This is a genomic window from Rheinheimera sp. EpRS3 (genome assembly GCF_001513785.1).
Lineage (GTDB): Bacteria > Pseudomonadota > Gammaproteobacteria > Enterobacterales > Alteromonadaceae > Alishewanella.
In genome coordinates, this window is sequence record NZ_LNQS01000010.1 from 519,043 (window position 1) to 572,382 (window position 53,340).

Annotated in this window: 50 protein-coding genes (1 of these 50 only partly in view); 28 read left to right on the forward strand and 22 right to left on the reverse strand. The window is 49.9% G+C overall.

Going from position 1 to position 53,340, the window contains the following annotated elements:
- The 6 genes from AR688_RS17715 to rpmH form a co-directional block, all read right to left on the reverse strand.
- On the reverse strand, positions 1 to 1,041 hold the 5' portion of the coding sequence (locus AR688_RS17715) for a tyrosine-type recombinase/integrase (RefSeq protein ID WP_068237130.1). The gene continues 99 nt to the left of window position 1, outside the view; only the first 1,041 of its 1,140 coding nucleotides appear in the window; it begins with the start codon at positions 1,039 to 1,041; its stop codon lies off the left edge, out of view.
- A 176-nt stretch (positions 1,042 to 1,217) separates the two neighbouring features.
- Positions 1,218 to 2,594 (reverse strand): tRNA uridine-5-carboxymethylaminomethyl(34) synthesis GTPase MnmE, encoded by a 1,377-nt coding sequence (mnmE, locus tag AR688_RS17720; protein WP_068237131.1) that lies wholly within the window; start codon positions 2,592 to 2,594, stop codon positions 1,218 to 1,220.
- A 187-nt stretch (positions 2,595 to 2,781) separates the two neighbouring features.
- Positions 2,782 to 4,419, reverse strand: a complete 1,638-nt coding sequence (gene yidC / locus AR688_RS17725; protein WP_068237132.1) for a membrane protein insertase YidC — start codon at positions 4,417 to 4,419, stop codon at positions 2,782 to 2,784.
- Positions 4,420 to 4,422: 3 nt separating this feature from the next.
- Positions 4,423 to 4,686 carry a membrane protein insertion efficiency factor YidD gene (gene yidD / locus AR688_RS20045; RefSeq protein WP_082694829.1) on the reverse strand — a complete coding sequence of 88 codons (264 nt, stop codon included), beginning with the start codon at positions 4,684 to 4,686 and terminating at the stop codon, positions 4,423 to 4,425.
- Positions 4,641 to 5,009, reverse strand: coding sequence for a ribonuclease P protein component (gene rnpA, locus AR688_RS17730; protein WP_068237135.1), 369 nt, complete (start codon positions 5,007 to 5,009; stop codon positions 4,641 to 4,643). Before rnpA ends, yidD begins: the two co-directional genes overlap by 46 nt.
- 18 nt (positions 5,010 to 5,027) lie before the next feature.
- A complete protein-coding gene (rpmH, locus tag AR688_RS17735) occupies positions 5,028 to 5,165 on the reverse strand; it encodes a 50S ribosomal protein L34 (RefSeq protein ID WP_068237138.1) in 138 nt (45 codons plus the stop codon).
- A gap of 439 nt (positions 5,166 to 5,604) precedes the next feature.
- Between rpmH and dnaA the strand changes: the two genes are divergently transcribed.
- Genes dnaA through gyrB form a run of 4 tightly spaced genes read left to right on the forward strand, consistent with a single transcriptional unit; the run spans position 5,605 to position 11,613 of the window.
- Positions 5,605 to 6,975 carry a chromosomal replication initiator protein DnaA gene (dnaA, locus tag AR688_RS17740; protein WP_068237321.1) on the forward strand — a complete coding sequence of 457 codons (1,371 nt, stop codon included), beginning with the start codon at positions 5,605 to 5,607 and terminating at the stop codon, positions 6,973 to 6,975.
- Between the two features lie 12 nt (positions 6,976 to 6,987).
- Positions 6,988 to 8,091, forward strand: a complete 1,104-nt coding sequence (gene dnaN, locus AR688_RS17745) for a DNA polymerase III subunit beta (RefSeq protein ID WP_068237141.1) — start codon at positions 6,988 to 6,990, stop codon at positions 8,089 to 8,091.
- A 2-nt stretch (positions 8,092 to 8,093) separates the two neighbouring features.
- The gene (gene recF / locus AR688_RS17750) at positions 8,094 to 9,212 is read left to right on the forward strand and encodes a DNA replication/repair protein RecF (protein WP_068237145.1); all 1,119 of its coding nucleotides are present in this window, start codon (positions 8,094 to 8,096) and stop codon (positions 9,210 to 9,212) included.
- Positions 9,196 to 11,613, forward strand: a complete 2,418-nt coding sequence (gene gyrB / locus AR688_RS17755) for a DNA topoisomerase (ATP-hydrolyzing) subunit B (RefSeq protein ID WP_068237323.1) — start codon at positions 9,196 to 9,198, stop codon at positions 11,611 to 11,613. Before recF ends, gyrB begins: the two co-directional genes overlap by 17 nt.
- 50 nt (positions 11,614 to 11,663) lie before the next feature.
- Here gyrB and AR688_RS17760 read toward each other — a convergent pair whose 3' ends face one another.
- Positions 11,664 to 12,212, reverse strand: a complete 549-nt coding sequence (locus tag AR688_RS17760) for a winged helix-turn-helix domain-containing protein (RefSeq protein ID WP_068237148.1) — start codon at positions 12,210 to 12,212, stop codon at positions 11,664 to 11,666.
- Between the two features lie 156 nt (positions 12,213 to 12,368).
- On the opposite strand from AR688_RS17760, the gene AR688_RS17765 reads away from it, so the two are divergent.
- The 6 genes from AR688_RS17765 (at position 12,369) to glyS (ending at position 18,515) form a co-directional block, all read left to right on the forward strand.
- A complete protein-coding gene (locus tag AR688_RS17765; RefSeq protein WP_068237151.1) occupies positions 12,369 to 13,121 on the forward strand; it encodes a flagellar basal body L-ring protein FlgH in 753 nt (250 codons plus the stop codon).
- Entirely contained in the window at positions 13,109 to 13,567 is a 459-nt protein-coding gene (locus AR688_RS17770) for an LPP20 family lipoprotein (protein ID WP_068237153.1), read from the forward strand. The genes AR688_RS17765 and AR688_RS17770 overlap by 13 nt, the downstream gene beginning before the upstream one ends.
- Positions 13,567 to 14,736, forward strand: a complete 1,170-nt coding sequence (locus AR688_RS17775) for a flagellar assembly protein T N-terminal domain-containing protein (RefSeq protein ID WP_068237155.1) — start codon at positions 13,567 to 13,569, stop codon at positions 14,734 to 14,736. The genes AR688_RS17770 and AR688_RS17775 overlap by 1 nt, the downstream gene beginning before the upstream one ends.
- Positions 14,726 to 15,379 (forward strand): hypothetical protein, encoded by a 654-nt coding sequence (locus tag AR688_RS17780; protein ID WP_068237156.1) that lies wholly within the window; start codon positions 14,726 to 14,728, stop codon positions 15,377 to 15,379. Before AR688_RS17775 ends, AR688_RS17780 begins: the two co-directional genes overlap by 11 nt.
- 158 nt (positions 15,380 to 15,537) lie before the next feature.
- Positions 15,538 to 16,458, forward strand: a complete 921-nt coding sequence (gene glyQ, locus AR688_RS17785) for a glycine--tRNA ligase subunit alpha (protein WP_068237157.1) — start codon at positions 15,538 to 15,540, stop codon at positions 16,456 to 16,458.
- A complete protein-coding gene (gene glyS / locus AR688_RS17790; RefSeq protein WP_068237158.1) occupies positions 16,458 to 18,515 on the forward strand; it encodes a glycine--tRNA ligase subunit beta in 2,058 nt (685 codons plus the stop codon). Before glyQ ends, glyS begins: the two co-directional genes overlap by 1 nt.
- 72 nt (positions 18,516 to 18,587) lie before the next feature.
- Here glyS and AR688_RS17795 read toward each other — a convergent pair whose 3' ends face one another.
- On the reverse strand, positions 18,588 to 19,640 hold the full coding sequence (locus tag AR688_RS17795; protein WP_068237161.1) for a GGDEF domain-containing protein: 1,053 nt from the start codon (positions 19,638 to 19,640) through the stop codon (positions 18,588 to 18,590).
- A 544-nt stretch (positions 19,641 to 20,184) separates the two neighbouring features.
- Between AR688_RS17795 and nirB the strand changes: the two genes are divergently transcribed.
- From nirB to cobA, 3 genes are all read left to right on the forward strand, one after another.
- Positions 20,185 to 22,761 (forward strand): nitrite reductase large subunit NirB, encoded by a 2,577-nt coding sequence (gene nirB, locus AR688_RS17805; protein WP_068237167.1) that lies wholly within the window; start codon positions 20,185 to 20,187, stop codon positions 22,759 to 22,761.
- A 1-nt stretch (position 22,762) separates the two neighbouring features.
- Positions 22,763 to 23,122 (forward strand): nitrite reductase small subunit NirD, encoded by a 360-nt coding sequence (gene nirD, locus AR688_RS17810; protein ID WP_068237170.1) that lies wholly within the window; start codon positions 22,763 to 22,765, stop codon positions 23,120 to 23,122.
- Between the two features lie 67 nt (positions 23,123 to 23,189).
- Positions 23,190 to 24,059 carry a uroporphyrinogen-III C-methyltransferase gene (cobA, locus tag AR688_RS17815; protein ID WP_068237171.1) on the forward strand — a complete coding sequence of 290 codons (870 nt, stop codon included), beginning with the start codon at positions 23,190 to 23,192 and terminating at the stop codon, positions 24,057 to 24,059.
- On the opposite strand, the gene AR688_RS17820 is transcribed toward cobA, so the two are convergent.
- Together AR688_RS17820 and AR688_RS17825 are read right to left on the reverse strand one after the other, a co-directional pair.
- Complete coding sequence (locus AR688_RS17820; RefSeq protein ID WP_068237173.1) at positions 24,056 to 25,753, reverse strand: bifunctional protein-serine/threonine kinase/phosphatase; 1,698 nt, start codon at positions 25,751 to 25,753, stop codon at positions 24,056 to 24,058. The genes cobA and AR688_RS17820 overlap by 4 nt on opposite strands.
- A 2-nt stretch (positions 25,754 to 25,755) precedes the next feature.
- Entirely contained in the window at positions 25,756 to 26,610 is an 855-nt protein-coding gene (locus tag AR688_RS17825) for a formate/nitrite transporter family protein (RefSeq protein WP_068237175.1), read from the reverse strand.
- Positions 26,611 to 27,047: 437 nt separating this feature from the next.
- Here AR688_RS17825 and AR688_RS17830 point away from each other — a divergent pair, with 437 nt between their 5' ends.
- Together AR688_RS17830 and AR688_RS17835 are read left to right on the forward strand one after the other, a co-directional pair.
- Positions 27,048 to 28,337 carry a nitrate regulatory protein gene (locus AR688_RS17830; RefSeq protein ID WP_068237176.1) on the forward strand — a complete coding sequence of 430 codons (1,290 nt, stop codon included), beginning with the start codon at positions 27,048 to 27,050 and terminating at the stop codon, positions 28,335 to 28,337.
- A gap of 291 nt (positions 28,338 to 28,628) precedes the next feature.
- Positions 28,629 to 29,075, forward strand: a complete 447-nt coding sequence (locus tag AR688_RS17835) for a hypothetical protein (RefSeq protein WP_156420342.1) — start codon at positions 28,629 to 28,631, stop codon at positions 29,073 to 29,075.
- A 40-nt stretch (positions 29,076 to 29,115) separates the two neighbouring features.
- Here AR688_RS17835 and AR688_RS17840 read toward each other — a convergent pair whose 3' ends face one another.
- Positions 29,116 to 29,379: a type II toxin -antitoxin system TacA 1-like antitoxin gene (locus tag AR688_RS17840; RefSeq protein ID WP_082694830.1), complete on the reverse strand. Its 264-nt coding sequence runs from the start codon at positions 29,377 to 29,379 to the stop codon at positions 29,116 to 29,118.
- A 283-nt stretch (positions 29,380 to 29,662) separates the two neighbouring features.
- On the opposite strand from AR688_RS17840, the gene AR688_RS17845 reads away from it, so the two are divergent.
- Positions 29,663 to 31,159, forward strand: a complete 1,497-nt coding sequence (locus AR688_RS17845) for an anti-phage dCTP deaminase (RefSeq protein WP_068237181.1) — start codon at positions 29,663 to 29,665, stop codon at positions 31,157 to 31,159.
- Positions 31,159 to 31,302 (forward strand): hypothetical protein, encoded by a 144-nt coding sequence (locus AR688_RS20280; RefSeq protein ID WP_156420343.1) that lies wholly within the window; start codon positions 31,159 to 31,161, stop codon positions 31,300 to 31,302. The genes AR688_RS17845 and AR688_RS20280 overlap by 1 nt, the downstream gene beginning before the upstream one ends.
- Positions 31,303 to 31,358: 56 nt before the next feature.
- Here the strand turns inward: AR688_RS20280 and tusA are convergent, their stop codons facing one another.
- From tusA to fadB, 3 genes are all read right to left on the reverse strand, one after another.
- Positions 31,359 to 31,604, reverse strand: coding sequence for a sulfurtransferase TusA (gene tusA / locus AR688_RS17850; RefSeq protein ID WP_068237182.1), 246 nt, complete (start codon positions 31,602 to 31,604; stop codon positions 31,359 to 31,361).
- A 289-nt stretch (positions 31,605 to 31,893) separates the two neighbouring features.
- The gene (gene fadA / locus AR688_RS17855; protein ID WP_068237184.1) at positions 31,894 to 33,057 is read right to left on the reverse strand and encodes an acetyl-CoA C-acyltransferase FadA; all 1,164 of its coding nucleotides are present in this window, start codon (positions 33,055 to 33,057) and stop codon (positions 31,894 to 31,896) included.
- A gap of 16 nt (positions 33,058 to 33,073) precedes the next feature.
- Positions 33,074 to 35,227 (reverse strand): fatty acid oxidation complex subunit alpha FadB, encoded by a 2,154-nt coding sequence (fadB, locus tag AR688_RS17860; protein WP_068237185.1) that lies wholly within the window; start codon positions 35,225 to 35,227, stop codon positions 33,074 to 33,076.
- A gap of 250 nt (positions 35,228 to 35,477) precedes the next feature.
- Between fadB and AR688_RS17865 the strand changes: the two genes are divergently transcribed.
- The 3 genes from AR688_RS17865 to AR688_RS17875 are packed head-to-tail and all read left to right on the forward strand — an operon-like array spanning position 35,478 to position 40,176.
- Positions 35,478 to 37,331 (forward strand): transglycosylase SLT domain-containing protein, encoded by a 1,854-nt coding sequence (locus tag AR688_RS17865; RefSeq protein WP_231732143.1) that lies wholly within the window; start codon positions 35,478 to 35,480, stop codon positions 37,329 to 37,331.
- 45 nt (positions 37,332 to 37,376) lie between these two features.
- The gene (gene pepQ, locus AR688_RS17870; RefSeq protein ID WP_068237186.1) at positions 37,377 to 38,702 is read left to right on the forward strand and encodes a Xaa-Pro dipeptidase; all 1,326 of its coding nucleotides are present in this window, start codon (positions 37,377 to 37,379) and stop codon (positions 38,700 to 38,702) included.
- A 22-nt stretch (positions 38,703 to 38,724) separates the two neighbouring features.
- Positions 38,725 to 40,176, forward strand: coding sequence for a TrkH family potassium uptake protein (locus tag AR688_RS17875; protein ID WP_068237187.1), 1,452 nt, complete (start codon positions 38,725 to 38,727; stop codon positions 40,174 to 40,176).
- On the opposite strand, the gene trkA is transcribed toward AR688_RS17875, so the two are convergent.
- The 4 genes from trkA to def are packed head-to-tail and all read right to left on the reverse strand — an operon-like array spanning position 40,173 to position 44,343.
- Positions 40,173 to 41,549, reverse strand: coding sequence for a Trk system potassium transporter TrkA (gene trkA, locus AR688_RS17880; RefSeq protein ID WP_068237189.1), 1,377 nt, complete (start codon positions 41,547 to 41,549; stop codon positions 40,173 to 40,175). The two genes, AR688_RS17875 and trkA, sit on opposite strands and share 4 nt — an antisense overlap.
- A complete protein-coding gene (gene rsmB / locus AR688_RS17885; protein ID WP_068237191.1) occupies positions 41,546 to 42,862 on the reverse strand; it encodes a 16S rRNA (cytosine(967)-C(5))-methyltransferase RsmB in 1,317 nt (438 codons plus the stop codon). The genes trkA and rsmB overlap by 4 nt, the downstream gene beginning before the upstream one ends.
- Positions 42,859 to 43,815, reverse strand: a complete 957-nt coding sequence (gene fmt / locus AR688_RS17890) for a methionyl-tRNA formyltransferase (protein WP_068237192.1) — start codon at positions 43,813 to 43,815, stop codon at positions 42,859 to 42,861. Before fmt ends, rsmB begins: the two co-directional genes overlap by 4 nt.
- 12 nt (positions 43,816 to 43,827) lie before the next feature.
- Entirely contained in the window at positions 43,828 to 44,343 is a 516-nt protein-coding gene (gene def / locus AR688_RS17895) for a peptide deformylase (protein WP_068237195.1), read from the reverse strand.
- Between the two features lie 123 nt (positions 44,344 to 44,466).
- Between def and AR688_RS17900 the strand changes: the two genes are divergently transcribed.
- From AR688_RS17900 to AR688_RS17915, 4 genes are read left to right on the forward strand one after another with little or no spacing between them, the layout of a single operon-like run.
- Positions 44,467 to 45,576, forward strand: coding sequence for a LysM peptidoglycan-binding domain-containing protein (locus tag AR688_RS17900; RefSeq protein WP_068237330.1), 1,110 nt, complete (start codon positions 44,467 to 44,469; stop codon positions 45,574 to 45,576).
- A gap of 26 nt (positions 45,577 to 45,602) precedes the next feature.
- Entirely contained in the window at positions 45,603 to 46,694 is a 1,092-nt protein-coding gene (dprA, locus tag AR688_RS17905; RefSeq protein ID WP_068237196.1) for a DNA-processing protein DprA, read from the forward strand.
- A gap of 2 nt (positions 46,695 to 46,696) precedes the next feature.
- Entirely contained in the window at positions 46,697 to 47,170 is a 474-nt protein-coding gene (locus tag AR688_RS17910; RefSeq protein WP_068237197.1) for a DUF494 family protein, read from the forward strand.
- Between the two features lie 15 nt (positions 47,171 to 47,185).
- Positions 47,186 to 47,725 (forward strand): DNA topoisomerase family protein, encoded by a 540-nt coding sequence (locus AR688_RS17915; protein WP_068237198.1) that lies wholly within the window; start codon positions 47,186 to 47,188, stop codon positions 47,723 to 47,725.
- A 13-nt stretch (positions 47,726 to 47,738) separates the two neighbouring features.
- Here AR688_RS17915 and AR688_RS17920 read toward each other — a convergent pair whose 3' ends face one another.
- Complete coding sequence (locus AR688_RS17920; RefSeq protein WP_068237199.1) at positions 47,739 to 48,875, reverse strand: 5-(carboxyamino)imidazole ribonucleotide synthase; 1,137 nt, start codon at positions 48,873 to 48,875, stop codon at positions 47,739 to 47,741.
- Positions 48,872 to 49,363 carry a 5-(carboxyamino)imidazole ribonucleotide mutase gene (purE, locus tag AR688_RS17925; RefSeq protein WP_068237204.1) on the reverse strand — a complete coding sequence of 164 codons (492 nt, stop codon included), beginning with the start codon at positions 49,361 to 49,363 and terminating at the stop codon, positions 48,872 to 48,874. Before purE ends, AR688_RS17920 begins: the two co-directional genes overlap by 4 nt.
- Before the next feature lie 119 nt (positions 49,364 to 49,482).
- On the opposite strand from purE, the gene AR688_RS17930 reads away from it, so the two are divergent.
- Together AR688_RS17930 and hemF are read left to right on the forward strand one after the other, a co-directional pair.
- Positions 49,483 to 50,037: an L-threonylcarbamoyladenylate synthase gene (locus tag AR688_RS17930; protein ID WP_068237207.1), complete on the forward strand. Its 555-nt coding sequence runs from the start codon at positions 49,483 to 49,485 to the stop codon at positions 50,035 to 50,037.
- Between the two features lies 1 nt (position 50,038).
- Positions 50,039 to 50,971, forward strand: coding sequence for an oxygen-dependent coproporphyrinogen oxidase (gene hemF, locus AR688_RS17935; protein WP_068237209.1), 933 nt, complete (start codon positions 50,039 to 50,041; stop codon positions 50,969 to 50,971).
- Here hemF and AR688_RS17940 read toward each other — a convergent pair.
- Positions 50,968 to 51,390, reverse strand: a complete 423-nt coding sequence (locus AR688_RS17940; RefSeq protein ID WP_231732144.1) for a group II truncated hemoglobin — start codon at positions 51,388 to 51,390, stop codon at positions 50,968 to 50,970. The two genes, hemF and AR688_RS17940, sit on opposite strands and share 4 nt — an antisense overlap.
- A 29-nt stretch (positions 51,391 to 51,419) precedes the next feature.
- Here AR688_RS17940 and aroE point away from each other — a divergent pair, with 29 nt between their 5' ends.
- Together aroE and AR688_RS17950 are read left to right on the forward strand one after the other, a co-directional pair.
- Positions 51,420 to 52,238 (forward strand): shikimate dehydrogenase, encoded by an 819-nt coding sequence (gene aroE, locus AR688_RS17945; protein WP_082694831.1) that lies wholly within the window; start codon positions 51,420 to 51,422, stop codon positions 52,236 to 52,238.
- Positions 52,239 to 52,242: 4 nt separating this feature from the next.
- A complete protein-coding gene (locus AR688_RS17950; RefSeq protein WP_068237212.1) occupies positions 52,243 to 52,479 on the forward strand; it encodes a DUF1488 family protein in 237 nt (78 codons plus the stop codon).
- Here the strand turns inward: AR688_RS17950 and AR688_RS17955 are convergent.
- On the reverse strand, positions 52,476 to 53,009 hold the full coding sequence (locus tag AR688_RS17955; RefSeq protein WP_068237214.1) for a gamma carbonic anhydrase family protein: 534 nt from the start codon (positions 53,007 to 53,009) through the stop codon (positions 52,476 to 52,478). The genes AR688_RS17950 and AR688_RS17955 overlap by 4 nt on opposite strands.
- Between the last annotated feature and the right edge of the window lie 331 nt (positions 53,010 to 53,340).

Here is a 53,340-nt window from a genome sequence, read left to right on the forward strand (position 1 = left end):
AAGTTTTGATACGGTATAAATATCAGCTCCGTTAGTCAGTAGTCTTACTGCAAAGGTATGGCGGGCACAGTGAAAAGTAATATGCTTGGTGATTCCTGCACGAAGCATCCACTGTAGAATTGCGACGTTTGTATACGTTGAGTATTTAAGCCCCTTGAATACCCTTGTCTCAGGTGCTTCCGGTTCACCCATGAGTTTAATGGCGTCTTTTGGAAGATCCAAATATTGAAGTTTTCTGTTTTTCTTGTGGTTGAATGTGATCCTGTTCACGCCATCACTTAGGAAGACATCCTGCCATTTTAGTTTGTGGATATCGCTCCAGCGAAGGCCTGTAGTACACCCAAACAGGAAAGCACGTTTAAGCACTTCGTAGCGGCAATCAGCCTGATAAGCGGCTCTAAGTTCATCCTCAAGCAAGTACTGCCGTTTATTTTGCTCTGGCTTAATACTTTTAACCTCATTTACAGGGTTTCTGCGAATGATCCCCTCGTGAAATGCTTGGTTTAGCGCCGCTCTTACTTTGTTAAAGTACGTAGATGCTGTATTGGAAGATAGTTTTTTACCAGATTTAGTAACAGCTGTTGTTGTCAGGTAAATCCGGAAGTCTTGTAGCAATGTCGTATCAAAGTTGGCAAAGGACAATTGGTGGCCACCGGCAAAACGCTGTAAATGAATCAGTACTGACTCCCAGGTAGACACGTTGGATTTGCCATCAGTTTTCCTTTTCTCCTCGATAATTTGCTGCATATAGTCGATGAAGCTTTGTTGTTGTTTGGCTTCGTCTTCAAAGTGATATTTGTTATTGGCCAGGTCAACAATAGCCTGAGCCTGAATACGCTCTGCGAGTTCCAAGGTCTTTTTATTGTAATCTCGTTGAGCCTTATCTTTGGGCGTGGCATAGATGAATAGGTCTAAGGATTGGCGTTTGCGCTTTTTAACACGCTTACCTGATTCGTCGATATAAGAACCATAGTTACGGGTTAATAGCAGCTGTTGACGACCAGCACGATCTGCTGGCTTTTTCTCAATAGATAACTTCATATGTTACTCCTGTGTAGTGGGCCACTGGTGGCCCACGTAAACACAGCTAGTGGGCCATCCAAGGCCCACTTTTAGCAACTATAGGAAAGTAAGGAAAGAAGTTTTTGAGTTTAAATATATGAATATATTAGAAATATTTCCTTTGTTTGGATGATTCTTTCCTTTGTTTTATCGCGCTATTTTCCGATACAAAACGAGCTGAAAATCTTACCGAGCAAATCATCAGAACTAAACTCGCCGGTTATTTCATTTAAGTGCTGCTGGGTTAGCCGCAGCTCTTCAGCGAGGATTTCGCCGGCGATAAAGCTATGCAGTTGCTCCTGGCCGATAGCAAGGTGTTCGGCGGCGCGGTCCAGTGCGTCTAAATGGCGGCGGCGGGCGAGGAAACTACCTTCGGTACTGGCGTCAAAGCCGATACATTGTTTTAAATGCTCACGCAGCGCATCGATACCGGCACCGGTTTTGGCTGACAGGCGATACACCGGTACTTTGTTGCTTAAATCGGCTGTCGACTCTGGCGTGAGCATCTCGCCGGTAATATCGGCTTTATTACGGATAACCGTAACACCTAAATTAGCCGGTAAACGATCGATAAAGTCTGGCCAGATATCGTGTGGATCGGTGGCGTTAGTGGTGGTGCCATCGACCATAAACAGCACACGGTCTGCCTGCTCAATTTCCTGCCAGGCGCGCTGAATACCAATTTGCTCCACCTGATCAGTAGCCTCACGTAAACCGGCAGTGTCGATAATATGCAGTGGCATGCCGTCGATATGAATATGTTCGCGCAGGACGTCGCGGGTGGTACCGGCTATTTCGGTAACAATAGCGGCTTCACGCCCGGCTAAGGCATTTAGCAAGCTCGATTTACCGGCGTTAGGGCGCCCGGCTATTACCACCTTCATACCTTCGCGCAAAATACTGCCCTGGGTGGCCTGTTTTTTAACTGTGGAAAGAATTTCGATAATCTCAGCCAGATCGGCAGCGACTTTGCCGTCGGATAAAAAGTCGATTTCTTCATCGGGGAAATCTATCGCGGCTTCAACATACATGCGCAGGTGAATGACTTTTTCTACCAGCTGATGAATGCGGTGAGAAAATTCGCCTTGCAGCGATTGCATGGCACTGCGTGCGGCTTGCTCGCTGCTGGCGTCAATTAAGTCGGCAATGGCTTCGGCCTGGGCTAAATCGAGTTTGTCGTTTAAAAAGGCGCGCTCTGAGAATTCGCCGGGGCGGGCAATACGGACATTCGGCTGGGCTAATACCTGCTTTAACAGCATATCGAGTAATACCGGGCCGCCATGGCCCTGCAGCTCCAGCACATCTTCGCCGGTAAAGGAATTTGGGCCGGGGAAGAGCAGGGCGATGCCTTGGTCCAGCACCTTGGCTTGGCCATCAAAAAACGGTAAGTATTCAGCATAGCGCGGTTTAGGCAGCTTGTGCAGGATAGCCTGCGCCACGGCTTTGGTGTCGGGGCCGGAGATCCTGATAATACCCACACCGGCGCGGCCGGGGGCGGTGGCTAAAGCGGCGATGGTGTCGGTAGTAAACATGCTGTTGCCTCTTAATAGAAAAAGCCTGTCCGCATAGTGCGACAGGCTGTTGGTATTACTCAGGGTATAAACCGGGAGATTCCTGCTTCGCCGCCTTCGACAGCACTTCCCTGTGCTGTCTCAGCCTGCGCGGCATCCCTGCCGCTGCTACGCATGAACACCCGGTTCACACCTTATGATATTTCCATCAAGCTTTCTTAGTATGTAAGCCTTTCTTTTCCATACCACGGTATATATACAGCATCTGTGCCAGTGAAATCAGGTTACTGACAAACCAGTACAGTACCAGGCCACTTGGGAACCACAGGAAGAATACTGAGAACGCCACCGGCATCCACATCATAATCTTCTGCTGCATTGGGTCAGTTACCTGCATCGGCGTTAGCTTTTGCATTAAGAACATGCTGGCGCCAAACAACACTGGTAATACATAGTACGGATCCAGCGCGGATAAATCGTCAATCCACAACATAAACGGCGCGTGGCGCAGCTCTACGCTTTCAACAAATACCCAGTACAGCGCAAGGAAAATTGGCATCTGGATAATCATCGGCAAACAGCCACCCATAGGGTTAACTTTCTCTTTGCGATACAGTTCCATCATCGCCGGGCCCATTTTTTGCCGGTCGTCTTTGTAGCGCGCTTGCAGCTCTTCAATCTTCGGCTTTAAGTTACGCATTTTCGCCATCGATTCGTACTGCACTTTAGTCAGCGGGTACATAGCACCTTTAACAATCAGCGTAATACAGATAATGGCCAGACCCCAGTTCACCACAAAGCCCTGAATGGTGGTCAGTAACCAGAACAGTGGTTGTGAAATAAACCACAGGAAGCCGTAATCTACCGTTAAGTCCAGGCCATTAGCCAGTTTTGCCAGATTATCCTGGTTCTTCGGGCCGGCGTAAAAGGTGCTGCCTAAGGTGGCTTCAGCGCCCGGTTCAATATTTACAGTCGGGCCCTTAGAGCCGATAACACCCTGGCCGCTGCGCACCATACTGTATAACTGGTTGTCAGCTTGTTGATCCGGCACCCAGGCCGAAACGAAGTAGTGCTCCAGCATAGCAACCCAGCCGCCATTGGTGGCTTCAAGCAGGTTTTTCTCTGCCATATCATCAAAAGCATACTTATTGTAACGCTCTGACGAGGTACCAAAGGCGGCGCCACGGTAAATTGGCATCATCATGCTGCTGCTTTCACCGTTATCGATAGTTTGCACCAGGTGCTGATACGGCTGCACGGTTTTAACTTCGCCACTTTGGTTTTGGATAAAATATTCTACCCGGACATCATATTGGCCAGCGGTAAAGGTAAAGCGTTTTTCAATTTGCAGGCCGTTGTGGTTAAACAGCAAAGGCACTACCAGCTCGGTTGCACCTTCGGCCAGCGTATAACTGTTTTGTGCGCTGCTATACACCGGGCGTGCGTTACGGCTGTCGTCCGGGCCGTCGCGGCCAATCAGGCCGCTTTGTGCTACGTACTCAAAACCGGGCAGGCGGCGCATTAATGGGTAAGCATCACCGGCACCTTTATTCAGTTCGAACGCTGGCAATTGCAGGTCAACAATATCGCCACCACGGCTGTCAATACTCAGCTGCAGCACGTCAGTATTGATGCGGATAGTACGTGCAGCCGCGGCCACTGCGGTAGCCGGTTGTTCGGCATCGGCGGTGGTTAGCTGTAAATCAGCAGAACTGCTACCAGAAGTTTGGCTTTGCTGTGTTACCGGGGCGACTGGTTTTGGCGCAGTGTCAATATTCCACTGTTGCCAAAGTAAAAAACTGACCAGTGCCAGGCCAATAACTAATAAACTACGTTGTGATTCCATGGCTTAGCTTTTCTCATTGTGCTTTTCAGGAACAGGATCATCACCGCCTGCATGTAAGGGGTGACATTTCAATAAACGTTTCGCCGCTAACCAACTGCCTTTTAGTATGCCAAAGCGTTCTATCGCAGTAATAGCGTAATGTGAACAAGTCGGATGAAAACGGCAGCTGGGCCCGAATAGTGGGCTAATCAGTCTCTGGTAACCGCGCAGCAGCGTTAAGGCTATGCTGACAGCGAAGCGGTGTACTGGCGAGCGATCTTGCGCCATAACTTTTCCAGTTGCCTCTGTAACTCATCATTAGCAGTGTTGCTAATATCACCTTTCACCATCAGTACCAAATCGACACCAGGCAACTCATGTTGATGCAAACGAAAGCTGTTACGCACACAGCGCTTAATGCGATTGCGTTGCACGGCTAATTTAACACGTTTTTTTGCGATAGTAAGGCCTAATCGGGGATGAGGCAGATGATTGGCTTTTGCCAGGATGGTGAACAGCGGGGAAGAAACCCGAAAAGGAAGTTGGAAAACGTTATCGAATTGACCGGGAGTTAACAGTCGTAACTCCCTGCCGAATTTCAAGCTGACCACGCAGCGGTTAACAGCTAATTAAGCTGATAAACGCTGACGGCCTTTAGCACGACGACGCGCTAATACCTGACGACCACCTTTGGTAGCCATACGTGCACGGAAACCGTGGTTACGCTTGCGCTTTAATACGCTTGGTTGAAAAGTTCTTTTACTCATAATTTCATCCGTCCGGTCGAAATATTTACTAAAGGTTTCTGTGTTTTAGTAAATATACCAAAACGCAGCTGACAAAAATGAGCGCGAATTTTAAGTAGTCTGCAGCTTAAAGTCAATCTGATCCTGTGTTTTATTGCATGGCGATCAACTCAGATCCTGTTTTCACTAAAGTTTTCCACAGGCAGGCCTATGCTAACTGAATAAAGTGTGAGTTATTTTGCTTTTAGTTTAAATTCTTCGGGCAAAAAGCAGTGGTATTATGAAAAGGTATAAGAGAATTTATATAATATAAAACATTGTGTTACGGTTAATTGTGCTGGCAATTCGTTAATTTGCAAAAGTCAATATTGAAGTTGTGGATAAGATAGTACCATAATGTGCGCTTCGTTAACTTACGCCAGCCTTTTTAATCATAATAACTAAGGCTTCAGGAGATATGGTGTATCAGTCCGTTTGGCAAAATTGCCTGCAAGCGCTGCAAGCCGAATTGCCCGCGCAGCATTTCAGCATGTGGATCCGCCCACTGCAAGCTGACAGTTCTGACACAGGGCTAACCTTGTATGCACCCAACCGCTTTGTGCTGGATTGGGTGCGCGAGAAGTACCTGAACCGGATCATGGAGCTGATCCACGATTACTGTGGTGATGACGCGCCGCGGCTGAAGTTTGACGTAGGTTCCAGCCAGAGTAATAAAGCGCGTTCAAATACTCCGGCGCCGGCTTTGGCGGCTGTGCCCCTGGCCGCGCCTGTGCAAAGAGAAGCGCCCGAGCCTGCACCGAAAACTATTGTTACCAGTAATGTACGCGCCAACTACACCTTTACTAACTTTGTTGAAGGTAAATCTAACCAATTGGCGCGAGCCGCTGCCAGCCAGGTGGCCGATAATCCCGGCACGGCTTATAACCCGCTATTTATTTACGGTGGCACCGGTTTAGGTAAAACCCACTTATTGCATGCGGTAGGTAATGGCATACTGGCGAAAAAGCCGGATGCTAAAGTGATTTATATGCACTCTGAACGCTTTGTACAGGATATGGTAAAAGCTTTACAAAACAATGCCATAGAAGAATTTAAGCGCTATTACCGCTCGGTAGATGCGCTACTTATCGATGATATTCAGTTTTTTGCCAATAAAGAGCGCTCGCAGGAAGAGTTTTTTCATACCTTTAATGCGCTGCTTGAAGGCAACCAGCAAATTATTCTGACCAGCGATCGTTACCCGAAAGAAATTGACGGCGTAGAAGACCGGTTAAAATCGCGTTTTGGTTGGGGCCTGACCATTGCCATTGAACCGCCAGAGCTGGAAACCCGGGTGGCTATTTTGATGCGCAAAGCGCACGAAAACCAAATTCGCCTGCCCGAAGAAGTGGCATTTTTTATTGCCAAGCGGTTACGCTCTAACGTGCGCGAACTTGAAGGCGCGTTAAACCGGGTTATTGCTAACGCCAATTTTACCGGTCGGCCTATTACTATCGACTTTGTCCGTGAAGCACTGCGCGATTTACTCGCGCTGCAGGATAAGTTGGTTACCATCGAAAACATCCAGAAAACCGTTGCCGAATACTATAAAATCCGCGTTGCCGATTTACTGTCTAAGCGCCGCTCGCGCTCGGTAGCCCGGCCGCGGCAAATGGCGATGGCGTTGTCAAAAGAGCTGACCAACCACAGCCTGCCAGAAATTGGTGATGCTTTTGGCGGGCGCGATCACACTACAGTGCTGCATGCCTGTCGTAAAATCGAGTCGCTAAAAGAAGAAACGCACGAAATAAAAGAAGACTTCCAGAATTTAATCCGTACTTTGTCATCGTAAAGGGACTTGGTCATGCAATTTACTATCAATAGAGACGCCTTACTTAAGCCATTGCAAATGGTGTCTGGTGCTATAGAGCGCCGCCATACGCTGCCTATTTTATCTAACGTATTACTGGAAGTAACCGAAGCAAGCTTGTCACTGACCGGTACCGATTTAGAAGTAGAGCTGGTGGCCACTACCGATGCCCTTAGCGTACAAAGCCCCGGCCGTATTACCGTGCCGGCAAAAAAGCTGCTGGATATTTGCCGCAGCCTGCCGGAAGGTTCCGACATTCGCGTACAGCTGCAGGGTGATAATTGCATTCTTACCTGCGGTAAAACCAAGTTCACCTTATCTACCTTAAGTGCGTCTGAGTATCCTAACTTAGAAAGCTGGCAGGGCGAGGTAGACATTCAGCTAACACGGATGCAGCTGCGCAAATTGCTCGACGACACTGCGTTTTCTATGGCGAATCAAGATGTGCGTTATTACTTAAACGGCTTGCTGTTTGAAGTAGATAACGGCGCGGTAAAAGCGGTAGCGACTGACGGCCACCGTCTGGCATTAAGTGGCCTTGATTTACCTGGCCTGACGGCGCAGCAAAAGCAAATTATTATTCCGCGTAAAGGCGTGCTTGAAGTGATGCGTTTACTGGCCAGTGATGATCAACTGATTACCTTAAGCCTGGGCCAAAACCATATTCGCCTGACAGACAGCAACTATGTGTTTAGCAGTAAGCTGATTGACGGCCGCTTCCCCGATTACCGCCGGGTATTGCCGCGTAATAGCAATAAGCTGGTTACAGCGCATCGCAGCGTATTAAAAGATGCCTGCACCCGGGCGTCTATTTTATCTAACGAAAAATACCGCGGTGTGCGTTTTACGCTAACCAGCGGCGAGCTGCAAATTGTGGCGAACAACCCCGAACATGAGCAGGCCGAAGAGATTATTGAAGTAGAATACCAGGGCGACAATCTGGAAATTGGCTTTAATGTTGGCTACCTGCTGGATGTACTCAATACCTTAGCCACCGATTTAGTGGTGCTGCACCTGAACGATGCGAACTCCAGTGCGCTGGTAGAGGGCGTTGGCAATATTGGTGCCTCTTACGTTGTTATGCCAATGCGCCTGTAATTATGTCACTGTTGTCAGTTAACGCCAGTCAGTTTCGCAATCTGACGGCAGTGTCGTTAAGCGCGCATGCTCAGTTTAATTTAATTATTGGCATGAACGGCAGCGGTAAAACCAGTTTGCTGGAGGCCATTTATTATTTAGCGCATGGCCGCTCATTTCGTACCAGCCGGCCGCAGCGTTTAGTGCAACACGACACAGATGCCTTTGTTATTCATGCTAAGGTGTCAGCGCAGCAGCAGGTGCATAGTTTAGGCTTACAGCGCGACAAGCAGGGCGATTTAGTGCTGCGGCTTAATGGCGCCAACGTAAACCGACTGGCAGAGTTTGCCAGCTTGTTGCCGGTACAGCTGATTACACCAGACAGCTTTCGGTTATTTTTTGGCGGTCCGAAAGAGCGGCGGCAGTTTTTCGATATGGGATTGTTCCACGTGGAACCTACCTTTTTTGATAGCTGGTTGCGGTTTAATAAAGTATTAAAGCAGCGCAATGCTTTGCTAAAAACCAGCCGCCAATACGACAGCCAGTTTGAGTTTTGGGATCAGCAGTTTGTATTGCTGGCGTTTGAGCTACAGCAGTTACGCCAGCACTATGTTAGCCAACTGGAAGCGGCGTTTCGGCAGTTGACCGATGGCGACGAATTAATGCAGCAGTTAAGCTTTCAGCTGCAGCAGGGCTGGCCAGAAAAAATCACCAACCCTGCAGAGTTACAGCAGCTGTTGCAACAAAGCTTTAGCCAGGACAGCCGGATGGGTTTTACCCAGTATGGCCCGCAAAAAGCCGATTTAAAGATTAAAAAAGACCAATGGGCGGCAGAAGAAGTGTTATCCCGTGGTCAGTTAAAAGTGTTATTATTTGCGCTTAAAATTGCGCAAAACAATGTAATTCGTGACAACGGCCAGAAACAACCGCTGTTGTTAATCGATGATTTGGCGTCGGAGTTAGATCAAGAGTCAACCCGACAGATTTTTAGCTATTTACGCGATATTAACTCACAGGTTTTTATTACTGCAATTAACGCTGAACAGGTTTCACCTTTTATCACCGCCGATCAACTGGCGATGTTTCACGTGGAACACGGGCAGCTAACAGCACGGACAGATGACGATGGCCGAACAACATAACTACGATTCCTCGAGCATTAAAGTATTAAAAGGACTGGATGCAGTTCGTAAAAGACCAGGCATGTACATCGGCGACACCGATGACGGCTCAGGCTTACACCACATGGTATTTGAAGTCGTTGATAACTCTATCGACGAAACCCTAGCTGGCCACTGCTCTGATATCTGGGTAACCATTCACAGTGATGGTTCGGTATCCGTACGCGATAACGGCCGTGGTATTCCTACCGACATGCACGAAGAGGGTGTATCGGCCGCTGAAGTTATTATGACCGTGCTGCATGCCGGTGGTAAGTTTGATGACAACTCCTATAAAGTGTCTGGTGGTTTGCACGGTGTAGGTGTATCAGTAGTAAACGCCCTGTCTGACAAACTGGAACTGACTATTCGTCGCGCCGGTAAGGTACATCAACAAATCTATCATCTGGGTGTACCACAAGCGCCATTAGCGGTAATTGGTGAAACCGAAGATAAAGGTACTACCATCCGCTTTTGGCCAAGCCCAACCGTGTTTACCGATATCAATTACCACTTTGATATTCTGGCTAAGCGTTTACGCGAATTGTCGTTCTTAAACTCCGGCGTCAGTATTATTCTGTTGGATGAGCGCACCGACAAGAAAGACCACTTTAAATATGAAGGTGGCATAGAGGCTTTTGTACAGTACTTAAACCGTACCAAAACCAGCGTGCACCCTAAGGCATTCTATTTTACTGATCAGCGCGACGATGGCATTTCGGTAGAAGTAGCGATGCAGTGGAACGACAGCTATCAGGAAAACGTGTTTTGTTTTACCAATAACATTCCACAGCGCGATGGCGGTACGCACTTAGCCGGCTTCCGCGGTGCCTTAACGCGGGTATTAAATACCTACATCGAGCAGGAAGGCTACGCCAAGAAAATGAAGGTACAGGCCTCTGGCGACGACGCCCGTGAAGGCTTAACCGCTGTTATCAGCGTAAAAGTGCCAGACCCGAAATTCAGCTCGCAAACCAAAGACAAGCTGGTGTCCAGCGAAGTGCGCTCGGCCGTAGAGAGCGTAATGGGCGAGAAGCTTAACGAATACCTGCTGGAAAACCCGGGCGATGCCAAAATTATCGTGGGCAAAATTGTCGACGCCGCCCGTGCCCGTGACGCTGCTCGTAAAGCGCGTGAAATGACCCGTCGTAAAGGCGCGCTGGATATTGCCGGCTTGCCCGGTAAGCTGGCCGACTGTCAGGAAAAAGACCCGGCGTTATCCGAACTGTACATAGTAGAGGGTGACTCTGCGGGTGGTTCTGCCAAGCAGGGCCGCAACCGCAAAAACCAGGCGATACTGCCACTGAAGGGTAAAATTCTGAACGTAGAAAAAGCCCGCTTCGACAAGATGCTGTCATCTCAAGAAGTAGGCACGCTTATTACTGCGCTGGGTTGTGGCATTGGCCGTGAAGAATACAACCCGGATAAGACCCGCTACCACAGCATCATCCTGATGACGGATGCTGACGTCGACGGCTCGCACATCCGTACGCTGCTGTTGACCTTCTTCTACCGTCAAATGCCGGAGCTAATCGAGCGCGGTTATATCTATATTGCTCAGCCACCACTGTATAAAGTGAAAAAGGGCAAGCAAGAGCAGTATATTAAAGATGAAGCAGCCTTAACTGAATACCTGACTACACTGGCCCTGGACGAAGCTTCACTGCATGTTAATGCCGAAGCACCGGGCATTGGTGGTGCAGCGCTGGAAACCCTAGTGCGCCAGTATCACAAGGTATCGGCCACTATCGTGCGCTTAACGCGGAAAATCCCTTACAACCTGTTAAACGAGCTGATCTACGTACCGGCATTAGATGTAGCCCAGGCAAAATCTGCCGAGTACAGCGAGCAGTGGGCGAAGACACTGGTACAGCGTTTAGATGACAAAGAAGGCGACGGTTCCAGCTACAGCTATGTGGTGCACGAAGACCGCGAGCGTCAGCTGTTCCTGCCAAAAGTGATTATTCGCCAGCACGGTATCGACAACGAATACCTGCTGCACTACGACTTTGTTACCTCGCGTGATTACCTGAGTATTGCAGCACTGGGTGATGCCATTCGTGACCTGATAGAAGAAGGCGGTTATATCCGCCGTGGTGAGAAAATCAAACCGGTAGAAACCTTCCTTGAAGCGCTGGACTGGCTGATGAGCGAATCAAAACGCGGCCTGTATATTCAGCGTTATAAAGGGCTGGGCGAGATGAACCCGGACCAGCTGTGGGAAACCACCATGGACCCGCAAAGCCGCCGTATGCTGCAGGTAACTATTGAAGACGCCATCGGCGCCGATCAGTTGTTTGCCACGCTAATGGGCGACCACGTAGAACCACGCCGCGCCTTTATTGAAGAGAACGCGCTCTACGTAGCTAACCTGGATGTGTAACCTGACGCTAATCTGATAAGCGATCAAAAAACGGGCCTGCGGGCCCGTTTCTATTTGTGGGATGTGGCATTTTCCGGTTCGGCATAGTAATAACCCACGCCATACATAGTGTGGATAAAACGCAGCTTGGGGTAGAGCTGGCGGTGTTTGGCGCGTAGTTTGCGGATATGGCAATCTATGGTGCGTTCGCAAATATCTGCGTAGTCGCTGTAGCTGCTGTCAATTAAGTGGTTGCGGCTAAATACCTGCCTGGGGTGGGTTGCCATTAACTGATGAAATTTAAATTCCAGCTTGGTTAACTTTACCGATTGCTGCGGCGAGCTTAGCGTAAAGCGCAGGGTGTCCATAATTAGCAGTGGCGGTGGTTGCGGGCTGGCAGGTTCAATAATAGTGATAGCCGGGCCAGCCAGTGCTTTTAAATGCGAGCTTAAGTCGCCAAGTACGCCATTTAATTCGGTGATCTGTGCAGCCATACGCTGATAGAGATCTGGCGGAATATCAGATTTACGCACCTGTTGTTCCAGCAGCGATACCAGCAAAAACGCTTTCTGTGAAAGCTGTGCGCCTTCATGATTGTCCGTTTTATCTGTCACTGTCATCGCACCTCCCGAAAACAATACTATGAATGAAAACTGAATAATGTGAAGGGTATTTTACCTTTATTAACGCTTTTCCCTGATCCTTCCATAGTTTTTCCACATTGTTTCGCTAACCTGATACTGGCTGAATACGGCTGGGTTAAGGTAATAATGGCTATGAACAAATATCTTGTTTGCTTACTGCTAAGCATAAATACACTAACAGCGTGTTCATCTTTTGATGATGCGGCCCCGCCAGCTGGCCTGGAAGACAGGGTACAGCCGGACGCGGGTTTACCGGTGTCGAAACTGGACAAGCCAGACCCGGATGATCCTTACTACGCCGCACTGGAACCCGAGCCTGAAGTGATGCCGCTAAAAAGAAATGGCTCCTTGTTTAACCCCGACCGGTTGCACAGTTTGTATGTTGAGCGCTCGCACTTTAAAGCTGGCGATATAGTGTCGGTGCAATTGTCGGAGTCGACCCGCGCGACCAAAAAGGGTAATACCGAGCTGCAGAAAAGCTCTGACTACAACCTCGACCCGATCCAGATCCCCGGTGGTAACCTGCGAATTGCCGGTAAAGAAGTAAACCTGGGCCTAAGCCAGGACCAACGCTTTAAAGGTGACGGTTCTGCCAGCCAAAGTAACGACTTTGAAGGTGAGCTAACCGTAACGGTAATGCGGGTGCTGAATAACGATAACCTGCTGGTGCGTGGCGATAAATGGATGCTTATCAATAACGGTAAAGAATTCATAAGGTTAACTGGAATTATCCGGGCAAAAGATGTCGATAAAGATAACAAAATTAAATCGACTAAAATTGCTAACGCCCGCATTGAATATTCCGGTACCGGCGCGCTGGCTGACAGCCAGCGTTTGGGCTGGTTAACTGAAAAACTGAATAACCCTGAGCTATGGCCATTTTAAACCTGCGCCTGCTGCTGGTAGCAGCGCTGCTATTGCTTAGCGGCTGCAGCTACGAGCGCACTATAAGATATACGCTGGAGCCGCCGGAGCAACGGCTGATCCTGGAAGCTACCGGCTATGCGGTGGTGGAGTCGCAGCCCGGCGTTAGCTATGAAGACAAGTTACTGGTGGCTATGGCGGCGTCGCGTCAGGACGCTTACCGTCAACTGGCAGAACAGCTTTACGGCAAAAGGTTAACGGCCAGTAGCAGTACAGAGCAGTCGGTGCTGCTTGAGGATACCGTACAAAGCCAGGTGCAGGGCGTAATAAAAGGCGCTGAACTGGTTGAAGCGACAATAGACGGCAAGCTGTATGTTACCCGGCTAAAGCTGGACACGGCTAATTTAATTACATTGCCGCAAGCTGGTTTAACCCCGGCTAGCCCCCGGCTGAAGTGGTGGCGCTGATGACAATATTACGCCTGACGCTGGCAGCGTTACTGACATTTAGTGTACAGGCCGAATGGTACAGCGGCAGCGGTACGGCGGTTATTTTTGACGATAACCGCCAGCTGGCACGGCAACAGGCGGCGAAACAGGCGCTGCGTAATGTGCTGCTACAGGGCGATGTATCGCTCGCTGCGTTGCAGTTGTATCGTCAGGAAGATCTGGCCGAAGAGTTATTCGCCCTGCATTCGTCGGTGCCGGTATCACAAATTGTTATTCAGGAAGAGCATGAGCGCGACGGCCAGCTGTCAATTACGTTAAAAGCCGACGTCTGGCCGCAGGCAAATCTGTGTGATGATCGCAGCATAGCCAAGGCACTGGTGTTAACGCCATTTAGTTTGTCTGCAGGGGCAACGCAGGTTGCGCTGGGCAATAATGCACTGAACACAGAAATAAACCGCCGTTTTACTACGGCAGTGCAGCGTAGCCCGGCTGATTTTCTGGTTAAAGCCATAACTGCCGAGCCTTTGTTTGCCCCCGAGCAGTATCAGCAGGGCCCGGCACAGCAGCAGCTGCGTAATATGGCGGAATCATCACAAGCGCAGTTTATTGTCGCCGGAAGGCTGCGTAATTTATCGTTTGGCCGTCAGCAGGCCGGCTTGCTAAAAAAAGAACGCTGGGTACGCCAGTTTTCGCTGGAAGTCAGCGTGCTTGATGGCGTCAGTGGCCGGCCAATTCAAAGCCAGATTTACCAAACCCGCACCTTATGGCCGTTTGCTATGACCACAGAGCTAGATCCGGCCAGCGATCAGCTGTGGCGCTCTGATTTTGGTATCGAGCTGCAAAGGTTAATCAATGAAGCAGTGGATGATATTGCCGTAGCGCTTAGTTGTGTACGTGTTAAGGCTCAGGTTATCCGGGTGGCAGGCAGTAGCATTACCATCAGCGTTGGCAGCAGGCAGGGGATAAAGCCGGGAGATACCTTTAGCCTGCTACATAGCGACAGCTTTACTGATAGCTGGGGTAACAGCTACGCGGTAACGGCTGAAAATGATAGCCAACTTGAGGTGGTGCGGGTGTACCCGGACCATGCAGAAACACGGGCGGTTAAATCTCATTATCTGGCTCCGGTGCAGGTGCGGGATCAGGTGCAACTAGACAGTGTGAGGGAGAGACAATATGCAAATTAACAGCAATATGTTTGACACCATGACAGATTGGGTAAGTGGCGGCGAGCCAGACAGCAATAACGAAACCGACTTTATGCAAACGCTGAACTCTGCGCTGGACCCAAATAACGAAAACGCAGCGCAGCTGGTAAGCATGTTAAGCGGACAAGACGACACAGCATCTGCGATGAAGGGTTCTGACGCTATGTTTGCCGCCCTGACACAAAATATGATGCAAAGCATGGTGCAGGCAGCGCTGGCGCCGACACCTGAGCAAGTTGCGGCAACGGCGGCAGAAGCGGCAGATCCTGCCGCAACAGCCTTTGCTGATGGCAGTTCACCGGGCCTGGGCGATGCGCTGGATATTATTAACCCGCTGCAGCATATTCCGCTGGTAAGCCAGTATTACCGCGACTGGACCGGCGATGATATGGGCTATATTTCACAAGTAGCCGGTGGTGCGCTATGGGGCGGTAGCCTGGGTGTAGCGGCGTCTTTTGTGAACCTCGGCCTGACCAGCGTAATGGGTAAAAGCCCAACGCAGTATATGCAGCAGTTTTTTGCCGCTGATGAAGCTGCCACTGCCAACCCGGACAATGTAGCAGCAACCGCGCCATCACCGAAGCCGAAGCCAGCACCGGCATTACGCCCGGCCAGCAGTTAACAGCGTTCACTTTTCCTGTTTGGGGGCGTTGCGGCCCCCAATCCTGCAATAACTGCAACCGGGCCGCTAACATTTTTGCCAAAAGCCGGTTCTGACCCTACAGATCACTGCCACAACCAAGTATACTTTCCAGTCATTTTTTCAGTGAGTCACTACGCATGCATAAGTACGATATTAAAACCTTCCAGGGGTTAATACTGGCCTTACAGGATTACTGGGCGCGGCAGGGCTGTGTATTGGTGCAGCCACTGGATCTGGAAGTGGGTGCCGGTACTTTCCACCCTATGACCTTTTTACGCTCACTTGGGCCGGAACCTACCAACGTGGCCTATGTGCAACCTTGCCGCCGGCCCACTGACGGCCGCTATGGCGAAAACCCGAACCGGTTGCAGCACTACTATCAGTTTCAGGTCATTTTAAAGCCGTCACCGGATAATATTCAGGAGCTGTATTTAGGCTCGTTACGTGAACTGGGTATTGATACCCTGGTGCACGATATCCGCTTTGTGGAAGACAACTGGGAGTCGCCAACACTGGGTGCCTGGGGTCTGGGCTGGGAAGTCTGGCTAAACGGTATGGAAGTCACGCAGTTTACTTACTTCCAGCAGGTAGGTGGCTTAGAGTGCCGCCCGGTTACCGGCGAAATTACCTACGGTTTAGAGCGCCTGGCGATGTACATCCAGGGCGTCGATTCTATTTACGATCTTGTGTGGACCGACGGCCCGCTGGGCCGGGTAACCTATGGCGATGTGTTCCATCAGAATGAAGTAGAGCAAAGTACGTATAACTTTGAGCACGCTGATGTTGCCGCGCTGTTTAGCTACTTTGACCAGTGCGAAAAAGAAAGCCAGTACTTAATTGAGCAAGGCCTGGCTTTACCTGCTTACGAGAAAGTAATGAAGGCCTCGCATGCTTTTAATATGCTTGATGCCCGCCATGCTATTTCGGTAACCGAGCGCCAGCGCTACATTCTGCGCGTGCGGGCACTGGCTAAAGCCTGTGCTGAAGCTTATTACGCTACGCGTGAGAAGCTGGGTTTCCCACTATGTAACAACCAGCGCAGCAAGCAGGAGGCATAATGAGCGTGCAAGATTTTTTTGTTGAAATTGGCACCGAAGAGCTGCCACCCAAGTCGTTAAAAACGCTGGCCAGCGCCTTTGCCGACAACCTCAGTGCCGAACTGGCCAAGCTGGAATTAGGCCACGCCGACGTGCTTTGGTACGCCGCACCGCGCCGTTTAGCGGTGCGCATTAATGGCTTAGCTGCGCAGCAGGCTGATAAAGTGGTTGAAAAGCGCGGCCCGGCTATTGCGTCTGCCTTTGACGCCGACGGCAAGCCCACTAAAGCCGCTCAGGGCTGGGCTGCAGGTTGCGGTATCACTGTAGAGCAGGCTGAAAAGCTGGAAACCGATAAAGGCGCCTGGCTATTGCATAAAGCCAAAGTGGTTGGCGCAGCAACGGTAACTTTGCTGCCGGATGTAGTGCAGCAGGCACTGGCCAAATTGCCAATTGCCAAACCAATGCGGTGGGGCAATTCAATCGCTGAGTTTATCCGCCCGGTACACACCATTATTATGCTGTATGGCAAAGACGTAGTACCGGCCACTATTCTGGGCCGCGTCAGTGGCAACCAAACCCACGGCCATCGTTTTCATGCACCGGAAAAAGTTACGGTTAACCATGCTGATGACTACCTGGCTACGCTGCGTAAGGCTTTTGTGGTGGCAGATTTTGCTGAACGTAAGGCCTTTATCGCTGCAGAAGTAGCGAAAACTGCGGCAGAACTGAACGGCAAAGCGCTGATGGACGATGCCTTGCTGGAAGAAGTTACCGCCCTGGTCGAGTGGCCGGTGGTGTTAGTCGGCAGCTTTGAGCAAAGCTTCCTGCAGGTGCCGGCCGAGCCGTTAATTTCTACTATGAAAGATAACCAGAAGTACTTCCCGTTGCTGGACCAAAACGGCAAGCTGCTGAATAAATTTATCTTTGTCGCCAATATTGCCAGTAAAGATCCGCAGCAAATTATTTCCGGTAACGAAAAAGTAGTTCGGCCGCGTTTGTCTGACGCGCAGTTTTTCTTTAATACCGACCGCAAGCAAAAGCTGGAACAGCGTTTAGACAGCTTAAAAACGGTGTTATTCCAGCAGCAGCTGGGCACCTTGGCTGAAAAATCAGAGCGTATCAGTAAAGTGGCCGGCTTTGTCGCCGCAAAAATTGGTGCCGAGCAAGCCGCTGCCGAGCGGGCCGGTTTGCTGTCGAAGGCGGACTTAATGACCAATATGGTCGGCGAGTTCCCCGAAGTGCAGGGAATTATGGGTATGCACTATGCCCGGTTGGATGGCGAAGGCGAAGCCGTAGCGCTGGCTTTGAATGAGCAGTATATGCCGCGTTTTGCCGGCGACCAGTTGCCAAGCCGGTTAGAAGGCGCAGCAGTCGCGATTGCCGATAAGCTGGATACCTTAGTCGGTATTTTCGGTATCGGCCAGGCACCAAAAGGTGATAAAGACCCGTTTGCGCTGCGCCGTGCTGCCATTGGTGCACTGCGTATTATGGTAGAAAAACAGCTGCCGCTGGATCTGGTGGATATTATCGCCGTTAGCCAGCAAACCTTCGGCACTAAGCTGAGTAACGCCAAAGTGGCGGAAGAAGTACTCGACTTTATGCTCGGGCGTTTCCGCGCATGGTATGAGGGCGAAGGCTACAGCGTTGATGTGATCCAGGCCGTATTAGCGCGCCGGCCGACTAACCCGGCAGACTTTGACCGTCGCGTTAAGGCAGTAGCAGAGTTTGGTAAGCTCGACGCCGCAGCAGCCTTAGCCGCAGCCAATAAACGGGTAGCCAATATACTGGCTAAAGTAGAGGGTGATATTGCCGCTACGGTAAATACCACTTTACTGCATGAAAAAGCCGAGCAAGCCCTGCATAGTGCCATAGTGGCGGAGCAGGCGTATCAGGCCGGCCAGCATAGCTATGCCGAAGGCCTGGCGCACCTGGCCTCAATGCGTGAAGTTATCGATACCTTCTTCGACAAAGTAATGGTCAATGCTGATGACGCCGCCGTGCGGGCCAACCGTCAGGCACTGTTAAAGCAATTGCGTGAGTTGTTTTTGCAAGTGGCCGATATTTCCGTACTGCAATAATACGCTGAAATAACTACAGAAAAGCCAGCTTAATGCTGGCTTTTTTATTGCTGTAACACACCACAGTTAAACTTAATTTACCTGATTACGGCCATTGCGTTTAGACAGATACATTTGCTGATCGGCAAGTTTAACTGCGTCCTGAAAGCTGTCGGCGCTATCGCACACGGCGACACCAAAACTGGCGCTGACCTTATACTCGGGATTATTCGCCAACATCTTGCTGTGCTCAAACTGCTGGCGGATTTTTTCTGCAACCAAAAAGGCATCAGCGCGGCTGGTATGCGGTAAAATCAGCAGAAATTCTTCGCCGCCGGTGCGGCTGGCAATATCATTTTGCCGAAGGTTACGATGAAATAAAGCTGCCACTGCTTTTAATACTTCATCACCGGCATCGTGGCCAAAGCGATCATTGAGCTGCTTAAAATGGTCGATATCGCACATAATCAGCGCCATTGGTAAAAACTGTCTTGGTTGTTGTGCCAGACTTGGCAGCAGGCTTGAATCAATAAAGCGGCGGTTGGCTAATCCGGTTAATGAATCGGTATTGGCTTGTATTTCTTTGCTTTGTTGCAGTAGGTCCATCGCCTGATGGCTGCGCTCGCGATAATGGTCATTAATCCAGCATACAGCAATAACAATCAGCAAAGAGGCAATAAAACGGCTGGCTTCAGCATCTTTGTACTGCGCCAGAATAAGTTCAGGCACAAACAACATAATGCACAATGCCAGCACCAGCAGGGCGTTACTCAGCAGGGCATTGCGCACGCCAAGTAAACCAAACAAAATAGCCGGAAACGGAAATACCCAATACAGCGCAGTATTATTAAAGCCGCCCTGATATACCAGGCTAAGCACAAAGCTGCCTACCAGCACCGCTTCAACGATACAAGCGCGCTGCAGGTTACGGCTAAGATGAAACAGCAGAATATTCAGCAAAAATGCCAGCCCGGTACCAAACAGAATAATGGGCAGTAATATTTGTTCAGCATTAATATTCTTAACGCCATACACAAACATGATAGCGCTGGTGATATAGCTGACAAAAGCCAGAATATAATGCCGTCTGCGTGCATCAATATTCTGTGCTTGTTTAGTGTAATTTCTGTTCAGTGATGCTTGCAACTACAGCCCCTGACTTCTGGTTTATATATATGATGCTAGCACAAATTTTAGGCAGTCAAGCAGCCAAATACGGCAGAGCACTGCAGAGAATGTAAGCTGGCACGACCCGCATACAAAGTGCTAGCTTGCTGTTAATAATTTACCCGTTAAGGCGTTTTTAACAGGCTTTAACATTACATATTGTTTACGCCAAAGTAGTGCTGTAGCCCGCAAGCTGTAAAACCGTAATCTTGCCCCAATCCGGTGCTGGCTTGCACTATTGCAAGGCAACTTAGAGCCAGCTTGTTAAGCGCCCCGATGTTATTTTGAGTAAAATCAGTAATATAAAAACTGGCATTCTTCGTGCTTTGCTTGTATGAGAGTTTGATTAGCAACACCAACACTGCTTGGTGTTAAAACAATTTGAATTGAAGTGCCAAGCTTTGCTTGGCACGGGCAACGAAGCCCAGGATCTGACCGCCTTTTTGGTGGCTCAGGCCTGGGTTTTTTTATGGGCAAAATTTACTGGCAGTGATAGAGCGGTAAATGCCTTAAGGACTTAACAATGCAGCAGACCAAACAAATTCTGGTGATTGGCAATGGCATGGTAGGGCACCATTTTGTTGATCAATTACGTGCTAAAGATCCGCTGGCACAAATTACTGTGCTTTGTGGTGAAGCGCAGCTTGCGTACGACAGGGTGCATTTATCCGGCTATTTCAGCGGCACCAGTGCAGAGCAACTGGCGTTAACGACAGAAGAAGCCTATCAGGCCGCTAATATTCAGTACCGTTTAAATTGCTGGGTGGAGCAAATCAACCGCGAACAGCAATTGGTGGTAACCAGCCATGGCGGGCAGTTTTATTACGATGAACTGGTGCTGGCGACAGGCTCTTACGCTTTTGTGCCGCCTATTCCGGGTAACGATCAGCCGCATTGTCTGGTGTACCGCACGTTGCAGGATTTAGATGCGATAGCGCAAAGCGCTGCGGTCAGTAAAGTGGGCGTAGTGATAGGCGGTGGTTTGCTCGGGCTGGAAGCAGCAAATGCGCTAAAACAACTCGGCTTACAAACTCATGTGGTGGAGTTTGCACCTCAGCTAATGGCTGTGCAGCTGGATCAGGCTGGCGGCCAGATGTTAAGCCAGAAAATTACCGAGCTGGGTGTTCAGGTGCATATCGGCAAAGCGACTCAGGCAATCGTAGCTGGCGCAGAGTGCCGTTATCAGTTGCAGTTTGCCGATGGCGAAAGCTTAGAGACTGACTTAGTGCTGTTTTCCGCTGGCATCCGGCCTTATGACCAACTGGCGCGCAGCTGTGGTTTAGCTGTGGGGGATCGGGGCGGAATAGTCGTTAACGACCTGTGCCAGACGTCTGACCCACATATTTACGCCATAGGTGAATGTGCTTTATGGCAACAAAAGATTTTTGGTCTGGTCGCACCCGGTTATCAGATGGCTCGGGTTGTTGTCAGTCAACTGACAGCTGGTGAGCTGAGTTTTACCGGCGCTGATATGAGCACCAAGCTAAAACTGCTGGGTGTGGAAGTGGGCTCTATTGGCGATGCGCATGCCAGAACGCCCGGTGCTTTAAGTTATGTCTTCACCGACCCACGTGCTAAAGTCTACAAAAAAATGGTAGTCAGCAAAGACGGTAAACGTCTGTTGGGTGCTGTGCTGGTAGGCGATACCAGCAATTACGACAGTCTGCTGCAATATGCCTTAAACGATATGTTGTTGCCCAAACAGCCGGAACAACTGGTTTTACCTGCCGCGTCCGGCACACCCTTAGCAGCTTTAACTTTACCCAACAGCGCCACCATTTGTTCCTGCCATAACGTCGCTAAAGGCGACATAGTGGCGGCGATGGACAGCGGTTGTTGTGATTTAGCCGGCATTAAAAGCTGCACTAAGGCCAGTACAGGTTGTGGCGGTTGTACCGCCTTGCTGAAATCTGTGGTGGATGACGAGCTGGAAAGCCGTGGTGTTGAGGTGAAAAATCACCTCTGTGAACACTTTGAGTATTCGCGTCAGGAATTGCTGCATTTAGTTCAGGTGGGCGGTATTAAAACCTTTTCTGAACTGCTAAGTCGCCATGGTCAGGGTTTGGGCTGCGATATTTGTAAGCCGACTGTGGGTTCGATTTTGGCGTCGAGCTGGAATGATTATGTGCTGAAAAAACCGCATGTCGGTTTGCAGGACACCAACGATACCTTTCTCGCCAATATGCAAAAAGACGGCTCTTATTCTGTGGTGCCGCGTATTGCCGGTGGTGAAATTACTGCCGAAAAACTGCTGGTGATAGGCCAGGTGGCGTTAGATTTTAACCTCTACACCAAAATTACCGGTGGCCAGCGTATCGACTTATTTGGCGCCCGCTTAGAGCAGTTGCCTGCCATTTGGCAGCGTTTGGTCGATGCTGGTTTTGAGACCGGCCATGCTTACGGCAAGTCGCTGCGTACGGTGAAATCTTGTGTAGGCAGTACCTGGTGTCGTTATGGTGTACAAGACAGTGTCGGCCAGGCCATAGCTATTGAAAATCGTTATAAAGGTTTACGTGCGCCACACAAAATTAAAATGGCAGTGTCGGGTTGCACCCGCGAATGTGCTGAAGCGCAAAGCAAAGACATTGGCATTATTGCCACCGAAAACGGCTGGAACCTGTATGTCTGCGGTAACGGCGGCATGAGACCACGCCACGCCGACTTATTTGCCACCGACCTCGATACCGACACTTTAATCCGCTACATAGACCGCATTCTGATGTTGTATATCCGCACTGCCGACCGTTTGCAGCGCACGTCAGTCTGGATGGAAAAGCTCGATGGTGGTCTGGATTATCTGCGTAAAGTCATTATCGACGACGAGCTGGGTATAGCGACCGAACTGGAAAACCAGATGGCTGCGCTGGTGCATACTTATGCCTGTGAATGGAAAGCCACGCTGCAAGACCCGCAAGCGCTAAAACGTTTCCGCCAGTTTGTAAACAGCCCGGATGCCGACGAAAACATCGTTTTTGTTGAAGAGCGCTCACAAATTCGCCCGGCCACGGCAGATGAAAAACGCCAGTGGTTGCAACAAATTCCTATTACTCAGCTTTCTGAGGCAGAGCTGCCTGTGAACGCTTTAGCAGAGGAGAAATAACATGGCCTGGACGGATATTTGTGCTTTCGAAGATTTAGTCGAAAACAGCGGCATCTGCGCTTTGCTCAATGGCCAGCAAGTGGCAGTGTTTTTGCTGGCGCATAGTGATGAGCCGCAGATTTATGCGGTAGGTAATTACGATCCGCTCGGTAAGGCTAATGTGCTGTCGCGCGGGATTTTAGGTTCTGTCGGTGAGCAAATCGTAGTGGCGTCACCTTTGTATAAACAGCACTTTAGCCTGACCACAGGCCAGTGTTTAGAACAACCTGACGTAGTGATCCCGGTGTATCGGGTGAAACTGCAACAGGGCAGGGTGTGGCTGAATGCCGGACAACAAAATCAACAGGCGTCAGCCGCCTGATTAACAACCCGATATAAAGGGTTGGCTAAAAGGGCAAAGGACAAGGTTAATTAGAAAGGTAAACATAATGAGTGTGATGAGCTACTTTTTACGTTCGCCGCTAAGCCGTTCTGTGGTGTCCGGCTGGAACTGGCGCAGCGCGAAAGCAGAACTACAACAGCCTGATAGCAATGGCCGGGTAGTGCTGATAGGTGCCGGGCCTGGTGATCCTGAGCTGCTTACCGTCAAAGCCCAGCGTTTATTGCAACAGGCTGATGTGCTGCTGTTTGACAGTTTAGTGTCGGCTGAGCTGTTGGCTCTAGCGCCACGGCGTTGCAAAAAAGTGTTTGTTGGCAAAAGAGCCGGCCGCCATGCTATGCCACAGCAAAACATAAACCAGTTGCTGGTAAAGTACGGCCAGCAAGGTGGTTTAGTGGTGCGGCTAAAAGGTGGCGACCCGGCGATTTTTGGCCGGGTAGCAGAAGAAGCTGCAGCGTTACAACAAGCCGGAATTGCCTTTGCCATAGTGCCGGGCGTGACCAGTGCCTGTGCTGCGTCAGCCTATTGTGGTATTCCGCTTACCGCCCGCGGCAGTGCCACGTCAGTGCAGTTTTTAACCGCGCAGTTTGCCGACCCGGCCAAACAGCCGGACTGGTCTGGTTATCAGTACAGAGTCAATGGCTCTAACCCGACGCTGGTGGTCTATATGGGCTTAAACCGTTTGCAGCAATTGTGTGCTGGTTTAGTCTCTGTCGGCTGGCCGGACAATACCGCTATAGCGCTGCTGGATCAGGTCAGTACTGCCCAGCAACAGCAGCTACAGGGTACTTTGGCAGATATTGTTGAGCGTCTTGCAGCTTATCCGCTGGTTGGCCCAACGCTGATTGTGGTCGGCGTGGTGCTAAGGCAGCGTATGGATGTCGACTTAAGCCTGTTGCAGACTAAGGTAGTGGCTTAGTTTGCCAGCAGCCACAAGATGACCAGGCATTGCAGCAAGCAGCAGCTTTGCCAGAACCACAGCGGATGCAGTTCTATCAGGCTTTGCGGTGCCTGAAACTTCGCATTGGGATGGCGTAAATCATATAAAAACTCAGATAGCGCCTGATAACGCAGGCTGGGGTCGGGCTGCAAGGCTTTTTCCAGTGTCCGGTCCAGCCAGGCGGGTAGCTCACTATCGGCAGATAACACAGACTGATATTGTAGTTTTTTCTGCGCTTTTAAACTTCTGCGCCGGGCAACCTCAGGCCCGTAAGGAAAGCGCCCCGACAGCAACTGATAGGTTAATACTGCCAGTGAGTACAGATCTGAGCGCTCACTGCCTGGCGCACCTAAAAAATACTCGGGTGCACAATATAAGGCCGTGCCAGGAATATCGCCGGCCACTTCGCCATCTGGCTGTAAACCGGCCAGCCGTGCAGCACCAAAGTCGATAATTTTAACGCTGCCCTGTGGCGTAACCAAGATATTTTCCGGTCGTAAATCCTGATGCAATATTTCGCTGCGGTGCAAAGCCTGTAAGCCTTTGCCAATTTGTTCTGTCAGCGTGCGTATTTGTTCCAGAGTGGCTTTGGGGTGGTCGAGTTGCCATTGGCGCAGGGTTTGGCCATCAATATATTCAAATAAGGTATACAGCGCTGTGCGTGGCCTGTTGATGCTGGCCGGGCGCAATACGTAAGCACTGTTAACCCGTTTTGCTATCCATTCTTCGCGCAATAACCGCTCCAGATACTCAGGTTGTTCGGCCAAATCAATCGACGGTGCTTTTAATACCATCAGTTGGCCTGTTTCGCTGTCCTGCACCAGATACACATGGCTGCGGCTGCTTTGTTGCAGTGGCCGTATCATCTGCAGGCCGTCCAGGGTATCGCCTTGTTGCAGTAGCGGTGGCAAAGGCAGTTGCTGATCGATACAAGCCGGTAAACTGCTGTCTGCCGGCAGGGCATTAATACGCACCAGTTGCAGCGTAATATTATCTTTGCTGCCAGCGGCTAGAGCGGCGTCGGCCAGTTGCTGTGCCAGCGCTGATAAATCTGCTTGTTCTGGTCCAAGTAACGCCATTAGCTGCGGCTGTGGTAACACTTCAAATAAGCCATCTGTCGCCAGCAGAAATACATCATCTGCCAGCAATGGCAGGCTATGGTAATCGGGTTCCAGCACAGCGCCAGATCCAAGCGCCTGGCTTAAAAAACTGCTGCTGCCACGCCATACCCGGTGATCCCGCGTCAGTTGTTCCAGTTGCCGGTTACGCCACAGATAAATCCGGCTGTCACCAACATGCAGCAAATGCGCATGGCGTTGCTTTAGGATCAGCGCACTAAAAGTGCAGACATAACCTTTGTCCGGATCGGCAGCATAAGGGCCATTGCGGTTTTGTGCATATAACCAGTTATGGCTGGCCTTTAACACCTGCAAGGCGGCATGCGGCACCGACCAGGCATCGCTGGTACAGTAGTAGTCGCTGAGAAAGCTTTTCACCGCGGTTTCGCTGGCAATCTGGCTAACGGTACTGGTGCTGATACCATCGGCCACCGCCAGCACTATGCCTTTGTTACTCAGCTGTGGTTCTGTGGGCAGGCAAGCGCCAAACCAATCCTGGTTCAGCGTTTTGCAACCTGCACTACTGTACTGGCCGATGGATACTTGCAACGACATGGTCAAACTTTGGCCAGATCTGCAGTGTTGCGGCTTGCTACGGTGGTCACCAGATTACGTTTAGGCGCAGTTTTATAGTGCGTGCTGTACAGCGTCAGGCCGGTAAAAGCCAAACCGCCAACCAGATTGCCAAGCGCTGTGGGGATTTCGTTCCAGATCATATAATCCATAATGGAAAAATCACCGCCCATCATCATGGCGAAAGGGAATAAAAACATATTCACCACTGAATGCTCAAAGCCCATAAAAAAGAACAACATAATTGGCATCCACATGGCAATGACTTTGCCGCTGACATGGGTGGAGATCATAGCGCCAACCACGCCCATCGACACCATCCAGTTACATAACATGCCGCGCAGAAAAATGGTCAGCCAGCCCACGGTACCATGTTCGGCGTAACCTAAGGTGCGGGCTTCACCGACGCCAGCCAGTTTCTGGCCTACGGCGTCGGGCTCTAAATGAAAGCCCATGGTTAAAATAAACGCCATCATGGCTGCCACTGTTAAAGCGCCAACAAAGTTACCGGTAAATACCAGCCCCCAGTTGCGTAGCACCCCCTTTACCGTAACGCCGGGGCGGCGGTCCAGTAAGGCCAGCGGTGTCAGCACAAAAACGCCGGTTAGCAAATCAAACCCCATCAGGTACAACATAATAAAACCAACCGGAAACAACATAGAGCCAACTAAAAAGGAGCCTGTTTGCACGGCAACAGTTATCGCAAATACCGCCGCCAATGCCAGAATCGCGCCCGCCATATAAGAGCGGATCAGGGTATCGCGGGTAGACATAAAAATTTTTGCTTCGCCGGCATCGACCATTTTGGTCACAAACTCGGCTGGAACTAAATAAGCCATAGGTTCACCTTTTTCCGTTATGTTTAGTTATTCAGCTGCTGTTTTTGCACAACAAAAAAGGCGTCCGGATCATGCTGTATTATCAGCTGATCACGGGACGCCTTTGTCCTGAAACTGTTTTTTGTCCGGAGGTGCCTAACACCTCTGCCGCATTTAACTAGGCAACTTTGATGCCAGCCTGAAATTTTCGCTTAATCGTCTAATTTGTCTTGGTTTTTAATAATACGCCTTTGCCGTGGCGGCAGCGCTAAGGGCCATAGTTGTGCATAGTAGCGCATTATTTGCACTGATTTGGGGCGTTTGCCAGTATTGGTGTTGTTATTAGCTGGCGCTTATTCAGGTTAAAACGCAGCACTGGCAGCTTCTGGCATAGCCGGAAGGCGGGTATGGAACGAGCATTGCTAGACCTTAGCACGAAAAACTTTATTGTGTGATGTATGAACCCTTCAACCGCGCAGTTTTTGCTGGCCGCGAAACAGGCAGAAATAAAAGCCCTGTTGCAGCTATCGGCTAACTGTCAGCTGGTAACCAGCATTAGCGAACTGGTGCATCAGCTGCAGCGTGAGCGCGGTATCAGCAATATTTTTCTCGCTTCAGGCTGTGAGCTGTTTGCCCGCCAACGCCAGCAGCAATTGCAGCACAGTATAACGGCAGAGCAACAATTACGAGCCGAGCTGGAGCAGCATTACTTACACGCGGCACAGCCGTGCAGCAGTAGCCGTTTACTCAGTGATATTTGTCTGGCCTTGCAGGGCATGGATCATCTGGCTGAACTGCGCGAACAAATACACCAGCAAAAAATAACCCCCTTACAAGCCACCGAAGCCTATAGCCGCTTGATTGCCGCCTGGCTGGCCGTGGTGCTGGAGTCGGCTGATCTGGCCTGTGACGCCAGCATTACCCGCGTGCTGGTTGCCTTATTTAACTTACTGCAAACCAAAGAGTACGCCGGCCAGGAAAGGGCATGGGGTGCAATGGGTTTTGCCTCGGGCCAGGTAAGTACTGAACTGGCCGAGCGTTTATTATTGCTGCAACAGGCACAGCAACACAGCGCTGCTGTATTTCTGGAATTTGCCAGCACCGCACAACAGCAGCAGTGGCAACTGCTGGAGGCAAGCAGTGCGGCTAAACAGTTGCAACAACTGAGAACTATGTTGCAGCAACTGCCTGGCACGACAATGCTGGTGCCGGCAGTCAGTGATCTTTGGTATCAGTTTGCTACCGATCGTATGGATGCGATGCACCAGTTAATGGCATTACTGACAGCTGATTTACAGCAACTCACCGCTGCTACTGTAACTGCCGCTCAACAGCAGTTGCAGCAGCACCGGCATAAGCTAACCGAGCTGACCGCCTTGCCAGGCAGCTCGGGTTTGACTTTATTAATCGACCCCAGCATGCCGGGTTTATATGGCGCTTCGGTTTTACCGCAAACGACTAACGAACACAGCATAAAAGCCCCCAGCCGTTCGTTCTATCAGTTGTTGTCGGAACAAGCGCAGCATATCTGCCAGATGCATACTGAACTAACCGATGTACGCCGGGCTATTGGCGAGCAAAAACTGACAAATCGCGCCAAGTTGTTATTAATGCAATATAAAAAACTAACAGAAGAGCAAGCTTACCGCCAGCTGCAGCAAAGCGCGATGCAGCAGCAGTGCAAAATAGCCGACGTCGCCGCCGCTGTGGTTAATGCTTTGCACAAAGCGAAAGAACAGAATGAGTAACTAACAGAGCGGCTTAGCTTTTTATCTTTAGTCGTTTCAGCTTGCTCGAAAATATCAATAACACTCTGCAGAAAAAAGTCACCGCAACGCGCGCTGCTGAAAACGTTCACAGCGTGTACAAAACATTCGCTAAATTACACCTTTTGTGTTTTAATTGTGTTAATTTAAATTAAACATATTGGTGTTTATCTGTGTTGGCTTTAGATGCTAAATCCGTATCAGTCTGTGTTCAAGCGCTACAAACGGCAATTAAACACAATGACTTTTTGTCACAACCAAGCACTGTTTAAAATGAATACGGCGGCGATTTCATTACAACCTCTGGTATCAGATCGCGCTGATGCTTTTCCGGTAGCGGAAATTTGGCTTGCTGGCGCTACCACCGCCAAACTGATCGGCGGGGCAGTGCTTGAGGCTGCATTTCATTGTGAACATGGCTATCTGCTGTTTGTTACCGATGATATTCCTTTTGAAGACACACTTAGCATTTACCTGATGAACCAGGATTTTCAGGTATTGGACAGTGTTAATATTGGTGTGGCGTATTCTACCGGTAACTTCCATTTACTACGTGAACCGTCAGCACGTGAAGTACAGTTCAGTTTTTTAGGCGGCTGCAACTGGCGCCTTACTTTATTAGCTACTCCGGAATTTTGCCTGCCGTTATTTAACGAGCCTGCGGGTGTGCGTCGCAAGCCCAGCTTTAAGCGTTGGTTTAAGCTAAGTTACTCGCGTTAAAAATTATTGCCGTTCCTCTAATGCTAAGCAATAACGCAGCTTAGAGCTTGTCATTCTCCGCTATAGCCTGCTCGAAAACATCAGTAACACTTTGTTCAGAATAGTCGCCGCGGCGCGCGTTCTGCAGTCGCTGCTGCAACAAGGTTTCCAACTGCTGCGCAGAGTAGTTTTGGGCCTGTTCAGCCACCTCTTGTGGCAGTATTTTGTCCAGAATAAAGTCTTTTATGCTTCTACCCTGTAATGCTGCCATCGTTTTTAGTAGTTGGTGCTGTTCAAGCGCAATCTCAATGGATAGTCGGCTCACTGTGCGCTCCGGTTCTTACTGCAGAAACAGAGTTAAGTATAAACATGCGGGGATAATGTGCATTTGTGTATTGTAATGCTGGGTGTGACAAACTTATTGCTGTTCCCTGTTTTATCTACTAAGTTAAAACCACATAGCTGCCCGAGAGCGTTAAAGAATTAATAACAGGGAGGCCCCCCGATTGAAAAACTATTAATTAGTAAACTTAAAAGTTTGAAATTAATAAATACATAAAGCATCCAACATCCAAGATGCAGTAATACATATTCTAAGGAACTAGGTTATGGAACAACACGCGCCAGATAGTGAAATCATAATAGGATTAGTAACGCCTGTTGGTATCAATTATGACGATGTCCGCTCTAGATTCGAATCCTTGCTTAAAATGTACATGTACAAAACTAATTGGCTACATCTTAGTGAGTTAATGCGTGATATTTATAGTAAATCTAGTAAAAAGGAACAGTCAGAGAGCGAACGTTTACAAGGTGCTATGACTATAGGAAACACTCTTAGAAAAGAAAGCAAAAGAGACGATATCATGGCGTTAGTAGCTATTAATGCCATTCTTTCGAAGCGGGAGCGCGATAAATCTCAATTACACAGTATGCCACTTAATAGAACTGCGCACATAGTTCGCTCATTGAAACATCCTGACGAAGTCGAAACACTTCGTACTGCCTATGGAAAGGGTTTTGTTTTGGTTGGTATCAGTGCTAAAGAGGAAAGCCGTATTAAATACTTAATTGAACAGAAAGGTATAAAAAATGAAAAAGAGGCAAGAGATTTAATTGAAAGAGATGATCGAGAAAATGACTTACCAACTGAGTATGGCGAACATGGCCAATCTACGAGAGACGTTTTCCAACTGTCTGATTTTTTCCTGACAATTGATACTGTTGAAGAGTTTGGGGATCAACTTCAGAGAATTCTTAGCATTTTGTTTGCAAAACCTGTAGCTCCTCCCATGATTGAAGAATACTCAATGTTCATGGCTTATGCGGCGTCGTTAAGATCTGCTGATTTGTCTCGTCAAGTGGGAGCAGTAATCGTTAGTGCGAGTGGGGACATCGTTTCAACAGGTGCAAACGACGTTCCAAAGTTTGGGGGTGGCTTGTATTGGCCGGGAACCGATGATAAGCGTGATTACATTCTTCAAAAGGACTCTAATGAAGAGGAAAAAAAGCTAATCATTTTTAAGATTCTGAAAGAGTTTGGTGCTTATAGTGATGACTTATCAGAAGAGCTGAATTACAAAGAAGCAAAGCGTCGGCTGAAAAATACTGGGATACTCGATATTACCGAATATGGGCGAGCAGTACATGCTGAGATGGAAGCACTCCTGTCAGCTGCTCGAACAGGCACATCTGTTCGAGGCGCTAAACTGTTTACGACGACTTTTCCTTGCCACAATTGCGCAAAACATATCGTTGCCGCAGGAATTGAAGAGGTTGTATTTATAGAGCCATATCCGAAAAGTTTTGCGAGTAAGCTACATGATGACTCGATAAACTTTGATGGGAGTAGTGGCAAAATTGGTGAGTGTAAAGTAAAATTTTCACAATTTGCTGGCGTTGGACCTCGGAAGTTTCTTGATCTATTCTCAATGAGGCTTGGCAACGGTAGGAAGTTGACTAGAAAAGCGTCTGGCAAATTAGCTGATTGGGCCAAAGAAACTGCCGAACTAAGGATGCCGTTAGTACCAATGTCCTATTTAGAAATGGAATTTATGCTCGATAATGAGCTTCAACAGATAATTAAAAAATCAGGGGAATCGTAATGGCTGATAACAAATCTGAGCAAGTTGTACAAACTTGGCCGAAGTGGATGCAGAACTATCGTTTAACTCCTAATTCACCTAAAAAGGAAGCTACTGAGCTGCCCCAATCTAATAAGACGGGTAAATTAGCAACTACAGAATAATTGTCTGTTAATGATTAAAAAACGCGCTCTCAGCGCGTTTTTTAATCATTAAGGTGTTAGCCTAACTTTTTTACCACATATCGATAAGGCAATTCATTGGTATCACTGCCTACTAGCTCGTGATCCATAAAGCGGCAGAATGCCGGTATATCGCGGGTGGTGGCTGGATCGTCGGCGATAATCAGTAAAGTTTCACCCACCTGCATTTTACGAATTTGCAGCCGTATCATCATTACCGGCTCTGGGCAGCGCATGCCTAAGGCATCCAGTGTTTGATCCGCGCGGCTGAAAATATCTTCCATCGTTACTCCGGTAAAAGTCGTTGCCTGACTATTTGCTATAAAACATCGACGCTGCGATTAAGGTTAAAACATTGACAGCACAGCCACAGACTACGAGCGTAGCGAATGCGACAGGCGAGGCTGCAGGAGCAGCAGCGCCCGGCTTTGCCATACGCCAGCTGTTGCCGCGTTCGCTGCGCTCGTGGGTCTGGGGCTGCGCCAGCGAGATTTGCGCCTAAGTCTGTATACTAATAAATAAGGGCCGTAAAAACGGCCCTTATTCTATGCGATTGTGGTTGTTGCTGCCAGCTTATGGCCGTTCAAAAACAGTCGCAATACCCTGGCCTAAGCCGATACACATGGTCGCCAGGCCAAACTTACCGCCTTTATCTTCCATTACGTTAATCAGCGTGGTGCTGATACGGGAACCGGAGCAACCCAGCGGGTGGCCAAGCGCTATGGCGCCGCCGTTCAGGTTTACTTTCTGATCTTTTACTTCCAGTAAGCCTAAGTCTTTCATTACCGGCAGGGCCTGGGCAGCAAAAGCTTCGTTCAGCTCGGCGTAGTCGATGTCGGCAATAGTAATGCCGGCCATTTTCAGCGCCTTTTTCGATGCCGGTACCGGGCCGTAACCCATAATTGACGGGTCGCAACCGGCCACACCCATACCCCGCACATAAGCACGGATTGGCAGGCCCAGCGCTTTGGCTTTATCTTCACTCATTACCAGCATGCCAGAGGCACCGTCGGATAACGCCGAAGAGGTACCGGCCGTTACTGTGCCGTTAGCCGGGTCGAATACCGGGCGTAACTGGCCCAGTGCTTCTACTGTGGTTTCCGGTCGGATCACTTCGTCGTAATCCATCAGCTTTAACACGCCGTCGGCATCGTGGCCTTCGGTGGGGATAATTTCGTTTTTAAACCGGCCCTGCAGGCTGGCTTCCTGGGCTAAGCGGTGTGAACGCGCGCCGAACTCGTCCTGCTGCTGGCGGCTGATACCGTGCATTTTGCCCAGCAGTTCTGCGGTTAAGCCCATCATACCGGCGGCTTTGGCGACAGAAGTGGATAAGCCCGGGTGAAAATCGACACCGTGGTTCATTGGCACATGGCCCATATGCTCCACACCGCCGATTAAATACACTTCACCCATGCCGGTTTGAATGGCGCGCACCGCATCGTGCAGTGCCTGCATCGACGAGCCGCATAAGCGGTTAACGGTAACGGCCGGTACCGAGTGCGGAATGCCGGCTAATAGGGCGGCGTTACGTGCCACGTTAAAGCCTTGCTCTAAGGTTTGCTGTACACAACCCCAGATAATGTCGTCGATATCTGCCGGGTTTAACGCCGGGTTGCGTTCAACCAAAGAGGCCATGACATGGGCAGACAGTTGCTCGGCGCGCACGTTGCGGTACATACCGGCTTTGCTGCGGCCCATTGGGGTGCGAATGCAATCTACAATAACTGCGTTTTTCATTATTTTGCTCCTGCGCTTAAACCGGGAAGAAACGCTGGCCGGCTTCGGCCATAGCGCGGGTTTTGTCTGTTACCTGATAAATTTCGCCTAAATGGGCGTATTTATCGGCCAGGGCGACAAAGTTGCTTAAACCAATAGTATCGGCATAACGCAACGGACCACCGCGGAACGGCGGGAAGCCTAGACCGTAAATCAGGCCCATGTCGGCTTCAGCGGCGCTGGCGACAATACCTTCTTCCAGACAGCGAATGGTTTCGTTAATCATTGGCACCATGACGCGGGCGATAATGTCTTCGCTGCTGAATTCCTGTTTATCAGCCGAGATATCAGCCAGTAAACTAAGGGCCGCCGGGTCGATATCTTTTTTCGGCTTGCCTTTGGCATCTTTACTGTAGGCATAAAAGCCCACACCGTTTTTCTGGCCGTAGCGATCTGCTTTATACATAGCGGCTACCGGATCGTTATCCAGCTTGGCCATCCGTGTCGGGAAGCCTGCTGCCATTACGTCGGTACAGTGGTAAGCGGTGTCTAAACCGACAACATCCAGCAGGTACGCCGGGCCCATCGGCCAGCCGAACTGCTTTTCCATTACTTTGTCTACCTGGGCAAAATCGGCGCCGTCTAATACCAGCTTGCTGAAACCGGCAAAGTAGGGGAACAGTACGCGGTTAACAAAGAAACCCGGGCAGTCATTTACCACTATTGGTGATTTACCCATCTTGGCAGCGTAAGCCACTACGGCGGCTACGGTTTCTTCGCTGGTGTTTTTACCGCGGATAACCTCTACCAATGGCATACGGTGTACCGGGTTAAAGAAGTGCATACCGCAGAAGTTTTGCGGCCGGCTTAAGTTTGCCGCCAGTGAATCAATCGAAATAGTTGAAGTGTTCGAGGTTAAAATAGCGTCGTCGCTTAACAGCGCTTCTACTTCTTTTAATACCGCGCCTTTAATTTTCGGGTTCTCTACCACGGCTTCCACCACGATATCGACACCTTTAACATTCTCGTTGCTTAGCGTGGGGGTAATAGATGCTATTACTTTAGCCATACCGATGGCATCCAGCTTTTTGCGCTCCACCTGTTTACCGAGTAACTTGGTCGCTTCGCCCATACCCAGTTCTAACGCTTTATCGGCGATGTCTTTCATTACTACCGGCACGCCTTTTAACGCCGACTGATAGGCAATGCCGCCGCCCATAATACCGGCACCCAACACTGCGGCTTTTTTCACTGCTTTAGTGGCGGTTTTAGCGGCTTTTTTTGCTTTGCCTTTAATCAGCTGGTCATTTAAGAACAGGCCTATTTGCGCGGTGGCTGCATCGGTTTTCGCCAGTTTGGCAAAGCCAGCGTTTTCCAGCGCCATAGCGCCGGCGCGGTCCAGTGTGGCAGCTGCTTCAATGGTGGTAACCGCTAACATCGGCGCCGGGTAATGTTTACCGGCGGTGGCAAATACCATGCCTTTGGCGGTGCTGAAGCTCATGGTGGCTTCGGTTTTGTTTAGTTTCAGTGGCTGTAACTTCACGGCGCGCTTTTTACGCCAGTCCAGTTTGCCAGCAATGGCATCTTCCAGCATGCTTAGCGCTGCGGCTTCCAGTTTCTCCGGTGCCACTACCGCATCAATTAAACCAAACTTTTGTGCCTGGTCGGCACTGTGGTCTTTACCGGTAGTGATCCATTCCATGGCATTATCGGCACCGATAATACGCGGCAGGCGCACGGTACCGCCAAAACCTGGCATCAGGCCCAGTTTTACTTCGGGTAGGCCAATGCGGGTGGTGGTGTCAGCTACGCGATAATCGGCTGTAAGTGACCACTCACATCCGCCACCGAGCGCGAAACCTTTGAGCGCTACTATGGTGGGGACGGGTAAATCTTCAGCCAGATCAAAAATATCAGAGGCCTGTTTAATCCACGGAATAAGCTCCGCTTCCGGCCGTAAAAAGGTGCTTAAGAATTCAGTAATGTCGGCGCCGACGATAAAGGCATCTTTATCACTGCAAAAAATAACGCCTTTTAGTGCTTTGTCTGCGTGCAGCAGGTCTAAAGCTGTCTTACAATTAGTCAGAGTTTGCTGATCGAACTTGTTAACTGAGCCTTGCGCATTAAAGGCAAAGCGGACGATACCAGGTTTCAGGTAGGCAACACTGATGTTGTCACTCTGGTAAATCATAATGGTGCTCCTTGGTCGCGTATGTTAGGGGTTTTCGCAACTGGTACGATGAGGTTGTCTTGCTCAGTGTGTCGCGGTTCGCAAAAAAATTCAACCGTTATTTAAACGCGTGTTTGAATCCGACAACGGTGGTCAGCAGTAACTATAGGTGGTATTTTTTCTTTTTCGTGTATTTATCGGGGTTATCACAGTGAAACGGATGGTTTTAATACTGAGTAACCTGCTCCTGATGCCGCTTGCTGCGGCATCTGTGTCTTCCGAGGCAGCGTTACGCAATGAATTTTTACAGGCTGAGCGCCAGATTGGCAGCCTGAAAACTGAACAAGCACAAAAAGTGCTGGAAAAATTTGCCGGTTATCCGTTGCAACCTTATTTGCAGCAACGCCGTTTACAGCAATTTTTAACTGCCGATGAGCGCATTGCCACATTTTTGCAGCAATACCAAAAAACACCGATGGACTGGCCATTGCGTAAACCCTGGCTGCTGGATTTAGCCCGCAGACAAAAAGCCGCTACTTATCTGGCCAATTATAACGGCTCTAACGATGCTGAGCTCGAATGCCATGCACTGCGCTTTAAGCTGGCGGATAAAAATGCCAATACCAAAGCCATTTGGCCCGAGGTGGCCCGCTTGTGGGTAGTGGGCAAATCGCAACCTAAAGCTTGTGATTTCTTGTTTTCGGCTTGGCGCAAAGCCGGCCAGCAAACGCCAGAGCGGGTGTGGCAGCGCATCCGTTTATCTGCCGAAGGCGGTGATGCAGCTTTAATTCGGTATCTGAAAACCCAGTTACCGGCAGATCAGCAATATCTGGCTGATATGTACTTAAGAACGCGGCAAAACCCCGCAGTGATTAGCAGTGCAAAGTTTTTTCCGCTGAAAAAAGTAAATGAGCGTGACGTGCTGGCGTATGGCCTGAAGCGGCTGATCTGGCGGGATCCTGATAAAGCCCTGACACTATGGCAGAAATTTATTAACGACCCATATTTCACCGAGGCGCAGCGGCTGGATGTACGGCGCCAGTTTGCTATAGCACTGGCCAGTAAAGGTGATGAAAGAGCTGCAGTTTGGTTTAAACAACTGCCGCCCGAGCTTATTGATAATATGCTGGCGCACTGGCAGGTAAGCCATGCCCTGGCGCAACTGGACTGGCCTAAGGTACAGCAGGTTATTGAGGCCTTTCCGGCTGATATTGCTAAAGACAGCAGTTGGCGCTACTGGTTAGCACGGGCTTATGAGCAACAAGGCCATGCAGATAAAGCCAAACCGTTGTTTGAGGCACTGGCATTGCAGCGGCATTTTTATGGCTTTATGGCTGCAGCAAAACTGGGCCTGCCGCCCAGCCTGGCGCATGCGCCTGTTACCGTGTCAGAAGATGAGCTAAAAACCCTGAAACAGCACCCGGCAGTAAAGCGGGCGCAAGAGTGGCTGGCGCTGGGGCGGTTAACCGAAGCGCGGCGCGAGTGGAATCACTTGCAAGACACTTCAGACGAGCAGCAAAAACTGGTGTCGGCCAAACTGGCGCATCAACTGCAATGGTACGAGCGGGCGATATTCTCACTGGCCGATGTCGGTTACTGGGACGATGTTGAACTGCGGTTTCCACTAGCGTATCAAAATGAAATAACGCAATCAGCGGCGAAAGTGGATATAGAATCCGGCTGGGCCATGGCGATTGCCCGGCGCGAAAGCTCTTTTATGGCAGATGCTAACTCGCCGGTAGGGGCGCGTGGCCTGATGCAACTAATGCCGGCCACCGCGCGCGAAATTGCGAAAAAACCGGTGCAACTCACGCAACTTTATAACCCGGTGATCAATATCGATTACGGTACCGATTACCTGAATTACCTGCGTAAACGCAACGACGGCAACCTGTTAATGGCCACAGCAGCCTATAACGCCGGGTACAGCAGGGTTAAGCAATGGATCCCGAAAACTCATGCGCTACCGGCTGATGTCTGGGTTGAAACTATTCCATATCGCGAGACCCGCGACTATGTAAAGGCGGTAATGGCGTATTACCAAATTTACAATATACGGCTAAATACCCCGACAGATGTGTTTAAACCACTGACCACAATGCAGATTGGGGTCGTGGTGGAATAATGTTATGATGCCCCGCATATTTTTCAGCCAACAGGTCAGACACTTATGACAGCTTCTTATCAAAGCCTGTATCAGGCCCATATTGCCGAATTACAGCAGCGTACCCGCCGTTTGTTAGAGCGGGAAAATCTGGATGCATTGGTGATCCACTCCGGCCAGACGCAGCGCAAATTTCTTGATGATATGGATTATCCGTTTAAAGCCAATCCGTTATTTAAAGCCTGGCTGCCGGTGATTGATAACCCGCATTGCTGGCTGATTGTCGATGGCGTAAACAAACCTAAGCTGATTTTCTACCGGCCAAAAGATTTCTGGCACAAAGTGCCGGACGAACCACATGATTTCTGGGCAGAATATTTTGACATTCAGCTGTTAGATAAAGCCAACAAGGTAGAAACCCTGCTGCCGTATGATAAAGCCCGGCTGGCGTATCTGGGCGAATATCTTGAGGTAGCACGGGCGCTGGGCTTTACAGAAATTAACCCCGAACCGGTGCTGAACTTTATTCACTTTTACCGCGCCTACAAAACGCCGTATGAACAAGCCTGTCTGCGCATTGCTAATCAGATGGCGGTGGCGGGCCACAATGCGGCAAAATCGGCGTTTTATGCCGGTGGTACTGAGTTTGATATTCAGCTGGCCTATTTAGCCGCGGTAAGACAAAGCGAAAACGAAGTGCCTTATGGCAATATTATTGCGCTAAACCAAAACTGTGCCATTTTGCATTACACGGCACTGGAGCGCAAAGCGCCGAAGCAGCGGCACTCGTTTTTAATTGATGCCGGTGCTGAGTTTCATGGCTATGCCGCCGACATTACCCGTACTTACAGCTTTAACCCGCAGGACGAGTTTGGCAGCTTAATCAGCGCGGTGAATGAAGCCGAACTTAAGCTGGTGGCAGGCTTAAAACCCGGCTTAAAATACGGCGAGCTGCATATTCAGTGTCATCAGCATATCGCGGAAATTTTGCATCAGTTTGATTTTATTAAGTTAGCGCCTGAAGCTATTGTTGAAAGCCAGATCAGCCGTACGTTCTTTCCGCATGGTTTAGGCCATCACCTTGGCTTGCAGGTGCATGATGTTGGCGGCTTTATGGCCGACGAGCGCGGCACTCATGTTGCAGCGCCGGACAGCCATCCGTATTTGCGTTGTACCCGCACTGTTGAAGCCGATATGGTATTTACCATTGAACCGGGCCTGTATTTTATCGACAGCCTGCTGGCCGATTTAGCTGCCACCGAGTTTGATAAATACATTAACTGGCAGAAAGTAGATGCGTTTCGTCAGTTTGGCGGTATCCGCATAGAGGACAATATTATTGTTCACCGCGATCGCAACGAAAATATGACCCGTGATCTGCAACTGGCCTAAGCCACAGGGACGCCGTTAAGGTATGCAATACCGTTCGATAATCCGGATCCTGGGGCTGCTGATTGGCATTTTCAGCATCACCATGATCCCACCGGCATTTGTCGCCTACTGGTATAACGACGGTGCCGGTGTGCCTTTTATGCTGTCCTTTCTGTTAAGTCTGCTGATTGGTTTTGTGATCTGGTATCCGAACCGGCAATACAAAGCCGAGCTAAAGGTGCGGGACGGCTTTCTTATCGTGGTGTTGTTCTGGACTGTGCTGGGTACTGTGGGCAGCATACCGCTGATGCTGGCCAGTAATCCGCAGTTAAGCGTGGCCGGGGCGATGTTTGAAGCGTTTTCCGGCCTTACCACCACAGGGGCTACTGTCCTTACCGGTATTGAGTTTCTGCCCAAAGCCATTTTGTTTTACCGCCAGCAACTGCAATGGTTGGGCGGCATGGGTATTATCGTATTGGCAGTAGCCATATTGCCAATGTTGGGTGTCGGGGGCATGCAGCTGTACCGTGCAGAAACGCCGGGGCCGGTGAAAGACAACAAGATGACACCGCGCATAGCCGATACCGCCAAGCATTTATGGTATATCTATCTGGCGTTAACGCTAAGCTGCATGCTGGCGTTTTATCTGGCCGGGATGAACTGGTTTGATGCTATTTGCCATGCATTTTCTACCGTGGCTATTGGTGGGTTTTCAACTTACGATGCCAGCATTGGCCATTTTCAAAGCCCGGTAATTAATGCTATTTGTGTCATATTTCTGCTGCTTAGTGCGGTAAATTTTCCACTGCACTTTGCCGCTATTCGCGGCAAAAGTGTCAGCACCTACTTTCGTGACCCGGAATTTAAAGCCTTTTTAATTATTCAGGCGGCTCTGGTGCTGATTTGTTTTTTTGTTTTGCTTGAAACCAATGTCTACAGAACCACGGCAGAAGCTCTGAATCATGGCATTTTTCAGGCGGTATCTATTTCTACAACGGCAGGTTTTGCTACCGATAGCTTTGCTGTGTGGCCGTTGTTTTTACCTATATTGTTAATATTCTCCAGCTTTATCGGTGGTTGTGCCGGTTCTACTGGTGGTGGCTTGAAGGTTGTGCGGGTGGTGTTATTGTTCTTGCAGGGCACGCGCGAGCTCAACCGGCTTATTCATCCGCGGGCGGTTTACGCTATCAAACTGGGGCGTCGTGCTGTACCAGATCGTATTGTTGAAGCAGTATGGGGCTTTTTTGCTGCCTATGCGCTGGTGTTTGTCGTTACTATGTTGCTGCTGTTGCTCACCGGGCTGGACAATATTACTGCTTTTACCGCCACTGCAGCCTGTTTAAATAATCTTGGCCCCGGCCTGGGTGAAGTTGCGGCTAACTTTGGCTCTATTCCTGACAGCAGTAAATGGATTCTGATTGTAGCGATGGTGTTTGGCCGGCTGGAAATATTTACCCTTTTGGTGCTATTTACACCGGCCTTCTGGAAAGATTAGATAAAAATAGCGCTAACCTGAAACAGCTTTTCTACTTCGACGATGTGCTTTTTATCTACCATAAACAAAATTATATGGTCATTGGTTTCAATAACGGTGCTGTCGTGGGCAATAACCACCTCATCGCCGCGCACTACAGCGCCAATAGTAGTGCCGGGCGGCAATTTAATGCTGCCGATGGCTTTACCTACCACTTTGCTGGTGTTGCTGTCGCCATGGGCAATGGCTTCAATAGCTTCGGCGGCGCCGCGACGTAGCGAGTATACGTTTACGATATCACCACGGCGGATATGAGTTAGCAATGCAGAAATAGTGGCTTGCTGCGGAGATACGGCAATATCCACTTCGCCACCTTGCAGTAAATCGACATAGGCGCCGCGTTTAATCAGCACCATGGTTTTTTGTGCACCCATCCTTTTGGCTAACATGGCCGACATAATATTGGCTTCATCGTCGTTGGTAACGGCGATAAACACATCTACCTGCTCGATGTTTTCTTCTTCCAGCAGCTCCGGATCTGAGGCATCACCAACATACACTACGGTATTATCCAGCGCGCTGGACAAAAACTCGGCCCGCTCTTTGCCACGTTCAATTAACTTAACGCTGTGGGTTTTTTCCAATGCCCGTGCCAGGCCAAAACCCACATTACCACCACCGGCGATCATAATACGGCGGTAGCTGCGTTCCAGCTTTTGCAGCTCGCTCATTACCGCGCGGATATGCTTGGTAGCAGCGACGAAAAACACTTCGTCGTCGGCTTCAATAATAGTGGTACCCAGCGGTTTAATCGCGGTGCCACGCCGGTAAATAGCGGCTACCCGGGTTTCAATATTTGGCATATGTTCTTTTAACGCCGATAACGCATGGCCCACCAGCAAGCCGCCGTAATAGGCTTTCACAGCCACCAGGCTGACCTTGCCACCGGCAAATTCCACCACCTGTAATGCACCCGGGTAGTCAATTAAGCGGCGGATATAATTAGTAACCAGGGCTTCTGGCGCAATAAAGTGATCGACCGGCATATCGTCTTTATGAAACAACTGATCACGGTATTTCAGATATTGGTTGGTGCGGATGCGGGCAATTTTAACCGGCGTATTAAACATGCTGTAGGCCACCTGACAGGCAACGATATTAACTTCGTCGCTGTTGGTTACTGCCACTATCATGTCGGCATCTTCGGCACCGGCTTTTTTCAGAATATCCGGGTGTGAGCCATGGCCATGCACTACCTGCAAATCGTAACGGTCCTGCAGGGCGCGTAGCTTGTCTGCATCGCTATCAACAATAGTGATATCGTTTTGCTCACCAACCAGGTTTTCTGCCAGTGTGGCACCTACCTGACCTGCACCCAGAATAATTATTTTCATGCTTTCTCGTTGTTTGTCATTTTTTGCAGCCGGGCATAGAAAAAGCCATCCATGTCCTGTTCGCCCGGCAGCAGCTGCCAGCCGTATGGCTGATCTGCATGCTGTTGTGGCAATTTATCCAGCCGGGCATCGCTGTGCTGCTGTAAAAACTGCGCAATTTGCTCGCTGTTTTCAGCCGGCAACACACTGCAGGTAGCATAAAGCAGAGTGCCGCCCGGCGCCAGCAGGCTCCAGCATTGACGTAATATGCGCTGTTGCAGTTCAGCCAGTACTTCGATATCAGCCTTTTTACGTAGCCAGCGGATATCCGGATGACGGCGGATAACTCCGGTCGCCGAGCAAGGCACATCCAGCAAAATACGGTCGAATAATTTGCCTTGCCACCAGCTACCGGGTTCAGCGGCATCGGCGGCAATCACACTGGCATTCAGGCCCAAACGGGCCAGGTTTTCATGCACGCGCAGCAAGCGCTTGGGTTCTTTATCCAGTGCGATAAGGTCGGCGTCCGGTGCCAGTTCCAGTATATGACAGGTTTTACCGCCGGGGGCGCAGCAGGCATCCAGAATATGCTGACCGCTGTTTACATCAAGCAAGGTGGCCGCATATTGTGCTGCACCATCCTGCACAGAGAACCAGCCTTCGGCATAGCCGGGCAGGGTGGTGACATCCTGTGCCTGTGCCAGTTTAATTGCCGCCGGTAAATCAGCTACAGGCCGGGTATATTCAATACCCTGGCGGGTTAAAGCGGCGGCATAATCTGTCGGATTAATTTTGCTGATGTTTACCCGCAACCACAGTGGTGCTTTTTGCTGGTTGGCATCAAGTATTGGCTGCCACTGCTGTGGGTAAGCCAGTTGCAGCATGTTAATCAGCCAGCCCGGATGATTAAACTGCACCGCTGCAGGTGCTGTGGCGAAGTTAAATAACTCAGGCTGACGCTGCACATTGCGCAGCACACCGTTAATCAGCTTAGTGAGTGACTGGCCTTTTAATTCTCGCGCAGCATCAACGGTTTCACTGATGGCTGCATGGTCGGGTATGCGCATAAACTTAAGTTGGTAAATACCCACATACAGCAAAAACTGCAAAGGGCGCAGTTGCTTTATGAGTGGTTTACTCATTAACTGGCCGCATACGGCTTCAAGTTGTGGCAGGTAGCGCATTACGCCAAAGCAAATTTCCTGCAACAGGGCTTTGTCCAGCGGGTTATCCAGCAGTGTCTGCGCTTTAGGCAGTACCTCAGACAATGACATGCCCTGATCGACCACATCAAAGCAGCTGCGCGCGGCAAGCACGCGAACGTTATGGCTCATACTGCCCGGCCAATAATTGTACCGGGGCTTAACCAGTCAGCCCGGCCATTTAAAAAGTCTGCAGCGGCCATGGCTTTTTTGCCGGGCGGCTGTAGCTGGGTAACAAGCAATGTGCCGTTCGCACAGGCAATGCGAATGCCATGTTTGTCGGCACTTAACACTGTACCTACGGCTTTATCGCTACTACCATCTTCAGCTTTAGCCTGCCAAACCTTAATACTACCTTGTGCCAGCGTAATATAGCTTACCGGCCAGGGGTTAAAGGCTCTTATTTCGCGCTGTAATGCAGAGGCTGATTTATTAAAGTCGAGCTGGGCTTCGTCTTTATGCAGTTTATCGGCGTAATTGGCTTTGCTGTCGTCCTGCGTTTGAGCCTGTTGCTGCAGAGCAGTTAAATCGGCCAACGCAGCCAACAGGGCTTTGGGGCCGAGTATGGCTAACTTGTCGTACAAAGAGGCACTGGTATCAGTATCGTCAATATCACAACTAACCGTGCTCAACATGGCGCCGGTATCAAGGCCAGCATCCATTTGCATTATGGTTACACCGGTTTGCGTATCACCGGCCCAGATAGCACGCTGAATTGGCGCTGCACCACGCCAGCGCGGCAGTAAAGAACCATGCACGTTAATGCAGCCCAGACGCGGGGTATCGAGTACCGCTTGTGGCAAAATTAAACCATAGGCAACAACGATCATTAAATCGGCATCTAATGCCGCCAGCTCTTGTTGTGCCGGTGCTTTTTTCAGTGATTTAGGCTGATACACAGCCAGGTTATGCTGTAAAGCCAGCTGTTTGACTGCGCTGGGCTGCAGCTGCTGGCCACGGCCGGCAGGTCGGTCAGGCTGGGTGTAAACAGCGATAACCTGATGCCCTGCATCTAACAGAGCTTGCAGATGGCGCGCCGCAAAATCGGGCGTGCCAGCAAAAATAATGCGTAAAGGAGTGGTCACGGTATGTCCTGTTTAAAGCGCGTGGCGCTGCGCCATTTTTGCTTCTTTTTCCAGCTTTTTGCGGATCCGCTCACGCTTTAACGGCGACAGATAATCGATAAACAGTTTGCCTACCAGATGGTCCAGTTCGTGCTGCAGGCAAATTGCCAACAGGCCATCGGCATTTAATTCAAACCAGTTGCCGTTTCTGTCTTGCGCTTTTACTGTTACCTCAGCCGCACGCTCTACTTTGGCGTAGTTTTGTGGCACAGACAAACAGCCTTCTTCATAGCTGGTTTCACCACTACGAGCGGTAATTTCCGGGTTAATAAATACCATAGGTTCGTTGCTGTCTTCAGACAGATCAATAACAACCACGCGTAAATGCACGTTAACCTGCGTAGCGGCCAGCCCAATACCATTTTCGTCGTACATGGTATCGAGCATATCGTCTACCAGTTGCTGGATCTCTGGTGTAACAGCTTCAACAGGTTTTGCTACTGTACGAAGCCTTTCATCCGGGTAATGTAATACATGTAAAACTGCCATAACACCTACAAAAATATGCTTTGTTTCAAAGGTTGTGATATGTTTTAATTTTAGCCATTAATGCGCTGTATTAACAGCTTAGTGTGCAATAATTACAACAAGAACGAGCTCAAGGATGCCGGCATGCTGAAAAAATTCGCTGCTATCGTCACTCTGGTGGTTATGAGTGGCTTTTTTAATGTGTTTGCCGATGTATTAAAAATTCGTGACGATGCTCCTGCCAGTTATGTTGTTAAGAAAGGCGATACGCTGTGGGATATCTCCGCTTTATACCTGAGTGAGCCCTGGTTATGGCCACAGCTGTGGCAGATGAACCCCCAGGTTGACAACCCGCACCTGATCTATCCCGGTGATACACTAACACTTACTTATGATGCACAGGGCCGGCCTCGTCTGGCAGTAAATAACAAGGTAAAACGCCTGTCGCCTACCGCCCGTAAAACGGTAAAAAGCGCCGATGCGGTGTCTACCTTACCATTAAGTATGATTCGGCATTACCTGACGTTTGAACAATCTTTGTCGGATGAACAAATTCAGGCCTTGCCTTATATCCTCGGCTCTAATGCCAACGTAAAAAACTCTGTAAGTGACCATATTATTTATGCGAAAGGTGTACTGGACACCGGAGCGTCTTATGGCGTGTACCGTAAAGGCAAACCTTATTTTGACCCGGAAACTGAAACCGTATTAGGCTATGAAACCACGCTGGTAGCCACCGCGCGGGCGTTCCGGCCCGGACATGACGCAACTGAAGATAAACCAGCCGAAGCATCATCACTGAACGTGCTCAGTGTTAAACGCGAAATTAAGCAGGGCGATCGCCTGATGCCTGCGCTGGAAGGCCAGGCGTTGCCGGCATTTTTTGTTATGACTAAGCCGGAGTTTGATATAGCCGGAACTATTATCGATACTACGTCAAACCTGCGTGAGTTTTCCAAATGGGATATTGTGGTGTTAAACCGTGGGTCATTACAGCAGCTGAAAGCCGGACACATGGTCGGCATCTACCGCAGCTCGCCAATGGTGGTCGATAGCCCGGATGGCCCGGTATACATTGAAGATGCCAGTAAGCTGCAAAAAATGTTCAAAAATTTTGGTGATACCACTATTACCTTGCCAAGAGAAAAGGTAGGTGAGCTGATGGTATTTAAAGTATCCGAGCGCACCAGTTTTGCTATTGTCACTAAAACACAACGTCCAATCCGGGTTGGAGATTTAATCGCTAACTTGTAACTCAATAAGTATGGAGCCAGTTTGTCATGGAGGATCTTTGCAACTGGCTCGCTTTAGCCACTGTGCATGGCCTTGATGGCCTGAAGTTCCAACGTCTGAGCGAGCAAATATCGGTTACCGAGCTGGTAAAATTACCGGCCAGTACCTTAAGAGATATTGGTTTTACCGAGCGCCAGGCGCATATACTGGCGTATGAGTCAAAAGCCAAAGTAGATAGTGCGCTGCAATGGCTGGCGCAGGCTGACAATCACCATGTTATTACTTATCTTGATCCACGTTATCCGGCGTTATTAAAGCAAACCAAACAGCCGCCACTATTATTGTTTGTTAAAGGTAATCCGCTGGTTTTAGCCCAGCAACAGCTGGCTATGGTGGGGAGCCGCCAACCCACACCAACCGGGCGTAAAGTTGCCCAAAGTTTCGCCGCAGAATTGTCGCAACAGGGTTATGTTATTACCAGTGGTATGGCGCGCGGTATTGATAGTGAAAGCCACAAAGGCGCCTTGCAGGCAGGCGGATTAACCATAGCAGTACTTGGGCATGGCTTAAAGCAGGTATATCCTGCTTCCAATAAAGCGCTGGCAGAGGCAATAACAGAGCAGGGCGCTCTGGTGTCAGAGTATTTTCCTGATGTACTGGCGCGGGCCGAGTGGTTTCCGCAGCGTAACCGCATTGTGGTTGGCTTAAGTATTGGTACTATAGTGGTTGAGGCGGGCTTAAAAAGTGGTACTTTAATTAGTGCTAACCTGGCGGCCGAATATAGCCGTGATGTGTTTGCTGTGCCTGGTTCAATTTATAGCCCACAGTCGGCGGGTTGCCATGCGTTAATTCAGCAAGGCGCTAAACTGGTGACAAGTGTGGCCGATATACTGGAGGAATGGAGCTTTTTTCAGAAAAGTTGTCTAATAACTGAGCCTGAACAGGAAAAAAGTACTGAAACAGACTTGTTTGCCCGCCAGTTGTTGGCTAACGTAGGAGATGAAGTTACCGCAGTTGATTTGATTGCACAGCGCGCCGGCCTGGCGATAGCTGATGCAACTATAGCGCTGTTACAGCTGGAGTTAGCTGGTGAAGTAGCAGCAGTTCCCGGTGGCTACATTAGAGTGAGGAGTGCCTGAGTATGTTTGATATCCTCGTTTATCTGTTCGAAAACTATATCCACAATGAATCTGACATTTACGTTAACCATGCTGATCTGACCAAAGAGTTAAGCCGGGCGGGTTTTCATGACGACGATATCTTCAAAGCGCTAAAGTGGCTCGACAACCTGTCTGCGCTGCAGGAAAGTCATGTTAAGCCTTATTTGTCCAAAGGCACCTCTAACGCTACCCGTATTTATTGCGCGGCGGAATTGGCTAAAATGGATGTAGAGTGCCAGGGCTTCTTGCTGTTTCTGGAACAAGTTAATGTGCTGGACGCCGTTACCCGCGAGATGGTTATCGACAGGGTAATGGATCTGGACAGTAACAGCATTAGCCTGGAAGATTTAAAATGGGTGGTACTGATGGTGCTGTTTAATGTGCCCGGCCATGAGAATGCCTATGCCCAAATGGAAGATTTAATTTTTGATGAACCTGAAGGGCCGCTGCATTAAGCGGCCTTAGCCTTTATGACAGACGATTCGGCCTTGTTTGACCTGCCGCAACAGCAGCAGTTATGTCCGTTATGCCAGCAACCGCTGGCGATGAAATCAGGTAAGAACGGCCCTTTTCTTGGTTGCAGTGCTTATCCGGCCTGCAACTATATAAAAGCCTTACACCAGCATGAAACCAGCATCGTAAAAGTGCTGGATAGCGAAGCCTGCCCGCAGTGCGGCAATGCACTGGCGGTAAAGAACGGCCGGTACGGCATGTTTATCGGTTGTACTGATTATCCGCGCTGTACTTTTGTCGTGCACGAGCACAGTGAACAACCTGAGGCAGAACGCCTGGCTTGCCCGAAGTGTAAACAGGGGCAGCTGACAGAACGGGTAAATAAGTTTGGTAAAGCATTTTGGGGGTGTGATCACTACCCCAAATGCAAGTTTTTGCTGAATGACAAACCGGTGGCCGGCAGCTGCGTCAGTTGTGGTTTCGGTTTACTGGTAGAAAAGAAAGGCGTGTTGTACTGCGCTGATAAAAAGTGCGGCGAAAAACAGCCGGCAGCTTAAACTACCGGCCAGCCTATCCGTTTAACCGTGCAGCCATTTGTGCCAGCTCAGGAAAATCAGCCTCAGGCAATAGCGCGATCAACTGTTCAAATCGCTGCTTCAACTGAGTATTATCTGCCGCTGATACATTAATATGGCCCATCTTACGGCCGGCGCGTTTGCTTTTACCATACCAGTGCAGGTGCAGCCCTGGCAGAGCCAATATTTGCTCCGGCACGGTATCTTCACCAAGAATATTCACCATTAAGCTTGGGCGAATCAGCGCTGTACTGCCCAGCGGCAAACCGCAGACGGCACGCAAGTGTTGCTCAAACTGGCAAACATCGGCACCTTGCTGGGTCCAATGACCGGAATTATGCACCCGTGGTGCAATTTCATTGACCAGCAGCTCACCGTTAACATCAAAAAATTCAATCGCCAGCACGCCGACATAGTTCAGCTGATTTGCCACCGCAGTAAACATCTGCTGCGCTTGCTGTTGCAGCAGCTCATTGCCCGGTAGTGCTAATGACGCGCTAAGCACACCATTCACATGGTGGTTTTCGGTCAGCGGATACACCTGCACTTCACCTTTGCTATTGCGGGCGCCAATCAGTGACACTTCACGTTGGAACGGAATAAACTGCTCAGCTACGATAGCTTGTTTGCTATCGGCGCCCAGAAGGGCGCTGATATCCTGCCACAAGGCTGCGGCCTGCTCAGCTTGCTTTAACCGCCACTGGCCTTTGCCGTCATAACCGGCCAGCGCGCTTTTAAATACCAGCGGCAAGCCCAGCTTGTTGATCGCCACTTTAAAATCGGTTTCGTTATTAATAATGTGATAACTGGCAGAGCGCACACCTGCACTGTCCAGCAACTGCTTCTCTAACCGGCGATCGCCACCGGCTTTAATGGCAGTTTCGCCCGGAAAAAACTTACCGCTTTGCTGACACTGCGCTAGTACCGGCAGCGGAATGTGTTCAAACTCGGCAGTCACCACATCGGCATCAGCTATGGCATTGGCCAGGCCTTTACCCAAATTTTGCTGTGTTAAAGGGTGCACTATGGCGTCACTGTTGACATCATAAGCGCTGATACTGATATTCAGCGGTGCACCGGCCAGCGCCATCATCCGCGCCAGTTGGCCGGCACCCAGCACTAATACCCTCATAACGGCACCTGTGACGGATCAGGCTGGCTTAATACCATATCGGTTTGCGCCTGACGAAAGGCATCAATTTTTGTCATCAGCTCCGCGCTGTTTGTGGCCAGAATTTGCGCTGCCAACAGGCCGGCATTAGCGGCACCGGCATCGCCAATGGCCAGGGTGCCTACTGCTACGCCCTTGGGCATTTGTACAATAGACAGCAAAGAGTCTAAACCTTTCAGGGCTTTAGATTGCACCGGCACGCCCAGTACCGGCAGGCTGGTAAAGGCCGCGGCCATGCCGGGTAAATGCGCTGCACCACCGGCGCCGGCAATAATGACCTTTAAACCGCGGCTGGCGGCGCTGCTGGCGTAATCGGCCAGTAACTGTGGTGTGCGATGTGCGGAAACAACTTTGGTTTCATAGGCAATACCGAATTTATCCAGCATATCAGCGGCGTGCTTCATAGTAGGCCAGTCTGAGGTTGAACCCATGATGATGCCAACTTGCATTGTTGTTTCCTTCTGTACGTGATGAACTAAAAGCGTGAAGGCGCTATTATAGCCAGTTGCGCAACTGAAGAAAATTTTAACTGTGTTTTTCGTACAATTATCCGGAGTAGTAGCAACAAATGGCAGAACAACAGCTGGTTTTACAGGCCTTGCAACAAGGTGGTGTTATCGCTTACCCCACTGAAGCCGTTTATGGTTTAGGTTGCGACCCGGATAACGAGGCGGCGGTAATGGCGCTGCTGGCAATAAAACAGCGGCCGGTAGAGAAGGGGTTGATCTTAATTGCGGCCAATTATTCGCAGCTGTTGCCCTATGTAGATGACAAAGCCATACCGCCGGAAAAGCGTTACCAGATATTTTCCAGCTGGCCCGGCCATATCAGTTGGGTGTTGCCGGCCAGCAAAACGGCACCGAAGTGGATTACCGGTCAGTTCGATAGCATAGCTGTGCGGGTCAGTGCTCATCCGGTGGTGCAGCAGCTGTGTAGTGCTTATGGCAAACCGTTGGTATCAACCAGCGCCAATTTATCCGGCCAGCCGGCCATTACCGACAAAGCTGAGCTGCAGCAAAGCCTGGGCGATAAGTTGTCTGCTATTATGCCGGGACCTTTGGGTGGTGCCACACAACCCAGTCAAATTCGTGATGCCTTAAGTGGCAATATAGTAAGGAGTTAAGGTGACCAACAGCCAACCTCAGCATCATCTGGCAGCCGTGCAACAGTTTTTACAACAATTGCAGGACAATATCTGCGCCGCACTGCAGCAGGCAGATGGTAGCGCGCACTTTGTTGAAGATGCCTGGCAGCGGCCTGAAGGCGGTGGCGGTAAAAGTCGTGTACTAACCGGCGGTAAGGTATTTGAACAGGCCGGGGTGAATTACTCGCATGTATTTGGTGCCAATATGCCGGCATCGGCTACCGCACACCGGCCGGAACTGGCAGGGCGCAGCTTTAATGCCTGTGGTGTGTCGCTGGTGATCCATCCGAATAACCCTTATTTACCAACGACTCATGCCAATGTAAGGTTTTTTATTGCCGAAAAAGACGGTGAAGCGCCGGTGTGGTGGTTTGGCGGCGGTTTTGATTTAACACCTTATTACCCGTTTGAAGACGATGTGGTGCATTGGCACCAAACGGCTAAAACAGCAGTTGACCCTTTTGGCACCGAATATTACCCGGCCTATAAAAAGTGGTGCGACGAGTATTTCTACTTAAAGCACCGCGGCGAAACCCGGGGTGTTGGCGGGCTGTTTTTTGATGACTTAAATGCACCTGGCTTTGAGCAAAGTTTTGCCCTGATGCGCGCTGTGGGCGAGGCCTTTATTCCGGCGTATTTGCCGATAGTTGAGCGGCGCAAAGATATGCCCTATGGCGAGCATGAACGCCAGTTCCAGCTTTACCGCCGTGGCCGCTATGTTGAATTTAATCTGGTGTACGACAGGGGCACCTTGTTTGGCCTGCAAAGTGGCGGCCGTACCGAGTCGATTTTAATGTCGATGCCGCCGTTGGTGCGCTGGCAATATGGTTATCAGCCAGAGCCGGGCAGTGCAGAAGCATTATTGTATCAACGCTATCTTAAACCGCAGGACTGGTTAAAGCTTCAGGCTTAACAATTAATCATATGGCTCGCCAGTTGGCCAATTGACTGGCGAATACCATCACGCAGCAGCTTATTCTCTACCACTTCATCCAGTGCTTTATCCATGCAAAACATCCACTGATCACGCAGTTTTTGGTCTACCGGAAAAGGTAAATGCCGCGCCCGCAGGCGGGGGTGGCCATACTGCTGCTCAAACAACGGTGGGCCGCCGAGCCAGCCGGATAAAAATTCGAAAAACTTCTGCCGGATAGTATCCAGCGGCAGTGGGTGAATAGCATACAGCTCAGCTGCTTGCGGGGCGCTTTCCATTACATCGTAAAATCGATTTGCCAGCTTGCGAACTGTGCCTTCACCGCCCAGCATAGCGTAGGGCGTTTGCTCCGGTGTAGGATGTGGCTTGCTATTTGGCGTGGTTTTATTAAAAATCATCTGTATTAACTTCTTGATGGACATCATTTGTGGACCGTTATGCAGTATTCGGTAATCCGATAGGCCACTCAAAGTCGCCCTTAATTCATGCACAGTTTGCTGCCGCACTGGGCGAACAACTACAATACGACGCCATTTTAGCACCGCTTGATGGCTTTGCCGACAGCTGGCGGGGTTTTGTTGCCGCCGGTGGTAAAGGCGGTAATGTCACTGTGCCGTTTAAAGAGCAGGCGTATCAACTGGCTGACGTATTATCACAGCGGGCAAAGCAAGCTGGTGCTGTGAACACACTTTATATAGATAGCGAAGGTAAACTCTGCGGCGATAATACCGACGGTATTGGCCTGGTGGCTGATCTGACACGGCTTGGCGTTACGCTTAATGGTATCATCGTATTGCTGCTCGGTGCCGGCGGTGCCAGTCGCGGTGCGATTGGCCCATTGTTGGATGCCGGTGTTAAGCAGCTGGTGTTGGCTAACCGCACTGTCAGTAAAGCGCAAGCCATCGCGGCTAATTTTAGCCCGCGCGTTAGTGCTTGTGGTTATGCCGATATACCATTGCAACCTTATCAGCTGGTGATTAATGCCACCTCATCCGGCTTAAGCGGTGAGCGACCGTTAATCGCTGCCCAGCTTTTACAGCACTGTCAGCTAGCATACGATATGTTGTACGGCGCTGCGCCAACACCATTTTTGCAATGGGCAAAAGCTGAAGGTGTGCCGCAGCAAGCAGATGGCTTGGGTATGTTATTGTCACAGGCAGCCGAAGCGTTTTATATCTGGCGCAGTAAAAGGCCGGATATCACGCCAGTGTTAGCTGTACTTAAACAGCAGCTAAGCGGCAACTGAGTCAATGAACCAGCAACTGATCTTTAATAATGATTTTGCCTTTGATGCAACCCGGCAGGCTGTCAGCTTCAGCTGTCTGGTCAGCGGATTAAAAGTAGTATGTTTTATCCCGCTTCCGGCACAGCAAGTGCCAGCTGTATTTCTACAGCAAGCAAAAGCCGATGCCTTTAGCTGGGAAGATCACGCCGAACAGGCGATAGCCGACGACGCTTATAATGCCGCGGGCGAGATCTGGCTTTAGACCCCGGCCAGATACTCATTTTTCAGCAGCACATAATTAGCAGCAGATTCAGCCAAAAAGGTTTTTTCGGCGTCATTTAAAGGCCGTGCTGGTTTTACCGGGCTGCCGACATATAAATAGCCGCTCTGCAGCCGCTTACCCGGTGGCACTAAACTGCCTGCGCCGATAATTACGTCGTCTTCTACTATTACGTCGTCCATCACTATAGCGCCCATACCCACTAAGATGCGGTTGCCCAGTGTGCAGCCATGCAGCATCACTTTATGGCCTACGGTCACATCTTCACCGATAATCAGTGGTGAGCCGGCTGGTTTGCCCCGGCTTGGGCGGGATAAATGCAGCACCGAACCATCCTGTATATTAGTGCGGGCACCAATACGGATATAGTTCACATCACCGCGCGCGGCTACCAGGGGCCAGATACTGACATCTTCCGCCAGCTCAATATCGCCCACCAGCACGCTGGATTCATCTATATATACCCCTGATGCCAGTTTCGGTGTTATACCTTTATAAGCTCGTATCGTCATAATGTTCTCCAATGCTGCGTTATTATGCAGTAAATGTATTAAAAAAGCGCTTTTCGGCCAATTTTTCTGCGAACGATCTTAAAAGTACAAGTTTTCTCAAATAACCGCTTGCAGGAGTTTAAAAACGTCCTATAATGCGCGCCATGCCACGGGGTGCTGCAGTTTGGGTGCTTCAGGTGAGTTAAACCGGTTCGCAAAAATCTTTCAAAAAGACGCTTGACAGACCGGCTTAAATCACTAAAATGGCGCCCTCGCTTCACGGTGGTGTTTAACGCGGTGAAATGAGTAAACAAGTCTGGTGTGACGATGAGTTTTTGAAGTAAGAATCATC

Excerpts from the sequence above, each read along its gene's own strand:
- glyQ (WP_068237157.1), top strand. The coding sequence starts at position 15,538 with ATGCATAAGTACGATATTAAAACCTTCCAGGGGTTAATACTGGCCTTA.
- AR688_RS17955 (WP_068237214.1), bottom strand. The coding sequence starts at position 53,009 with ATGACGATACGAGCTTATAAAGGTATAACACCGAAACTGGCATCAGGG.
- nirD (WP_068237170.1), top strand. The coding sequence starts at position 22,763 with ATGGCCTGGACGGATATTTGTGCTTTCGAAGATTTAGTCGAAAACAGC.
- AR688_RS17760 (WP_068237148.1), bottom strand. The coding sequence starts at position 12,212 with ATGACAGTGACAGATAAAACGGACAATCATGAAGGCGCACAGCTTTCA.
- AR688_RS17820 (WP_068237173.1), bottom strand. The coding sequence starts at position 25,753 with ATGTCGTTGCAAGTATCCATCGGCCAGTACAGTAGTGCAGGTTGCAAA.
- AR688_RS17930 (WP_068237207.1), top strand. The coding sequence starts at position 49,483 with ATGGCAGAACAACAGCTGGTTTTACAGGCCTTGCAACAAGGTGGTGTT.
- AR688_RS17780 (WP_068237156.1), top strand. The coding sequence starts at position 14,726 with ATGCAAATTAACAGCAATATGTTTGACACCATGACAGATTGGGTAAGT.
- cobA (WP_068237171.1), top strand. The coding sequence starts at position 23,190 with ATGAGTGTGATGAGCTACTTTTTACGTTCGCCGCTAAGCCGTTCTGTG.
- tusA (WP_068237182.1), bottom strand. The coding sequence starts at position 31,604 with ATGGAAGATATTTTCAGCCGCGCGGATCAAACACTGGATGCCTTAGGC.
- AR688_RS17940 (WP_231732144.1), bottom strand. The coding sequence starts at position 51,390 with ATGATTTTTAATAAAACCACGCCAAATAGCAAGCCACATCCTACACCG.
- AR688_RS17915 (WP_068237198.1), top strand. The coding sequence starts at position 47,186 with ATGACAGACGATTCGGCCTTGTTTGACCTGCCGCAACAGCAGCAGTTA.
- AR688_RS17765 (WP_068237151.1), top strand. The coding sequence starts at position 12,369 with ATGAACAAATATCTTGTTTGCTTACTGCTAAGCATAAATACACTAACA.
- yidC (WP_068237132.1), bottom strand. The coding sequence starts at position 4,419 with ATGGAATCACAACGTAGTTTATTAGTTATTGGCCTGGCACTGGTCAGT.
- AR688_RS17775 (WP_068237155.1), top strand. The coding sequence starts at position 13,567 with ATGACAATATTACGCCTGACGCTGGCAGCGTTACTGACATTTAGTGTA.
- rsmB (WP_068237191.1), bottom strand. The coding sequence starts at position 42,862 with ATGAGCCATAACGTTCGCGTGCTTGCCGCGCGCAGCTGCTTTGATGTG.
- gyrB (WP_068237323.1), top strand. The coding sequence starts at position 9,196 with ATGGCCGAACAACATAACTACGATTCCTCGAGCATTAAAGTATTAAAA.
- AR688_RS17770 (WP_068237153.1), top strand. The coding sequence starts at position 13,109 with ATGGCCATTTTAAACCTGCGCCTGCTGCTGGTAGCAGCGCTGCTATTG.
- fadB (WP_068237185.1), bottom strand. The coding sequence starts at position 35,227 with ATGATTTACCAGAGTGACAACATCAGTGTTGCCTACCTGAAACCTGGT.
- nirB (WP_068237167.1), top strand. The coding sequence starts at position 20,185 with ATGCAGCAGACCAAACAAATTCTGGTGATTGGCAATGGCATGGTAGGG.
- AR688_RS17875 (WP_068237187.1), top strand. The coding sequence starts at position 38,725 with ATGCAATACCGTTCGATAATCCGGATCCTGGGGCTGCTGATTGGCATT.
- AR688_RS17845 (WP_068237181.1), top strand. The coding sequence starts at position 29,663 with ATGGAACAACACGCGCCAGATAGTGAAATCATAATAGGATTAGTAACG.
- AR688_RS17910 (WP_068237197.1), top strand. The coding sequence starts at position 46,697 with ATGTTTGATATCCTCGTTTATCTGTTCGAAAACTATATCCACAATGAA.
- AR688_RS17900 (WP_068237330.1), top strand. The coding sequence starts at position 44,467 with ATGCTGAAAAAATTCGCTGCTATCGTCACTCTGGTGGTTATGAGTGGC.
- rpmH (WP_068237138.1), bottom strand. The coding sequence starts at position 5,165 with ATGAGTAAAAGAACTTTTCAACCAAGCGTATTAAAGCGCAAGCGTAAC.
- AR688_RS20280 (WP_156420343.1), top strand. The coding sequence starts at position 31,159 with ATGGCTGATAACAAATCTGAGCAAGTTGTACAAACTTGGCCGAAGTGG.
- yidD (WP_082694829.1), bottom strand. The coding sequence starts at position 4,686 with ATGGCGCAAGATCGCTCGCCAGTACACCGCTTCGCTGTCAGCATAGCC.
- mnmE (WP_068237131.1), bottom strand. The coding sequence starts at position 2,594 with ATGTTTACTACCGACACCATCGCCGCTTTAGCCACCGCCCCCGGCCGC.
- AR688_RS17920 (WP_068237199.1), bottom strand. The coding sequence starts at position 48,875 with ATGAGGGTATTAGTGCTGGGTGCCGGCCAACTGGCGCGGATGATGGCG.
- glyS (WP_068237158.1), top strand. The coding sequence starts at position 16,458 with ATGAGCGTGCAAGATTTTTTTGTTGAAATTGGCACCGAAGAGCTGCCA.
- pepQ (WP_068237186.1), top strand. The coding sequence starts at position 37,377 with ATGACAGCTTCTTATCAAAGCCTGTATCAGGCCCATATTGCCGAATTA.
- fadA (WP_068237184.1), bottom strand. The coding sequence starts at position 33,057 with ATGAAAAACGCAGTTATTGTAGATTGCATTCGCACCCCAATGGGCCGC.
- AR688_RS17825 (WP_068237175.1), bottom strand. The coding sequence starts at position 26,610 with ATGGCTTATTTAGTTCCAGCCGAGTTTGTGACCAAAATGGTCGATGCC.
- trkA (WP_068237189.1), bottom strand. The coding sequence starts at position 41,549 with ATGAAAATAATTATTCTGGGTGCAGGTCAGGTAGGTGCCACACTGGCA.
- AR688_RS17835 (WP_156420342.1), top strand. The coding sequence starts at position 28,629 with ATGAATACGGCGGCGATTTCATTACAACCTCTGGTATCAGATCGCGCT.
- AR688_RS17950 (WP_068237212.1), top strand. The coding sequence starts at position 52,243 with ATGAACCAGCAACTGATCTTTAATAATGATTTTGCCTTTGATGCAACC.
- dprA (WP_068237196.1), top strand. The coding sequence starts at position 45,603 with ATGGAGGATCTTTGCAACTGGCTCGCTTTAGCCACTGTGCATGGCCTT.
- AR688_RS17830 (WP_068237176.1), top strand. The coding sequence starts at position 27,048 with ATGAACCCTTCAACCGCGCAGTTTTTGCTGGCCGCGAAACAGGCAGAA.
- dnaN (WP_068237141.1), top strand. The coding sequence starts at position 6,988 with ATGCAATTTACTATCAATAGAGACGCCTTACTTAAGCCATTGCAAATG.
- def (WP_068237195.1), bottom strand. The coding sequence starts at position 44,343 with ATGGCAGTTTTACATGTATTACATTACCCGGATGAAAGGCTTCGTACA.
- recF (WP_068237145.1), top strand. The coding sequence starts at position 8,094 with ATGTCACTGTTGTCAGTTAACGCCAGTCAGTTTCGCAATCTGACGGCA.
- purE (WP_068237204.1), bottom strand. The coding sequence starts at position 49,363 with ATGCAAGTTGGCATCATCATGGGTTCAACCTCAGACTGGCCTACTATG.